Below are 57,301 nucleotides of genomic sequence, written 5' to 3' on the forward strand. Positions count from 1 at the left end.
TTGGGCTTGCGTGATCTCCATACCCGGAGTTTCCGATATGAGCCTGGAGTCACGCCAGTAGTGTTAACACGCCCTAGAGGATTGCACTATTTCATTTATGACACAGTAAGACTAGGCGTCTCAAAGGCGAACGCGATACCAACTATCGCTAGAACAAGACCTGCGACCTCGATCATTGGGCGTCTCCGAAAGTTGCGCATTCTGTCCACTTCATGCGAGATAGCCTATCCCTATTTTTTCGAAGACAGACTTGCCCACATTCAGGATCAATACGCGCTAGATCAGGGAAATCCTTAGTCTCAACCTCGAAACTCGCCTGTCCCATGACAGTCGTTCAAGGCTACTACCCAGCCATGGGGAATGCTCTTACTTGCCCCTCATCCGACCTCGAGCGTCTTGCACGGCATTCTTTCCCGATGGAATTCCGACCATTCTTCCGTCGGAGCCTTGAACGGCCCGAGACCCGCTCCGAATTGCCACCATTCGCCCATCAGACCCTTGGACTCCCTGAGCGCCGCTGGGAATTTCCACCATTCTTCCGTCGCTGCCTTGAAGCCCTTGCGCACCTGAGCGAATGGCGATCATTCGCTCGTCGCTCCCTTGTAGACCTCGACCGCCGGAAGGTATAGCGACCATTCGTCCGTCACTTCCTTGAAGACCACGACCGCCTGGTGGGATGGGAACCATCCGCCCGTCGGAGCCTTGCAGCGCCGTCCAACCGTCTGGTATGACTATCGCCATACCATCGCTACCTGTCAGCGTTCGTTTCACGGCGTGACTCCGATTGTTTATGAAGGTCGAATGATGGTCGCATTCTGCCGTCGAAATGCCATGGTGCGGTGCATGCATGCAGTTCAGTCGGGATCAACTCGGATTCATCTCTCTCTGGTTGGGCAGCCACCATATCGTGCTCAGTGACCCAGACGAGTTGTGTCGGGCAGCGCTGCTCGGGCTGGGCGTCGCATTGGTTGCAATGCCGCATGCGTGAGGACTGCTCCGAGCGATCTGTTCGCGACTGCACGTATGACGGCGCTGCCTATGCGGCTCCGGTGGCCGCCGGTGATCTCGGCGCGAACGTCTGCCATTTCATCGGTGGTGAACTCAGCGCTAGCAGTTTCCGACAAGCCATAGCGCTGACATCATGCGTGAGCGCCACTCTGGGCGCGGGAGAGCATGTTCGATACGATGGCCTGCCCCTCTGCGGTGTCCATCAGCTCTTCAGGTCGTCGCTCACCGAGAGCGGGCAAAGGCTGATCGAGCCACTGGGCCACCCATGTCGCCGCATCGAAGCCGTCGGGATCTCCGGAGGTCTCGACCATGGCTTGTGCTTGCCCAATGAGGCGACTGATTCCCAGCACCCTGGATGACTCTTCGGTCGACAAAGGCTGATTCTTCCTGGCCTTTCTATGAATGGTCGCGCGCGGCAGGCCAAGAATGGCGAGCAGCTTGTCTTTCGACACGCTCATTTCACTGGCCACCAACTCGATCAAGAATGTGGGTACACCGTGTTTGATCAGTTCGACATGCTCGAGGGGATCAATCTTGAAGAGGCTGACGAAGTCAGCTTTTGCGAGTTTCTTCGATCCGACCTTCGTGGTCCAGACGGACGTCGATTTCGCAGGCAGCAGATCTGTTGCCTGCGGGATCAGACGTGTCATCTTGGACGCCCCCTTAGTCATGATTGGATAGCTCCACGAGCTGCTTCAATGACGGAAGGTTTCACGTCGATGATCAGGGCAGGATCGAACGCCTTGTTCTCGATCCTGCCGCTCCAGTTCACATAGCCACGCGGATTACTCACGACTCGGCAAGAACGCACTCGATAGTCGAACTGCTGATGTGTGTGTCCGTGCACCCAGAGCACGGGAACTTCAAAGAAGGAATCCGGAAGCTCGGTGACGAAGGCGCCTGAGGACCAATCGTCAGCGTAGCGCTGCGCCAGTGAACCGCGATGCGGCGCATGGTGCGTCACGACCACTGTCTGTCCGGCGAACGGCTCCGAAAGCCTGTTTCGCAGCCACGCGCGCTGTGCCTGATGAATCCGAAGCGTGTCCGCCGCCTGGAGCTTTCTTCCTTGCTTGTAGCGCCAGGTATCGGGCTCCGCCGACTCGTCGACCGTGCGGATCAGCGCGTAGTCGTTCAGCAGATTGGTCGCCATCTTCATGGCACGCCCGACATCGCTGACCGGACCCTCAGGCGTCTCGATGGCGAGCGCGAAGTCGGTCCACAGCGTAGCGCCAAGGAAGCGCACGCCATCGATCACCAGTTCGTCGCCGTCGAGCAGATGGACATTGCTTCCATCGGCCCCGCGGCGCGCTTCAGCCAATGTCGTGTCAGTTCGTCCATCGTAGTACTCATGGTTTCCGAGCAGATAAATCACCGGCTTGCCGCGAAAGCGATCCGCCGCCCAATGGACGGCGCGCTTGGCCGGTGAATGAATGTCGCCGGCGAGAATGACCGCATCGAAATCGAGATCAGGCACCGGCTCGAAGGGGGCGAACTCGAGGTGAAGGTCGGAAAGAATCAGCACTTTCATCGGGATGCCCCTTCAAAGCGAGCGCGAAGTTCGGCACACGCCTTGTCGTCGAAGCCGACGAACGAACTGCACACCACCAGATGGTCCTTGCAATGGTCGAACTGCCAATACGCATCGTCGAGCGCAACCCAAGGTTCGTCGACGGCATCGTGGAGCTGGAGCCAGGCAAGGATTTCTCCTTCGCGCTTCCTGTACGGCGGTGGAAGCCCGAAACCTGAGTGTGGCGTAGCTCCAAGGATTCGAGCTCGGATGTCGCTGGAGAATGGTTTCAGCAAGGACTGATAGAGAAGCTGCTCGCGCCAGGATGAGCTGATCACGATCTTCACGTGTGGGAACTCGCGCAGCAATGCCTCCAGGCGTGGCAGGAAGCAGAAGTCGGCGCCACCGTTGAGAATGTGATCTTCCCCTTCCGGATGCAGCACACCGTCGAAGTCGAGGAACAGGATCACTCTGAATCTCCTAGCCCATATCCACCGGCCCTCATACGACACCGCCGTGTTGAATCGCGATCAACATCGATCGCACTCTGTCAGCGCCGCCCCCGACAGCGAGCGTCGCCGGCGTTTGACCATCGAGCAGCTCGTGCGGCTTGTCCAGCCAGGCTTGGGCCGCTGCGCCGAACACCTGAGTAGCGAGATCGAGCACGTCTTGTGGAGGCCCTCCCGGCCCAGGCTCATCGCGCGGCCAAGTCAAGTGCGATCCCGTATCGACCCCGAAGGCACGGAAAGGCGCCGCGGCAGGCATCAGACCCTCGCCGACATAATCGACGCTTCGGTGATGATGACCGTGGACCACCAACTGGACGCCGAGCTTCACGGCGAGTTCGTCGATCGCCTTCCAGCCGTGTGGATGGGCCGACGGCGCCTCGTGCGCCACCAGGATGTCAGCGGGTCCGCTGCGCAGCAACCGCTGGTACTCATCCGGGAAGATGGAGGACCGGTGCTTGCGGGAGATGCCGTCGCGCCACCGCTCATGGCTCTTCATGGTTCGGCGCATGGCGTCGCTCGATTGGAACGCCGCCTCGTCGATCGGCCGCCGAGGATCCCAGATCTTGCTGCGGAAGATGCCTCCCAAGCCAGCGACCTGGTAGCCAGCGACGGAGACGATGCGGCAATGCAGACTTCGATCTGCGAGGTCCGATTCGAATAGATTCTGGTAGTCCAAATCCCCGTCCGTATCGTGATTCCCGTGTATCCAGTAGACCTCGGTGAGGGACAGGATCGACTGCAGCTCGATCTGCAGAGGTCGACGCGCCTGAATGTCCCCCAGCAGCACGATCGCCTCAGGCTGAAAGCGCTCGACCGCGGCAATCACGGGGTCGAAGTCGCCGTGGGGGTCGCCGAAGAACATCAGCTTTGGCGCGAACCGCTCGTGCTCGGGTCGCGCATGGAGGTCCGATGGAATGAGTGGTTTCATTTCATATGCCGGATAGCGGTTCATCGGCCAACCGCGAACCGCAGGAAGTGCGAGCGCAGCTCCTGGAAGCTGTCTTGATCGAACGCACGCTTGGGGTCGGTGAGCACGAGCCGTTCGAAGCCTGCTTCAAAGCTTGAAGGCCAATCGTCAAGCGCGACCCACTCTGCGTCACCGCGACCGTTCCCCTCGAGCCAGGCTTGGATCTCCAGCTGGCGCCGGTGATGGACGGCCGCGTTGGGGTCGAGCTGCGGCGTGGCTCCGATGATCCGATCCCGGATGTCATCGCTGAAATACTGCTGCAGTTGCTCAACGCTGTCGGCGAGTCGCCAATCCGAGGAGATGACGACTTCGACAGAACTGAACTCCCGAAGCAGCTCTTCAAGCAGCGGCAAGTGGCTGAAGAACTTGCTGCTGAACGAGTAGTCTGTACCAACAGGATGAAGAACACCATCGACATCCAGGAACAGCAGGGCGCTGGAGTCGTCAGTGCGGGTGGTGCGCGGGTATGTCATCCAACGAACCCGGCCTGGATGGACTTCAGGAGATTGAGCACATCGGCGGCCCGCCCTTCGGCCACCAGCGCTTCAGCCGTCTTGTAGTTGAACGGTGCGAGTGGTTCGTTCCTGTACCGGAAGATAGCGCCCTGGAGGTCGCCTCCCGAGGCTGTCGCCACGGCAGCCAGCACTTGCAGGCTCGTGCGGATATGCGCCTGGATGCTCTGCGTTCCGGGAGCGTGAGTGACCGTGCTTCGGTGGACATGTGCTTCTCTGGCGAACGAAGCGATATCCAGGCCCATCATCTCGACGAACTTCGCCGGCGACAGGATCTGGCGCTCATCCACCACTTCGCAGAGCTGCTGGGCCAGACGTTGGTAGTCTACGGAGCTCATAGATTGACAACCAGCTCTGGGTTGAACTGCTTGTTTTCGTGCTCTCGGCCATGTCGCACGTACCCTCGCGGGTTGCACACCACCCGGCAGTTGCCGACGCCGTATCTGTGGCTCTCGTGGAGGTGGCCGTGCACCCAGAGTGCCGGCACTTCGAAGAAGGAATCTGGAAGCTCGCTCACAAAGGCTGGGGATAGCCAGTCGGACTGGTAGTGCGGCGCGAGCGAGTTTCGGTGTGGGGCATGGTGGGTCACGACCACCGTCGGCCCTGCAAAGGGCTCGGCCAGCTTTTGGGCCAGCCAGGCACGGTCACTGAAGTGGAGCGTCCGTGTGTCCTCGGGCGTCAATCGGCGTTTCCTGGGCTTGGCTGCCGCCGGAGCATCGGAAGGTGCCAGCACCTCGGCCCACCGGATGGACGAGTAGTCATTGAGGTGGACCTTGGCCGCCTTCATGGCCCGCTCGGCGTCGACCACAGACCCGGCCTTGGTCTGGATGGGCAGTTCGAAATCGGTCCACAGGGTACAGCCCAGAAACCGGACGCCGGCGATCACGACTTCGCCTGGCGCCAGCAGATGCACGTTGCATGCGGCCGCGGTCAGTGCCATCTCGTTGAGAGACGTCTGCATGACGCCCTGATAGAACTCGTGATTACCGGGCACAAAGACGATGGGAACCGCTTCCCCAAGGTTTTCCGGCCGGCGAGCCCAGCGCATGGCCTTGGAGCCGGGCACGAAGATGTCGCCCGCGAGGATCACGACGTCGTAGTCGACCTCCGGAACGAGAAAGGTACCGAACTCGAGGTGCAGGTCCGAAAGGATAAGCAGCTTCACGTCACTAGCCCTCTTTCTTCTGCAGGACACTCACGACGCCGCTATCGAGAACTGGAGATTCCACGCTTTGCCACCGACATGGACCACCTGAAGATCGGCCGAACAAAGCCGCCGGTCTCGAAGGCGAAGTGCATGCGTCAGACGCGAAAGGTGAACTTCCGACGCGTTTGATCGCAAAGATCAACGGCTTCAAGTCGGCGTGTGATCCGCCAACAAACGCCAATGTGGGCGCTGTGCCCCAAGGAGAGAGAAGGAAGCGATATCGGCTGAACATTCGGAGCTCCTAAAAGGAGCCAAACGTCAGCTCCTTAAGACTGGTGAACGGGGACGAGCAGAGGTGATGCCACTACCGCTATTCGGTTCGCCGACTGGCCTGAACATTCCGAGCGAATCACCACGTGCACAGCCACGCCCGCGTCGATGCTGGCGCGTTTGACGGTTGTGAAAGAAGGGCCGGACATGGGAATTCGCAGATTTCCAAAGTGAGCTGTGTCAAGCCATCTTAGCTGTAGACACAGCAAGCATGCAACCGGCCGACGATGATTCCGGACGTTCTAGAAGCTCTGAATGCAACTTCCGCAACTCCGTGGCTGAACGAGACTGCTGATCTTCATGTGCAGGAAGAAATTTATCGCGCCCGATTTTTTCAAATTTGCCGCGAATTTAGTTTCTCCGTAAAGTAGTACGGCACGAAGGAAATATTCAACCGCGACAATGACTTACGGAAGAATTTCTTGACTTTAAATGGCTTCGAAATCAGAATTGGCTCGTGAGCACTCAGCCACCCTCTGCAGTTGCTAGTCCGTCCCAGTCCGGGACTTCGACGGCACAACGCGCACAGAACGACGCTACCGTCGAGCAGCGTACGTTCGAGCTTCTCTTTGCAAAGTATGGACCGCTGGTCTCAGCCGACGATGCTTGGAAAGCATTGAGCTTCCCCACGCTGGACTCGTTCAACCGGGCCATCCAGCGCAAACGTCTTCCACTCAAATTGATCAGGCCTCCCGGACGCCGGAAGGCCTTTGTTTCGACGTCAGACTTGGCAGCGTACTTGGCGAGACTCGCAACTGAAGTCACCGCCTGAGGAGGACTACGCCCCCAGAAAAGCAAAACGCCGACCCCCTTTCGAAAAGCCGGCGCCCGCCGACACCTCATAGATAGATGTCTAAGGTTTTTGGACGACCCTAATGACAGTATCTCCCTGGGACTAGGTGGCGTCAAGGCACGTCACACCCTGTCGAACATCGACGGGAACCAGGAGAGATCATGGAAAGTCCCCGGCACCCAGACGCATCAGTTTCACCCCCACTTTCTCAGCGGAAGTGGATCGAATCTCACCGCCTCTCTAGGACCTGGCTGCAGGCTCACCGAAGACGCACTGCCGTGTCCGCGGGCGACCCGCAGTCGAGTGACTGCAGCACGAACCGACGAGGGTGGCCGTTAGATGTTTGTGGCGTCATTGCCAGTCACGCGCAGGCAGTGACGGGCAATCGAACGAGCTCCCACGACGGCCCCGTTCGCGGTCGAACTTCGCTGGAGCCCAACGATCTTTCGCCATCGCATGGAAGGTCCCTTCCATGAACCAGCGCGTACTCGGTTTTCGACCGGAGAGATTCGTCGCTTCTTCGCGGCGCCCTCCCCCTCAGGCTGGGCGAATGACATGGACAAAGCTATATGCCCTGATCAAAGCGGGCTACGGGCAAGGTCATTTGCATGACTACCTCCCCTACCTGAGGGTGACCAAGAAGGATTGGTCTGATAAAGCCAACATGGGCCATCACAGGAGCGCTGCGTTCGGACATACCCACCACTACAGAAGCTCAGGAGAAAGATGGCTGATCCATTTACTCAAGTGGCTAGGTGCATACGATGCACGCGACCAGTACCCGATGTGGCCATGGGCGCATGAACACCCCTTGTGTGGGCTCCCGGGGTTCTCTTCCGACATAGAAGTACCAGGCACGCTTGAAATTGCACGGGCGAGGGCCATCAAGCTGTGGAAATACGTCGGCTCAGATGTTCCCTATGTCTACACCATCGACATCCTCTCCACTTGGAGGCACGAGAGTGGAGAGTTCGAGCTGATCGGACACGATTGCAAGCCCGAAGAACAGGTCAAGAGCGCCCGCCCATCCAGTCGACTGCTCGCCAAGCTCGAGTTGATGCGATCGTATTGCAGGACAGTTCAATGCAAGTATGTTTTGACGCACCCGGAGCTTATCGGGCTCCACCTGCAGAAAAATTTGGGGGCGCTTGATCCTCGGCTGACGCAACAGCAGATCGAGGCTCTCAGGTCGAGCTCACTCTATCGGCACACCGTCGATCATTGCTTGCGCTGGGCGTATCAGATGCCTGCATCAAAAGCTGGCGAAGAGGTAGCAAAGGCCAACAAATATCCCCCCGCAGAAGTGTTTCGTGCACTGCGTGCCGCGATATGGTTTCAAGACCTCGATCACGACATCTCGGTGCCACTCGAGCTGTACCAGCCACTCATTCGTGGTGGCCTCGAGCTACGTTCGAATCTCTTCGAACGCTGGTGCAAGGAGCGGCAATGAGCGATATCTACGACTTGCCGTTTGCACCGCTTGCTTTGGTCGATGACGTTAAGGGATCAAGCTTCTTCGGTGGTCCTTGCCGAATCCTCGGTTTTAACAAGACAACAGACACCGTCTGGTACATCGAATGCCCTCGCAATCGCCGCCAAAAAGAGCATTCGAACAAGATGCGCAGCTACGTCAAGAAGCCTCAAAAGAAATCATTGAAGCTTTTGAGCAGCCTCTTTGAAGGATCTAATCGAACCGCAATAGTTCTCAGGGTCAAGGAGGAGATCGTGTCTGATACCGACCTCCTGGCACAGATGAAAAACCCCAAGGACCGAGCTCGAGTCGAGGCGTACATAGAGCATCGCGACAAGCGATACGACATCATCTCCCCCTTACTCAGGATCGATGGAAACGGAAGGATTCGAACCTTCGCCGAGATGATCAGCGATGAGTCGCTGCCGGAGAGAATTCGAATCAGAGCGGCGGAGACGGGATGCGCCACGTCGCAGGTGTACGCCCTACTCCATCGATTTTGGGCGGGTGGCAGCCGACGAAACGCGCTGATGCCCGGCTACCCCAGATGCGGCAATCCTGGGAAATCGAAACCGCAGAACAATGCACTGGGGCGGCACTCGCGGCTATACAAAGCGGGACTTACTCCCGTGAAAGGGTATCCGCTCGATCGATGCAAAGGAGCTGATGCCGAGGAAGACGAAGAAAGTGACAAACAGAAACTCGCATGGGGGTATCGCCTCGTCTGTCACGAGATTCCTCCCCATGACGCCTACCTGGTGACGATGGCTTCTCACTGGGCGACTCACGAGGTACGGCCGGATGGCAGCGTATACGCAAAGCTCTTCCCGATACATCTACGCCCTACATACGCACAATTCGAGCGCTGGGGAAAGAAGCTCAACAAGAACAAGTCAGTCGCGCAGATTTACATGGGCGACAAGAAATGGGAGGAGCAGAACGTCGCTCGTGGTGGATCCGTTCAGGACATGACATCGTCTGTTGGTCAGCTTGGAGTTTTTGATGGCACCTCCAACGACAACTATCTCTCTTCGATCGAATCACGCCTGAAGAAACTCCCACCCATGACGAGATCGGTCCTCAAAGAGAATCGAAGCACCGTCATATTCGGGTGGTTTTTAGGATGGGAGAGTCCATCCCCTGCGACGGGCCTTGAGACAATTCTTGTCGGAGCAAGCTCTAAGGTTCCGATTGCTGCACGCGTTGGAATCACCATAGAGGAAGACCAAATCCCAGCTCTCCTCTGCAGAAACTATCTGGTCGACAACGGAGAGTTGAAAGCAGAAAAGCCGACGGAAGCCGAGGTTCAGTTCGGCATTGATATCGAATACACCCCCACATACAGCGGCGCTCGCAAGGGGAATATCGAGTCCGATCATCACACCGTGCAACTGCAACTCGACCATCGCCTATCCGGCACGACGTTCGGCAAACAACGGGAACGTGGGAAGGATCATCCAGCAGTACACGCCCTCTTCAATTTTCGAGAGTATTTGCGCGAGCTGATTCTCTGGATCATCGACTACAACAACGAAGAAGTGATCGAGCTGGCACCTGTCGAGATGCTGCTGAAGAACCCGGAGATCACCCCCACTCGGTTGAACATATTCAAGTGGCTGAGAGCACATGGGCAAACGGCCGAGGTCCCGTACACGATCGAATCGCTCCGAGCCTTCATGTTTCCGGAAGTCGAAGCCGTCGTACGCAAGAACGGGGTCTATTTGGTCGCACTCGTCAATGGCCGAAAGAGACTGATCCCCAAGATGCGATTCAGCAGCCCTGAACTCTTGGCGAGCGGCCTCCTATCGGCCGTCAAGTCGAGCGGCAAGTCAATTCCTACAAATCTGCGAATGGCAGAGACAAACATGACGGAGGCATGGCTACCTACGCAAACCGGAATGCTTCACTTGAAGAACGCATCTCCTGACTCTTCACTCAAGCACATTCCTTTGATTGATTGGATTCAGTTTTTGGAAAAGCACGAGCTCTCGAATGACCTCAAACGCGGAGAAAAAGAGCAGGCCGCGGCGGAACGCGTCGTCAATCGGCTTTCGACCATCGATCACGCTCGCGAGGAGCAGAACGCTGAGATCAAAGCGTTGTCCCGCCCACCCACAAAAAAATCCTACTCGGCCAATCTGACGCGAAACATGAAGGAAGAGATGGAGTTTCTGCGTCGTCAAGATCAGCAGTCCAAGCAAAGCTCATCGCCCCCTTCAGATGCGGAGACAAACGACACAACCAAAGGCGAATCCGATCTGCCAGAACACTCAAACGCGGCGTCGGAAGCAATGGATGCCTTCAATCAGGAGGAGTTTTCCGCATGACGAATGCTACTGTCGACCTTCGGGCCCGGCCTGAACTGGCTTTCGGCCCCAACCCCTTCTTCGAGGCGATGAATCCACATGTCGAGTTCGACGCTTGGGGTCGAGTCCTTCGAAACTACCCTCTGGAACATCACGATTGGCGTCAGGTTCCTCTGCCTGCAAGAACCGCACTATTGAAATTCCGAAGCCTTCACTTTGCCCCGGTGCGAACTATGTTCGAACCGGCCGATGGCCTTCAGGAACTCATTCGACGTTCGTGCATGATGCTGAACCCTACCAAGGTGGAGAACCAAGTTCGGGTCAACAAGCTCCTCGTGAGTGAGACCATGCCCCAGATGCGCATCTACTCCTCGTTGGACGGCGCCGGGGGCATTTGGCAAGGGATGACTGGCACGATGAAATCCTTCACGGCCAAGCGCGTTCTCGAAGTCTGCGTGCCGAATCCTGTCGTGGAGTACGGGCCGTCACAGGTGTGCGGCTGGATCAAGCTGACACAGATCATGTATCTGTATGTCGACTTCCCTTCGAACGGCACTCGGGGAGGTCTGCTCAAGCGCATCCTCTATCAAGTTGATCAGCTCATTGGTACTGACTACTCGTCAGATAACGCCCGCTCGGTAAACATCGACTCACTGTTGGTCGCGGTCTGCAAGGTGCTCATCAGTCATCGGGTCTTGCTGCTCGTCATCGACGAGAACCAGGAAGCGAACTTCGAAGATAGCCAATGGAAGATCCAGTTTGTTCTCTTCTATCTCTCGCTGATGAACTTCGGAATCTCGATATTGCTCTTGGGAAACCCGTTGGCATTCGCCAATCTCGACGCCTACTCTCAGGTGCAGCGCCGGTTCGAGGTAGGCGGTCGACATGATTACCTTCCGGCGGCATCGCCCAAGACAGTCTGGTGGGCGAAGGATCTCACCCCCAGAATGCGTCAGTTCTCCCTCGTCGATGACTGCGATATCTTGCCGGAAGAGCACGACAAGATCGAGTTCGGGCACACAAGTGGTCTACCAGGGCTCGTTGGCCTCCTCCAAGATGCCAGTCAGCGGAACTGTCTTCGCCGCAAAGGGGCCAAGGCGATATTGACCCGGGAAGACTACGAGGCTGGGAGCCGCTCCCCCAACTTCACCCGGGCCAAGAAGCTCGCCCTTGCCATCCAAGACGGCGACGTATCTGAGTACATCGATATTCCTGCACTGCCGGAGGATGACAATGCGGGTGGGAAGGCCACAGCCAAAGAAGATCAGAAGCAGGAAACCTTCATCCCAAATGCGCACGGGATCGCTGCGATTAAGAGGCTTTTGCGGAACTACAAAGCTGAAGTCACTCGAGTAGGGAACAAGCTCACTGCAGACCTTGAAATCCTAAGGCAGTGTTCGCCAGATGACCTGCGCATGTTGGGCGTGACGCAGAAGATGTTGAATGAAGCGCGAAAAATCGAAGATCAATTCTCCCGCGACAAAGGAGCCAAGTCACGGGGTCAGAAAGCAGAAGAGAAATAGCAAGTCGCAGCTCATCGATATCCATGATGAATCTTCCGGCTATTGAGAACGACGAGACGCTCTACAGTCTGTGTGCTACAGCGCATTCGATGAGCGCATCTTCCAGTTCACAGAGGAGCTCTCTTTCGCTGATAGGGACTTTGCACGGAACTCTTCAGCACGATCTCCCTGCCTCCATTCAGTGGCTTGTGGAATGTCGATTGGCAGAAAAAGACACGGCATCGAAAGTGGCGCGCAGGCACAGCATTGCAGCCTACTACTTCCCATTTGTTTCCCCTAGCAGATTGCCACTGATCTCCGACCTCTGGCTTGCCGGGAAGACAACTCATGCGCGCAGGCTGATTCAAAGCTCCTCAAGAACATTGCCTGTGGCGCATCCACTCAAGTGGTGCGGAGCCTGTATAGAAGAAGACCTCAGAAAACTGGGCCGCTCGTACTGGCATGTCGCGCATCAGTTCCCGACGACCTGGCGATGCAGCCGGCATGATTTCTCACTTGCATACATTGAGGGTCGGCACAAGAGATGGCTATTGCCGCGATCATGTCTGTTGCAACGATCTGCTACCGTGCCTTCAGGGAATGCCGCAATGGCCTCAATCCTTTCAACCGTTGGCGAAACGGCATCCAAGCTTGAATCGGTGCAGATTACGAGCATTCGTCAAGCGACCCTGAATCGACTCCAGGCGATGGGCGTGATTCACAGCACACGACGCGTACACCATGACCGAGTCCTCGCGTGGTTTCGCTCGAATCCTCTGTCGACATTTCTCCGGCAAGCCCCTGCGGGTCTCGCGAGGTTCTCCGAAGGAGAATGGATAGCGCCAATGCTTTGGCGTCAGAAACGCAGCAATGCTGTTCGTTGGGTGCTTCTTTGGTCCGCGTTAGATTGGAGCACCTCCGCCGAAGCCGGAGCATTTTTTTGCGACGCGGCGTCCGCCTTGCCGATCGTTCGTGCAGGACAGATCGAACTCTTTGAAGAGGCCCTGCCCACCCCCAATACTCCATTCAAGGTTTCAAGTGTTCTCGAATCGGCCTCCTCCTATGAAGAGGCAATGCGCATTCTTCAAGTACCGCGAAATCAGATTGCGCGATGGCTGGAAGCTGATCCAGAGATGCGTGCACGTTGGCGGCAAAGACTTCAGAAAGAGCGCGTAGAAGGTGCTTTGCAACGCCTTATCGGCTCAGTCCTTCGGGATCCCTCTATCTCATCTGCCGCTTCTCTATCCTCCGCGGATCTCCGCCTTCTCAAGAGCCATGCGCCGCAGGAATACGAGGCAATCACCTCGCGCCTAGCTTCCTTTCGACCGCGGCAAGGGACGCTTCCGTTTATCAACTGAGCTCTTGAGTAACGCAGGCTGCCCCTGTTTCGGCTTGCCCCACCAGTCATCGTGCCTTCACTTCCCCCAGTTTTTTGACAAGCCATTTAGGGCTGTCTTGTCTCAAAAACAGAGTCGCCACGCGTCCGGCTGTCGTAACTTCTTTCGCTGTCAGTTGAGGATTAAGTTCGATCAATTGCGAGATGTACGTTTTGCAGCAGTTCCTTCTATCGACAGTGCTAGCGTATCGGCCCTTCAGGGGCGTATCCGGCCACACAAATGGCGATGCACCCGTGTACCACGAAGGCACAGCTTTGTTGACCGCCCGGCGACGGGATGGAATCATTGCGTCGAACCAAACCTTATCGTTTCTTTCCAGAAAATCCGATGAATTGGAATGGCCCAACAGCCTAATCTGCGTACGAGAAACCTGCGGATTCTCTCGCAACAGGTCAAGAATTACCGCCCGGTGTTTCTCACGCTTTTCTTCGAGCGTCTTGCCCCGCGTATGAATTCGGGCAGGCAGGATTGCTTGCAAATGTGGGCGATCATTTACGAACAGCCATTTATGCTCAGTCGGATGCGCCGCTCTGAATGCGTTTAGGTTGCAGCCAGGATTCAATCTCACAAATTCATCAAGAACTGCGCGATATCCCGGCTGCATGGACAATCGCAGTGCATGCTTTCTTGCTTCACGCTGGCTCGCCCTCCAATTGTGCAACCTCTCACTAACTTCAAAGCCAGGCGGGATCGAACCCTGAAATGCTACTAGCTGTTGATATGCCCCACCATAGTCTCTGCAGAGTCGCAAAGGACTTACACCGTTCAGCAGCAGCTTCACGAATCCAGCAGGGATGCCCTGTTCTACAGCCTTCAACTCAAGCGCGTCCGCATCTGTCAGATGCTGCTGAAACGATGCTTCCGATCGATCAATGAGCCCCATCCTCGTGAGTTGGTCGCCTACCAGAATTCGCGAGAGAAACTGACGTGGTAGAGAAAGCAAAGAGAGCTGGTGCACCACGGACCTCTTCGATATTGCATCAACGAGATGAGGCGCAACGTTTGGCTCCCGACCATAGAGATTTTCTAGTTGGCGGTGCACGTCGTTCGCCAACTTCTCGATGGAGTGCTTCGTTTGAAGATCTTTGACAAGCGCGAGCCAATTCTCAGGGCGCAAGTACTCTTGACTTCCTGAAAATATCTCTTCACACAGCTTGGTCAATGCCGCAGGGGACGATGCGCTTGAATGACGATTCGCATGATGAGCTTGTTGCGAACCACATGAGCGGCACACCTGTCCTGGAAGCCTGAAATGTGTGCCTCGATCAAGAACTTCACCACAGTGCGAACAAGAATGCACGAGCGTGACTTGATGAGCGGCGCATACCTCAACGAAAGGCAACTGATGGATGACTCGCCATATCGGAAAGCCGGAAGTCTTCGCATCTAGGCTTGCACACATCGGGCAGTACTTCATCCTCGATGATCTACTGGGACCGAGATACACGAGGCGCGGATAGACGACGGAGGTCTCACCGGTCATCGAATCCCCCGTCATCCTTTGCGTCCATCCAAACTCGACTGAAGCCGGAACCAACCGGGAATAGAAGCCCCATACAGAGTGATTCATCAGCACATCCTGATAGGACAGTGTTCCATCCCCAATGCAGTCTGTGGCATCCTGCAACCGACGTCCAAGGACGTTAGCGTGCTTGGGCGAGGCGGCCGATCTGTAAACCGTGTCACACGCGTTCTCGAACGACGTGCCCATGCTGCGCCCTACGAAAACAACCGTGCTGTAAAGCAATCCTCCTGGTGGTAGCACAGGCAGGTATGGGGGTCTTCTGAACTCTATTTCGTGATCGGCTTGAGCCAGTTTCCGATTTTGGCGATTTTTTTGAACTATTCCGGACACGGGCAAGGAGGAAGATTGCATAGCTCTCCGAGGGGAAACTGGAGCTTGCTTGTTGCGAACTCTATTAGTGCTTCCCAGGGTGAGGTCGAGATCGAGAGAGGTCAAGAACGGACGGCCGGAGTGAAAACAACGGCGTCCATTCTGCCCCGGGGCGGCCGATCCGCCCGTCGGCCGGGGCAGGTGACTTCTTCTTACTTGCTGGCGCGCATCTGGTCGCGCAACTGCTTGATCTGGTCGTGGTTGCGCTGAGCCCCTTCGGCCTGCTGCTGGATGATCGCGCGCACGTCGGCGGGCAGGTCTTCCTTCAGCGCCTTGCGATAGCGCGCCACGGCGGCGTCTTCACCGCGCTCGCATTCCTCCAGCATCGAGAGCGCGCTGTTCGCGCCGACCGAGCCCTTCGCATGCACCCAGCCGCGGTGCATGGCACCGCTCACGGTGCCGCCGTCGTCGGGCGAGCCGCCGAAGCGCCGGATGAGCTGAACCAGTTCGCCGGCTGCCTTGGCGCATTCCGCCGAGCGGTTCTGGAACACCTGCTTCAGTTGCGGAGAATCCACTTCCTCCGCGCAGGCCCGGAAACCGTATTCGCCGTCGCGCGTGTTCTCGAGCAGATCGTTCAGCACCTCGACAACGTCTTCGCTGTTCGCGGTTTCAGCAGTGTTCGTGTAGTTGGCCATGGAATGACTCCTTCGTTTGCCTCGTGAAGAGGCGGGTTGAAAATTGCCGCGCATGCATGCCCGAAGGCGGTCGCATTGCGCTGGTCCCAGGACGAATGGTGGTCGCGCGGATCGGGATCCGTGTCGGCTTCGCCCGACGTCCCCTGTAGGGGTTCTTCGGGGCATCGATGCCGCTTCAATTCACTCTTCGCGAAACGGTTTTTCGGGCCGGCCAGGCTGGCTGTAGGGCGAGCTGCCGTGGTTGTCGGTTTCACCCACGCCGGCATCACCCGGCGTCGGCGGCTTGCGCTGGCCTGTGATTGAGGGGCCGTTGTTGGGGCCGACGGGATCGCCGTTCTCCGCGGGCGTTTTGGCTTCGCGCTTCATGCTTTTCTCCGCGGGTGTGGGCTTGCGGTACGCGGCCGAGTTCGCTGCTTCATTCGGCGTGGCGGGCCGGTCCGTGGTCGTGGATCTGGTCACGCTGTGTCCTTTCGAAAAGCTTCACCGTGCGACGCGCCGGTGCAGCCGTGCGTAGGAAAGCGTCGCGTCTTCGGCGCAAGCGCCCGGTCATCGGGCAAGCAGGCACGCAACCGGCGCAAGGACGGTGTTCCTGCCTACAAGCACACCGTGGTGTTGCGCGCGAAAAAAGAGGCTTCAGTTTTCGAGGATTCAATTCATGGCCAACGACGTATCGCGTTCCGCGCCTCGCCCTTTGCGGAAGTACGGTCTTGCCGCCGCGTTGCTGCTTTCGGTGGCGGCAGCGGGCGCGCAGCCCACCGGCAACCCCAAGGGAACACGTGCGCCCCCCATCAGCGATTCAGCCGAACCGCAGGGCGCGCGCCCGGCAGACCAGCCTCGCGGCTCCATCGACCAGGGCCCGCTGGGCTCGGACAAGGGCCCCGCCAGTGCACGCACGCAAACCTCGCGTCCGCCCTCGACCGCCACGCCCGGGGGCATTGCGCCTTCTCGCGACGGCGACCCTTCCAAGGAGCAGCGCGGCAGCGACAAGCGGCATGCGCGGCCCGCGCCTCAATAGATGAACAGCGAGCCCTACATGACTTCCACTACCCAGATCGATGCACGCGTCGTCGGCCCCATGGAATTTCGCGCGGGCGACGGCCCGCAGCTGAAGATCCCGGAAGGCAACTGCCAGATCCTGATGGCGGACGACAGCGTCGTCATCACGTGGACCGAGAACGGCCAGTCGCTGACCGCCGCCATACCGAAGATCGAGTTCGATCGCTACATCCAGGACGGTGCGATCGTGCTGGGGAGGGGTTGAACACCCCTCCGTTCAATCGCGCACCCTGGCCGCCGTGTCGATCGCCTGGGTGTACGAGGCGGCTTCTTCTTCGGTCATGGAGCCTTCCAGTTCCGCCAGTTCGAGCCGCTCGAAATCATAGGAAATCCATTCGAACAGGTGGGACTTCGGCATGTCGTCGAGGCTCTCGCAATCGCTCCACGATTGCAGCCGCGTGGGAGCGCTTTCCAGCAGCATGCGCAGGTACAGCGCCCGCGCAACCTTGATCTCGGCAATCTGGCGCGGATCGTCGATGACGACGCGCAATTCAGCCAGCGCCTGCTCGCAGTGCAGCACGCGGCGGTGAGCCTCGCCCAGGAGTGCTTCGGCCTCATCGGGGGCATGTGCCCTTGCCTGCCAGGCGCGGGCGAACTCACGCGCAATGCGGGCGTAGGCAAGCTGCTGAAGGCTCTGGAGCGCGCAGTCGAGTTGGCGTTGCATGGTCATGGCCGTATCCACCCAACCCCGCTTCAGGCGGCTCTGTCTTCGCCGTCTTCTTCGTCTTCGGGCTCGCCCGCCTCGTCGGCCAGTTCGTCCGGCATGCCGACATCGTCCTGGTCGACGGATGCGGCCACGTCGGCCGCGCTGCTAGGAACGATGCCCGGCAAGATGTCCGCGTCGGGCTCCACCGGCGGTGCGTCGGCCGATGCGCGCTCGCCGGTTCCTTCGGCGTCGCTGCTGCTTTCATGCGCCACCGGAACCGCGCCTTCGGCGGCATCTTCGGGAATCGCGGAACGCTCGCGCGAGGTGCGCACATCGCTTCCGCTGTCGCTCGTGTCGCTGGGTCCAAGGCTGTCGACGTCCGTTCCCTTCGGTTCCGCCGGCGGATAGTCGCCTCCCAGGATGCTGCTCGTGGCCATGGCTTTCTTCACTTCATGAAAAACGTTGATGAACGACGCAAGGTTGATTCCTCGCGTGCTTCAGACTGGATAGCCGCGGCTTGGCTGCGCGTAGGAAATGCGCGCATCCGGAGCGCAGTCATTCACGGAGATTGCTCATCAGCAGTGGGTACCCTGGTCCATCGAGGCTCCGAGCAAGGGCGACGGGAGATTGGCGCCTGCTCCTACGCAAGGGCCGGGCGAGGCCGGTAGCCTGCGTCTTTCCGCTCTTCACCTGAGCTCTCCACTTGAATTTCCATTCCATGAAGAACCTTCGCTACCTGATGATTGCCGGCGTCGTTGCGCTCGGTGCCTGCGCCAACACCTCGACGCCTCCATCGACCGCCACCGCCGAGAACCGGCCCGACCCGACCATCCTGCTGGTGCCGGTGCGCATCGAAGACCCGGCGCTGGCTTCGGGCTGCTGGGCGCAGTTCTATACCGGCCGAAACTTCCAGGGCGACATGCTCACGCTGGTGGGCCCCGCCGAGGTCCAGAGCATGGACCGGGGCACCGCAAGGCAGCTCAAGCGCGACATCGACAGCGTGAGCGTCGGCCCGCGCGCAACGCTGCAAGTGTATGAGCACGCGATGTTCAGGGACCGCACGGTCAACTTTCCGGCCAACAGCCGCGAAGGCGGCCTCATGCGCAAGCTGGGCTTTGGCGGACGAATCGAGGCGATGAAGCTCAGTTGCTCCTGAGCGAGGGCCATTGCGGCCGCTGCGCCCGGCGCAACAAGCCTCAGGCTTGCGCTTCGGTCAAGGCCTGGGCGGCCACCACCGCTTCGGTGCGGTTGCGCACATTCAGCGCACGGAAGATGGCTGCAAGGTGAATCTTGACCGTGCCCTCGCTGATGCCCAGGCTGCGCCCGATGAGCTTGTTGGGCTTGCCTTGCGACAGCAGCTGCAGCACCTCGACCTGGCGCTCGGTGAGCACGCTGCGCAGGTGCTCCAGCGTTGCCGCTGATCCGCCCGCGGCGCGCGCGTCGCCGTTCTGCGTCGGTGCCACGCCGGCCACGATGCCCGGCGGCAGCGCCGTCAGCATCATCGGCGGCACATACACGCCGCCCGCCAGCACCAGCCGCACCGCCGACAGCATCACCTCGGGCGAATAGGCCTTGGGAATGAAGCCGAGCACGCCGCGCTCGAGGGCGCTTCGCATGATGGCGGGGTCTTCGTAGCCGGACAGCACGATCACCGGCACGGCCGGGTGGCGGCGGCGAATCTCGTCGATGTGGGCCTGGCCGTCCGCGCCCGGCATGTTGAGGTCGATCAGGGCCAGATCGAGCTCGTCGTTCGCGCCGGCAAGCAATTCGTCGACGCTCATGGCCAGGACGAATTCAATGCCGGGTTCGAGCTCCGACAGCTTGGCCTTGACCGCCTCGATGACGAGCCGGTGGTCGTCGGCGATCAGAATTTTCATGGCGTGTCCCAGTGTCCCAGCGTGCGTTGAATTCAGCGGAAGCCGAAGATACCGGCGATTGCCCCGCACAGCAATACCGCATCGACCCACGAACGGCATAGACCCCAAGCGATATGGCGCCCGCCGCGCCTCGTTTGGAAGAATGAACGCCCATTCGAAGGAACCGGGGACATAGGCATGCGCCATTGCTGCAGACGCCGGTGCAAGGCATCCTTCACCACGCAAGCGCAGTGAGCGGGGCACGGTTCATGGCCCGCCTGCTCGACAGTTTTTCGGCCTTCGTCTCGTTCGGCCTCGCCCTTGATGCATCCATTGCGGCATCGGTTGCCGGCGGCCGTGCCACGCTTTCCCATGATGCTGCACAGCAACAAGCCCGCCGCCTTCTCGACGAGGCGCGTGCCGCCGCCGGTGCATCGGGCACGCCTGCTGGGCAGGTCGAATCCGCCGCGTTTGCCATGGTGGCCTGGATCGACGAGATCCTCGCGCGCCATCCCGGTACCGGAGGCGATGCCGCGCCGCTGCAGATGCAGCTCTTCAATTCGAACAACGCCGCCAGCGAGTTCTTCCACCACCTCTCGGCGCTGACCGCGCAGGACGACGAAGTGCGCGAGGTCTACTGGCATGCGCTGGTGCACGGCTTCAAGGGCCAGTATTACTTCGAGAATGGCGACCAGGGCGAGCTCGGCAAGCTGAAGGAGCTGCACAGCCGGCAATTGCGGCTCCAGCCGCTGGCGCTCGGCAGTCTGGTGCAGGACCACATCACGCCCCAGCCCTATCGCGTGGCCGATCCGCCGGGACCCTACGACGCGCGACGCCGCGACCGAGCGCTACTGCGCGCCACGGCTTCGCTCACGCTGCTGCTGCCCCTGCTCTACCTTCTGTGGTGGCAGTGGCTCGCCGGCCCCTCCACCGCCGAGCCGCCCCTGGCCGGGCGAATCGAACAGCATCTGCAAAGCTACGCATGCGCCGATCTCGCCGCCACCGCCCGCAAGGACGGGAGCCTGCGCGTGAGCGGCTTCGTCTCGCTGCCCGCGGACCTGGACCGGGTCGAGCGCGAAGTGGCCGCAATACCCGGCGCAGGGTCGCCCACCTTCGACATCGAACTGCGCGCGTGGCCGCATTGCGAGGTGTTCGCAATCCTCAAGCCCTACCAGCTGCGCAACCGAGAGAAGGCCCTGGGACTGGCAATGGACGTTCCCACCGCCACCAACGGCGAGCTGCGCGAAGGCGACAACGTGCGCGTGCAGGTGTCGGCACCGGGCCACGACAGCTACCTGTGGATCGACTACTACACCGCCGACGGTTCCGTCATGCATCTCAACGCCGGCCAGTCGGCCACACGGCTGCGCGCGGGCGAAAGGCTCGAACTGGGCCGCGACATTCCCTCGAGCTGGCTCGTGGGCCCGCCGTTCGGCCGCGTGCTGGTCACGGCGGTCTCGTCGCCCGTGCCGCTCGCCGCCATTGCCGACCGGCCGCCCTTCGAGCTCGCGTCGGCCTATCTGCTGCGGCTGCGCGAAGCGCTTGCGGCCGGCAAGGGAAGCGTACGGCTGGTGGCCGACTTCGTGTTTCTGGAAACCGTCCCGCGCTGAAGCGCAGCGAAGAACCGCGACGCCATCGCCATGACCGCCGTTCTTTCGCCCTTGCATCTCTTCTGGCTCCTGCTTGCGCTCTGCCTGGTGGGCTTCGCGCTGCTGTACGGGATGGTTCGCGATGCGGGCCGCGGTGCGCGCCGGCGTGCGCTGCAGCGGCGCATCGACGCGCTCGGCCCCTGGGCCGCCGAGGCCGACGAAGCCGCCGTCCCGGCCATCAGGGAAGCCATGTCGCGCGCCCGGCAGGCCCTTCGCCAGCCGCCGCGGCCACGCGACGCACCGGTGCCGTGGTTTCTCTTCCTGGGCGACGCGGCCGCCGACCTGCCGGGGCTGTTCGCGGCCGCAGGCGCCGAGCGCCTTGCGCCGCCGGACAGCGAGCCCTTCGGCGAACCCTACTGGCGCTGGTGGCTGACGGGTTCGATGGCCGCCATCGAACTACACCCGGCCGCTGTGAGCGACAAGGCCAACGAGCCGCACACGCGCGGCCTCTGGCTCCAGGCGCTGCTGGCGCTGGCCGAGCGGCGCGAGCGATTGCCGCTCAACGGCGTGGTGGTGTGCGTTGCAGCCAGCGAGTTGCTGCGCACGGACACCGCAAGCATGAAGCATCTGGCAGCCAGGATGCGGCGCCTGCTCGACGAGGCCGGCGACACCCTGCGCCTGCAGTTGCCCGTCTATCTTGTCGTGACCGGGCTCGAACGATTGACGGGCTATGCCACGCTGCGCGGCGCGTTGCCGCCCGAGGTGCTGGCGCAAGCCGTCGGCCACCGGCTGGTCGAGCCGCTCGCCGCCAACGACACGGCCGCCGCGCGGCTGGATGCCCTGTTCGACCCGATGGCGCAGCAACTGCATTCACTGCGCATGGCGCTGCTGCGAGAGCAGCCGGGTGCATCGGGCCGGCTCGCGATCCATGAGTTCATCGAGGCGATGCGTGCTCTGCAACCCGCACTTCGCCAGGTTGCCGATGCCTTGTTCGAGAGCCATGGCCGCGGTTCGCGCGGGCCGCGGTGGCGCGGCCTCTATTTCACGGCCGCCGCATCGGGCGCGGCCGGCGGCGCATTCACGGCCGACCTGTTCGGGCGCTTCCTGCCCGCCGACCAACCGCTCGTGCGGCCTGGGCGCCCGTCGAACGCGAGCACGCCGCCATGAAACGGCTACTTGCTCTCGACGCGGATCTGGCGCGCGCCGAAGGTCACCGTCATGGCCTGGGCCTTGCCGGTTTGCACGGGGCGCACTTCGCGCCAGCGCGCACGGTCCAGGTCACGGAACGCCGCCATCACGCCGATGGCCTTGGCATCGGGCGGGAGGGTGAGATCGAGCTTGCGGGTCTCGCCGGGGCGCAGCAGCATTTCTTCGCGCTGCACGAGCTCTGCGCCCAACGTGGCCTGGTCTTTCTCGAACAGCGAGAAGAAGTCGGCGCCTTCGAACGGGCCGGGCGACTTCAACGCATACACGCGCACCGTGAGCGGCGAAGCGCGGCCGCGCGCATCGGGGTTGGCATCGGCACCCGCAACCAGCGTGATCGACACCGTCGTGACCACGGGCTTGGGTGCGCAGCCTGCGAGCAGCACACCCGTCAACACCAGGCCAGAGGCCAGTGCAAGGCGCCGCGAGACCGCAGCGAGAGAGCGTCCATAGGACGAATGGCGTGTACCCAGCGTGCGCATGCTATTCCCTTCGTTGCATTGACCGGTTCTGCTGCATCTTTGATTATCACCAGCCAACTCGAACAGGCAACATGCTGACCAACGAACTTGTCGAAGCCCTGCTCACGCCCATCGGCGAGGCATCGCCATGCGGCGACGATCTGGAGTACGACGCGGCCTTTACCGCGCTGGCCGCGGCTTCAGAGCGCAAGCCAGAGCAGCAGTTCGGCGACACCGTCATCCCAGCCGTGGAGCCGGAGTGGCGCGATGTGGCCGAGCAGGCCGACGCCATCCTGCGCCGCAGCAAGGATGTGCGTGCCGCGGTGCTGCTCTTGCGCGCGGCCACGCGGCTGCAAGGCGTGCCCGGCTTCAATGCGGGCCTTCAATTGCTGACAGGCCTGTTCGACCGCTTCTGGGACGGCATACATCCAACGCTCGATGCCGACGACGACAACGACCCCACCATGCGGCTCAATGCGCTGGCACCGCTGTGGGACGAGAACATGGTGCTGCGCGATCTGTACGACGCGCAGGTGGGCATGGCGCCTGGCGTGGGGCAGATCCGCGTGCGCGACATCGCCATTGCGCATGGCGCGCTGAACGCCGCGGGCGGCGAGGCCACCTATTCGATGTCGCAGATCCAGGGCGGCCTCGAGGCGCTCCAGGCGCACCAGCCCGAGCGGCTGCAGGCCGCGATGGAAGTGCCTGCGCTGGTCGAGAAGCTGCAAGCGCTGCTGCTCGATCGCACCGGCCGCTCCGACGCCATCAACCTCGGCGCATTGCGCAACATCGGCCGCGTGCTGGCCAAGGCCTGCGGGGCCGCCTCCGGCGCTGCAGACGCGGGCGGCGCGTCTGCAGCGGACGAAGGCTCCGCGCAACAGGATGCGGGCGCCGGTGCCGCTCGCCCCGCAGCCATGCGCGGCGAGATCCAGAGCCGCCAGGACGCGCTGCAGATGCTCGACCGCGTGATCCGCTACCTGGAGCAAGCAGAGCCCGGCAATCCCGCGCCGCTCCTGATCGATCGCGCCAAGAAGCTCATCGGCGTGAGCTTCCTCGAGATCATGGCCAACCTCGCGCCCAACGCGATGGACACCATCGAAAACGTGACGGGCAAGCGCCCGTCCGAATAGGCCAGCCGCCTCCCTATCAACTCACCGACCCATCCCATTCATTCCCGCAAGGAGCATCGCCATGGCCAAGAGCAGTCAGAAATTCATCGCCCGCAACCGGGCGCCACGCGTGCAGATCGAATACGACGTGGAACTCTACGGCGCCGAGAAGAAGATCCAGCTGCCGTTCGTCATGGGCGTGCTGGCGGATCTGTCCGGCAAGCCGGCCGATCCGCTCGCCCCGGTGGCCGATCGCAAGTTCCTGGAGTTCGACGTCGACAACTTCGACTCGCGCATGAAGGCCATGAAGCCGCGCGCCGCCTTTGCCGTGGAGAACTCGCTGACCGGCGAAGGCGACCTGAAGGTCGAGCTCACCTTCGAGAACATGGAGGACTTCTCCCCCGCCGCCGTCGCCCGCAAGGTCGGCGCGCTCAACAAGCTGCTCGAGGCACGCACGCAGCTGTCGAACCTTGTGACGTACATGGACGGCAAGGGCGGCGCGGAAGAACTGCTCGCCAAGGTGCTCGAGGATCCTGCGCTGCTGCAGACGCTGGCCGCCAGCAAGAAGCCCGAAGACAGCGCGCCCGCCGCCTGACCCCTTTCGACAGACACACCGGATTCCGAGGAGAAACACCATGGCCGACGCACTCGAACAACAGAGCGCACTGAAAGACGTTGCCTATGCGGGGAGCGACTTCTCGTCGCTGCTGCAGAAGGAATTCAAGCCGCGCAGCGACGAAGCCAAGAGCGCCGTCGAAGCCGCGGTGCTCACGCTCGCGCAGCAGGCGCTCTCCAACAGCACCGTGATCGGCAAGGACGTGACCAAGTCGATCCAGGCCATGATCGCCGCGATCGACGCCAAGCTCACGGACCAGGTCAACAAGATCATTCACCACCCCGACTACCAGAAGCTCGAGAGTGCTTGGCGCGGCCTGCACTACATGGTGAACAACACCGAGACCGACGAGAACCTGAAGATCCGCGTGATGGACATCTCCAAGCAGGATCTGGCCAAGAACCTGAAGAAGTTCAAGGGCGCGGCGTGGGACCAGAGCCCGATGTTCAAGAAGATCTACGAACAGGAGTACGGCCAGTTCGGCGGCGAGCCCTTCGGTGCCATCGTCGGCGACTACCACTTCGACCAGAGCCCGCCGGATGTGGAACTGCTCGGCGAGATGGCCAAGATCGCCGCCTCCGCGCATGCGCCCTTCATCACCGGCGCGAGCCCCAACCTGATGCAGATGGAATCGTGGCAGGAGCTCGCCAATCCGCGCGACCTGACCAAGATCTTTCTCACGCCCGAATACGCCGGCTGGCGCAGCCTGCGCGAGTCGGACGACTCCAAGTACCTGGGGCTGTGCATGCCGCGCTTCCTGGCGCGCACGCCCTATGGCGCCAACACCAATCCGGTGGAGGAGTTCGACTTCGAGGAAGACACCGCCGGCGCCGACCACAGCAAGTACGCCTGGGCCAATGCGGCCTATGCCATGGCGACCAACATCAACCGCTCGTACAAGCTCTACGGCTGGGGTTCGCGCATCCGCGGCATCGAGTCGGGCGGCGCGGTGGAAAACCTGCCGCTGCACACCTTCCCGAGCGACGACGGCGGCGTGGACCAGAAGTGCCCCACCGAGATCGCGATCAGCGACCGGCGCGAGGCCGAGCTCTCCAAGGCCGGGCTGCTGTCGATGATCCACCGCAAGAATTCCGACTTTGCGGCCTTCATCGGCGCGCAGTCGCTGAACAAGCCCGCCGAGTACGACGACCCGGACGCCACCGCCAATGCCAACCTGGCGGCCCGCCTGCCCTATCTCTTTGCCTGCAACCGCTTTGCGCATTACCTCAAGTGCATCGTGCGCGACAAGGTCGGCAGCTTCAAGGAGCGCGAGGACATGCAGCGCTGGCTCAACAAATGGATCATGAACTACGTCGACGGCGATCCGGCCAATTCGTCGGAGATCACGAAGTCGCAAAAGCCGCTGGCGGCCGCCGAAGTGGTGGTGGAAGAGGTCGAGGGCAACCCGGGCTACTACACCTCCAAGTTCTTCCTGCGCCCGCACTACCAGCTCGAAGGCCTCACGGTCTCGCTGCGGCTGGTTTCCAAGCTGCCCACGGCCAAGGGAGCCGGCTGAAAAGTCTTTCGAAATTCTTGAAATTCCCGATTGCGTTTTCGTTCTCTCAGTAGCTGCCGCGCATCGCTCCCAAAGGCAACCTGCCGGCAGCCCTTGTCTTCATCTCGATCATCAACCGCCCGAATGCAAACCGGGCCCCAAGGAGTAGGAACATGTCTTCTGACTTTCACATCAAGCTCGACGGCGTCAAGGGCGAGTCGTCCCACAAGGACCACAAGGACGAGATCGAGATCTCGTCGTGGACCTGGAACGTGAGCAACGCGTCGGGCGCAGGCTCCGGCGGCGGCTCGGGCAAGGGCAAGGCCACGCCGGGCGAGTTCCACTTCACGCACACCTACGACAAGGCTTCCCCGGTGCTGGCCAAGAACTGCGTGAGCGGCAAGCATTTCAAGGACATGGTGCTGACCTGCCGCAAGGCGGGCGAAGGCCAGCAGGAGTACCTGAAGGTCACGCTCAAGGAAGTCTTCATCGCCATGGTGGGCCCCGGCGGCGCACAGGGCGGCGACGTGCAGGAACAGGTGTCGTGCTCGTTCAAGGACATCGAGTTCGCCTACAAGGCCCAGGACGACAAGGGCGCGGGCGGCGGCGAAGTCAAGTTCGGCTGGAACGTCGCAACCACCGAGACTCGCTGACGGACGACGGACCCGCAGGGCACGGCATCGGGCGCGCCAGTGCCCGATGCGGTTTCCACGCGTCCTCACCGGAGCAATGCAATGGCATTCAGCACCCCACTCATCGGCCGCAGCGGCGCGCTGCTCACCACCTACAACATCGACTGGTCGGCCGGCCGGATCGGTTCCAACACACGTGAAGACGTGATGCTGGTGCAGGCGCTGTTCAAGATCTTCTACTACGAGCTGCTCGGCTTCAACCACGACATGGACCCGCCTCCGGGCCAGACCGAGGTGATTGCCGTGGACGGCTACTACGGGCCGGTCACGCAGAAGCACATCACGCACTTCCAGACGCAGGTGATCGCGCGCGGACAAAAAGTACTGCCGGACGGCATCTTCGATCCGTTCCGGGAGCCCGGCTCGTCCAGCACGATCAGCAAGACCCGCTACGCGCTCGACCTGCTCAACAACGGCTGCGCCAACTGCTGCAAGGAACAGGGGATCGACAACTACACCAACCTGCCCAACCGCGAGGACATGCCGGCGCTGCTGCGCAACGCCCTGAAGCGGGTGAAGAAGACGGCGAGCAAGTACGCCTACTCCTAGGTCGCACTCCAAAAAATCGACAAAGGCCCGAAGCGATTGTCCGGATGGACGAAAGCTTCGGGCTTTTTTTTCTTTCCCGCTACGGAAGGAAAGGATCAGGAATCGGCCTGCGCGACGTTCTCCGGCAGCAGCCGCGTCACATCGTCGCCCTCGTCCCCGATCACCCACAGCGTGAGCGCCGTGTAGTTGTCGTGGCCCTGCTTGGCATTGGCCCTCACCTTCGCGTCGATCAGCTCGGTCCACTGGCTGGGTGTGCGCGAGGCATGCAGCGTGTCGATCAGGCACTCGTCGCCCAGCGGCTCCCACACGCCGTCGCTGCACAGCAGCAGCACGTCGCCGGGCAACAGCCGCATGCGGTCGGACACCGCGATGTCCGGCGCCTCTTCGATCGACCCCAGCGCGGACAGCAGCATGTTGCGCTGCGGATGCAGGCGCGCGCCTTCTTCGTCGAGCATGCCGCCGGCCACCATCTGCTGCACCAGGCTGTGGTCAGTGGTTCGCGCCACGATGGCGCCGCCGCGAAACAGGTAGGCCCGGCTGTCGCCGCTGTGCACCCAGGCGAGCGCCTCGCTCTCCAGGTCGATGGCCGCAAACACGATGGTCGAGCGCATGCCCGCGAGCTTGCCACCTTCCGCCTGGCGCGCCACCACGTCGCGGTTGGCCTGTTCGACCAGCGCGCGCAGGCTCGCCTGGTCCAGGCTCGGCGCGGCCGAGAAGCCGCCCAGCGCGCTGCTGCGCACCGTGGCCGCCGCCACGTCGCCGCCGCCGTGCCCGCCGGCGCCATCGGCCACCAGGCAGGCGACATAGCGCTCGTCATGCCAGTGGCCGTGCACGTCCTCGTTGTAGCTGCGGCCGCCCTGTCTGGACAGCGTGACGATTTCGATTTCCAAGCGGATGCCTCGCGTTTGCTGGTGCTGTTGCAGTTGTGCTTGAGGGCGACGTTCAGGCGTCGGACTTCAGGCGCGCCATCTGTTCTTCGTAGGCCTCGAGAAAGGCCTTGCCGAAGAGGTTGTGGAAATCGTCCTCGGCCTCGCTCGCGATGCCGCCGTACAGCGCCACGAACTGGTCCCAGAGCTTGGCCTTGCGGTTGGCGCTGAACAGCGCGTCGAGCGCCGACTTTGCGCTGATCTTCTTCTCGAGCTCGTCGGGTTCGAAGCGCGCAATGACATGCGCCAGCGCCGCGCGCATGCCCACCATCACGCCGAACTGGTGCGCACGCAGGTCGTTGAAGGCATCCCGCATGGCCGCCTCGGGCGGCATGAAGCCGCGCACACCCGGGCCCAGCAGGTGAGCCAGCGCAACGTCGGCGGTGGGCGAAAACTTGAGTGGGTTGTTGGCCTGCGACGCGATCATCGTGACCTCGGCGCGTACCTCGCGCTTGAACTCCTGGCGCGTGAGCAGCAGTTGCAGCGTGCCCTCGGTGGCGCTGCGAAGAATGGTGCCGATGCGCTCCATCAGGCCCGGCGTGAGCATCTCGGGCGCCTGGTGCGTGCTGCCGAGGCCCCGCAGGAAGGCGGCGAGCAGCTCGTCGTCGGAAGCGGTGCGCTGCAATGCGGGTGCCGCCTTGGCGACCGGCGCCGGCATGGGCTGCGGCTGTGGTTGCACCGATTGCGGCCGAGGCGCCGGAGGTGGCGGGGGCGGCGCCGGCATCCCGGGCGGTTCGGCCGGTCCGCCCGCAGAAACCTCCGGCCCGCTGATGCGGATCGGCTGGCCCGTGATGTCGTCGAACTGCGGCAGCTGCGGCCGCGGCGCATCGATCGCCTTCGGCGGGGTGAAGCCGAACTGATCGATGGGCAAATGGTCGGCGCGCGGTACCGGCGTGGCCGGCGCGGCACGCTGCAGCGCCGCCAGCGGATCGGCATCGGACGCCGTGTTGGGCTGCAGCAGCGGGTCCGCCAACGGCGACAGCGAGAGCGGATCGCCGCCGATGCCACCTCCACCGCCCATGCCGCCGAACAGCTCGTCGATGCCTGCGGCCTTGCCGCTCGCGGGCGGGGCGCCCAGGTCGGAAAAGTCGTCGAGCGCGCCAAGTCCGGCTGCGGGCGCCGAAGAAGCCTCAGGTCCCAGCAGATTGGCGAACGGGTCGATCTGCGCGGCTTGGGCATTGCGCGATCCGTTCTGCATCGGGTCGGCAAACAACAACGAATCCGCGGACTCCGCAGCCGCGGGCGGCGATGCCCTGGCCGCAGCGGCCGGTGCCGCCGGCGGTGCAAGGCCCGCCAGCAGGTCGGCAAAAGGATCGTCGCTCGATGCCGCTGCCGCCGACGCGGGCACGGGCGCTTTCATCACCGTGTTGGGCACGGCCAGCGAAGGCGCAGCCGCGCCGGCCATTGCACGCACACGCAACTCGAAGCTGCCCACCACGAGCTGCGTGCCGTCGGTCAGCGGCGCTTCCTTGCCCGACCCGAGCGGCACGCCGTTGCACTGCATCGGATTGCTGCCCCGGTCGATCACGAAATACTGGCCGTCGCGGCACAGCACCTGCGCATGCACGCGCGACACCGTGCGGTCCGGATCGTCGAGCACCAGCGTGTTGGTGTCCGCACGTCCGATGGTGCCCCCGTTGGGGCCGAAATCGGCGGCAATGGCCTGCCCCGCCGGGGCGCCTTGCCGGGTGATGACAGCGATATGAATCATGAATCGGCCCCCGGGGCTGCGCCCGAACACGACTCGCGCATGCACGAGCCCAAAAACTCAGAAGGAGTATTCATTCCGGGGGGCCGCTTGGCAATCTCGCCTTAAGAGGTATGCCTTTATTGCAGTGGCGTTTCACGCCACGCTTTCGAGCCAGCGCCGCTGCCGCCAGGCGGGCGCGCTGGTGGCGAACAACGGCGCGCGCGGCTCCTGCAGGCACAGGTGCAGCGCGGCCGCCACGCGCTGCCGCCGGAAGCCTTCGCGCAGCACGTTCGTGCAACCTTCAACGGAAACCGGCTGCCCCATGAAGAGCCGCACCCCGGGTGCAAAGCGCGCGCCGTTCTTCCCCCACCATGCGCGAACCTTGTCGATGTCCGGCCAGGGCAAGGCAATGTCTTCGGGGAGCTCGACGTTCTCGTCGTCGGGGTCGTCGGTCGGGCCGTCTTCGAAGCCATCGGGCGGCATGGTTTCCATCTGCTCCAGGTCGAAATCCACGCCGGTGATGGTGACGAACGCTTCGGCCGCAATGCGCGCCGTGGCCGGCTGCGCCATCTGCTCGATCAGCCAGGGCACGTAGCGCGCGTCGCCGATGAAGCCCGAACCGAGGATGCGCAAGCGCTGCACTTCGGGCAACGCGCCGCTGTCGAGCAGCAGCGCGTGGCCCGGTACCACATCCACGGCCTGCAGCGCCAGCTGGAAGGCGCGCGGCTGGCGCGGCCCGCTCTTCAGCGCAAAAGCCGCGAGCGCATCGAGCGCCTGCGCCCGGTCGCCCAGCAGCACTGCCGCCCATGCGGCCCAGAAGCGCAGCTCTGGCTTGACCTCGCCGAGCAGCGCCTGCGCCTGCGGCAACAGGTCGGCTCGGCCCAACTCGCCGGCCGCCCGCAGCGCGCGGATGCGCACGCTGTCGGGCGCATCCACGAGCAGTTGCCCGAGCAACGCCCCCGGATCGCGCCGATGCAGCGCACAAGCCGCAACGCCGAGCTTTTGCCGCAGCGGCGAAGCGTCTTCGAGCAAAGTCTTCACGCGCCCGCCGAGACGATCCGGCTCCGTCCAGCCGATGGCGGAGATCAAGCCAGGCACGACCTCGGGCAAGTCCTTGGCGCGCTCGACCAGATCGTCAAAGCGACCATCGACTGCTTCGATGGCGAGCACTGCGGCGACGAAGAAATCTTCCGGGCCTTCGTTGTCCGTCAATGCGAGCGCATGCTGCCAGCCATCCTCGCCGGCAACGCGCAGGCCATCGACGTGGGCGGCGAGGCGTTCGTCAAGGTCGGCGAATTGCTGGGGCGAATAGTTGGGCGCGTGGACCGCGCTCGCGCGCTGGAGCCAGAGGAAGGAGGCTTCGTCGGCGTGCTCGGCGACGATGGAAGGCAGCGTTTCGGCGTCCACGGGCAAACTCCTACTCGAAATGCAACCGCACGATGGGCAGCTTCTCGTGCCAGGCGCAGCAGAGATTGACGATGAGATCCCATGCCTCGGCGTCGGCTTTGTCCCAGATCCATTCGTGATAGTGGATCGTGCGCGGATCGTTGAACATGGCCTGCGCGCCGCTGACTTCCACCGCCTCGTCGGGATCGTTGGGATAGGCAAGCGTCAACGCGTCCCACAGCGCAAGGGTTTCGAGCAGGCCTTGCCGGGCTTCGGGCGGCACCGGCTGTGCGAATTCGATCTCCACCAACAATGCGTAGTTGCCGCCCATGTCCTGCGGAAACTCGACTTCGAATGGTGGCTCCTCCGGAGCGGCCGGGCGCACGCCCGTCTCGCGGAGCAGGTCAAGCTCGCGCTGACCCAGCACGGCACGCGCCGCGTGGAAAAGGACTTCGTGTTGACGGCAGTCCGCCAGCATGCCACCCAATACATCCAGGGCCGTGACAGGGAGATCCTCGACCTGCAGCTGCGCCTGCACCGACATGCCGACGGCTCGGAGCTCGACCGGCGCCGAGGAAAGCCGCCTTCCCGGGAAGAAGAACCCCGCGTCCACCGCATCGAGAAAGACGCGAATGCGGCGCTCCAAAAGCCCGATCGATCCTTCGGGGCCGTGCTCCAGCGCGGCCTGAAGCAGAACCCGGCCGCTGTAGCGCTCAGATGAAGAAACGTCGAAGCCAGTCATGCGCGCGCTCCTCGGGCATGCCCTTGATGAATATCTGATCCAGAGCCTCGTCGGGCGCCACCACTGGCGCGACAAGCTTGCCCACGGCGCCATAGATCGGCACGGTGTCCTGCCGGTTCACGTCGCCGATCTGCGGCGCATCGCCGGCGCGCAAGATCACGCCGGTCTTGCCCAGCGCAAGCGCCGACACCCCCGCAGGCGCACTTCGCTCGAGGGCGGTCAGACCGCCCAGCGCCGCCGCCGTTTCGGCCCCCAGAAAGGTAAGCCAATTGACGGCCGCGACACCATGCTGCGCGCCATTCGACATGCGCAAAGCGTCGCCGTAGCCCAGGCCCGGATACCGCAGCATCAGCGGGACCGACCATTGGAGAACTTCCCGATCCACCAACGAATCCGCGTCTTCCCACAGCAAAGAGTAGCCGGCGTATCCACTGCTGAGGGGGAATTCGGCGAGCGCATCCTGGGCCAGCGCGATCACCTCATCGGGTTGGTCGCCCCACTCGACGGGTAGTGCCATTCGCAGCACAAAGCGCGGCGGATCCAAAGGCCCCGCCAACGACATCCGTATTGCGGGTGACTGGATCAGGCCGGCTTTCTTGCCCGAATGCGCTCGGTGGCTCAGTAGTTTGGTTGCGAGCACGTCCGGGTCGGAGAACCAATGACTCGGTCCCTCGATCGCCTTGGCATCGTTGGCGCGGAAGCGCTTCATGTCGCCAGTGCGATAGAAACGCTGCTGATTGCCAAAGGCGTCCATGTAGGCGCGCAGAAATCGCGCCAGGCCCGCTCCAATGTTCTCAGGCACGCCGTAGGCAAAGGCAACGATCTCGACGCAGGGCGTCGCCACGCTTTCGCCATCGTCCGTCAGGGTGAACAGGGCCTCATCCATAAGTTTTTCCTTTCAGGTACACAGGCAGTCGGCGCCTTTGGCATCCTTTGCCCCTTTTTTCCTGACCTTCATCTCCGTCAGCTTCTTGTCCGTGGCCGGGTTGGTTTTTCGCAGCATGTCCTGATTGTCCGTAGGCGAGTCGTTGGGAAACTTCACCTCGACGATACGGTCTACATCGGCGAGCGTCAGCGCTTTTTTTCCAACGGCTTTCGCTGCATCGACCAGCAGGATGTCCCACCTGGCATACCCCAAGCCACTGTTGACATCCATGCCATGTTTGCCGATGAGTTTCCCACTCTTCAAATCCTGCGAAACCTCCGTGAGCAGGCCTGGTTTGCTGCCACGCGGCTTGGGATCAACGATGTTGCGCATACGGCGCTGGTATTGGTCGGTCGACGCCTTCCCTGGCGGTAGTTTGGCGTCAGCCGCCTCCTTGTCCTTCAGGGCCTGGCACGCGGCTTCGCACAACTCTTTTGCCATGGCGTCCCCCAGGGCATCGATCAGCGGCTGCTGCGCCTCCCCGCCCAGGTTCGCCGCGTTCTTCGAGTTATGGAACATCTTGTCCGTGAGCCGGGCCGCGTTCTTCCCGTCCATCTTCACGTCGAAGGAGTAGAGGATCCAGGTCGCCTCCTTCATGAAAGTGCTGGACTTCACGCCTCCCGCCACGCCTGCGTTGTCGCCGTTGGAAATGGCGAACTTCGAGCCCTTGTTCGCGGCCATCGCCTTGTCGCCCTTGACGGTGCTGGTGCCGCTCGACAGCGTGATCGAGTTGGCGATGTTCGGGTAGGGGACCGGCACGGGCCCGCCGGGGCTCGGCGTCTTGCACACGTCGGGAATGGTCGCGGTGCTGATGCCGATGCTGAACTTGTGCACCAGCGTGAGACTGGTGCCGTTGACCCGGATGGTGACTGGCACGGCTCAGCCTCCCGCCGGTTCAGCGCAGCGCACCAGCACCGCCCCGCGTTCGCCCGACTCTGAACTGCCCCACACCATCGACAACGGACCGTTGGCGTAGCGCTTGCGACATGCAATGACAGCCAACGCAACGTTCAGCAGCGAGCCCGCCGCACCCACGTCGCCCCAGCAATCGGCCGGCGCGACAAAGTCCGACGCTGCACGAAAGCGCTCCCCGGTGCGCAGCGTGGCAAAGCCGAACTCGTCGGCGCGGTAGGGCTCGCCGTTGAGATCGCAGTACACGTTGTGCACCTGCTCGCCAGGCGCCAAGCCCTGCAGCGCCGCACGGAAGGCCTGTGTCAGGCCCTCGCCGACGCACACCTCGCCGGTCTTGATGAGCCTGGACTCCATGCCGATGCCGACGGACACCAACTCAGCCAGCGGCGCGATGCCGCACAACTGCGCCAGTCGCGGCGTGCCAAGCAGCACCGCGCCAGCAGCCTCGCCGGGGATGAAGCCCCAAGCGTTGTTGAGCGGGCCGCCGCCGTGGAGTTGATCGCAGGCTTCAACCCATTCGAGGGTCTCGGGTGCAAGGTACGAGTCGATGCCCGCCACCACGCACGCATCGAAGGCATCACGCGCGCAGCCAGCCTCGGCGGCTGCCATGGCCATGTGGCCTGCCGCGTGGCCGACCTCGAAGCGGGCGATGCGGACGAACCGGTTTCCCATGCGTTCCCGGATGGCCACCAGCAGGTCATCGGCCAATGCGTCAGGCTGCCCAGGGCGCGGGGGCGGCAGCCCCAGTGCAAGGCCGATGCGCAGAGACAGGTTTCCAGCAAGCTCCGTCAACGGAGCCAGCGCCTCCTCGATGGCCGGCAGCAGCAGCGCGCCCAGCCGTGCGCTACCGTCGAGCCCCACGTCGAGCCAGGGTGCCCGCGCAATACGCATCGGCTCACCGGCCGTGTCGACCATGTACGGATGCTCGGAGAAGCCGCACACGCCGGCGCGTGCCGCCGCAGCGCTGGCCCATACGTTGCGCCCTATTGGCGTGCTGGCGCCAAGCCCGACGATCTGCAACGCGTTGCCGGCCATCCTCAGGCCTCCACCGCCTGCTCGGACGCCGTCTCGCCCAGGCGCAGCAGCCGTTTCTCGACGATGCGCGTCTTCAGCAGCTTGTGAACCTTGGGGTGGCACGGCAGCGCGCTGTGCCAGACCAGCGAAACACGCATCGCCGCTGGCTCGAGGATGACCGTGTGCAGTTGCGGCCGCTCATGCAGCACCTGCGTGCCGTCGGAGAAAAAGGTTTCGAGGCCGAGCAGCACGCGCGGCAGCGTCAATCGGATCTCGGGCTGCGGCGCCAGATGCACCATCAACACCGGCTCGTCGCCCACCAGAAACTGCGGCGCCTGCTGATCCCCGGGCGCGCACTGGTAGTGCCGATCATCAAAGTCCACCGGCAGCAACGGCAACCGATCCCGCTGCCACGCTTCGTCATACGTCCCCGCAAACCCCGCGCGCGGCTGCCAGTGGTTGCACAGCGGCCCGAAGCCCGCGGGCTCAGGCCTGTCGCTGCACGCCCGAACGCACTGGTCCGGGTACTCGATGTTCGGCAGCCGCACGCCTTCGGCATGCGCAGCCTCCGTCACAAAGCCGGTGCCCACGGGGTTGCGCACGTCGAACTGCGGCAATGGTGCATCGCGCGTCCACGGGTCCACGCCGCCATACGCGCGCTCCCACACCAACGGCATGACGCTGAAAGGCTCGGGCTCCGACGGCGCACCGCCGAGCCAGACGCGGTCGCCGGTCACGCGCAGGCGCTTGGCGATGGGGCCGATGCGCAGGCCCACGTCGAGCTGCGTCACGGGCACGCCGCCTGGCGCATGCGCGTGGCCGATCAGCACGACATCGGTGGTCAACTTGGTGCGCACCAGGTCCATCTCGTAGAGCAGGCTCGGCTGGGGCGCGGCCTCGTCCACGAAGACGGGCGCCTGCGCAACGGGCGGTTGCTCGGCCGCGACGCTGGTCTCGCCATCGGGCGAAATGTCGAAGCTGCACTTCACCGCCACGAGCCAGATCTCCGCGCCATCGCGGTCGCGCACCCAAGTGCGTTCGGCGGCGTAGGGCGTACGGTTGTCCAGCTGCCACATGGCGCATGCCTTTTCAGTTGATGCCCACGTAGGCACCCTTCACGCGGTTGACGCCGCGCGAGCGCGAGAGCACGTAGTTGCCGTTGATCAGCACCTTGCCCGCGCGCGTGAGCACGATGCTGGCGTCGCCGCAGCGCAGCTCGATGCGCTCGCGCGCCTGCAGCACCACGCGCTCGCCGTCGACGCTGGCGTCCACGCACGCAGCATCGGCCGCCGGTGGTACTTCGGTGTGCAGCGGCTGCACGCGCCCGACGATGACCGGGTGCCGCACCTCGCCCTTCTCGAAGGCGACGACAACGGCCGCGCCGACTTCGCCGGGTGCAAGGCCGACAGTCGAGAGCGCCTGCACCGGCGCCATGCCCTCGCCCAGCGTGACGAGAAAGCGCCCCTCGGCATCGAAGCCGGCAAAGGCGGCCACCGCCACGCCCTGGCCCGACAGCTTCGACCAGGCGGCCACGCTGTGCAGCAGGCTGCGCGCGCTCTGGAGATCGGTGTGGTCTTCCACGGCTCAGTCCTCCCCCAGGTTGGAGCCCTTGATCTTGATCGAGCCCCCGGCCTTGAACGATGCTGTGCCGTCGGCCTTGATGGTGATCTTGGCGCCCTTGATGGTGATGCCGCTGGCGTTCATGACGATCTTGCTGCCGCCCGCCTTGAGCATGATGGTGGGCGCCTCGACCATGCAGATGGCACCGGCCTTGATCTTGATCGGCCCCTTCGATGTCTCGGAGATCACCGCGGCCGAGAGCTTGTGCGGACCACCCACGGTGATGGACTGCAGCGCACCCACGCTCACCTTTTGCAGGCCGCCCACGCTCACGATCTGCGCTCCGCCCACTGTCACGGCCTGCACACCACCCACGTTGATGGCCTCGCCCGCGCCCACGCTGTGCATGCGCCCCGCCCCTACCGTGTGCATCTCGGCCACCGAAATGGTGGTGGTCTGCACGCCGTTCACGGTATGGCTGCGCCCGCCGTTGATGGTCACGGTCTCGCCGCCGTTCACGGTTTCGGTCCGGTGGCCGCCGATGGTGATGGTTTCGGTGCCACCCACCGACTCTTCGCGGTTCGCGCCGACTGAAATCGTCTGGTTGGCCCCGATGCTCTGGGTCTGGTTGCTGCCCACGGTTTCCGAGTCGTCGACATCCACCGCGTCGGTGCGGTTGTTATGCACGGTGGTGGTCTGGTCGTGCTCCACCGTGGTGTTCATGTCGTACTGGCCGTGGATGGTCACCTTCTCCTTGCCCGCGGTGTCGTCCATCGACAGCTCGTTGTAGCCCTTGCCCTTGTGCGTGTTCGACTTGATGCCGCTCACCACGGCGCCGGCCGGAAGGCCGAAGGGCGCCATCGATTCGCCGTTGTAGAAGCGCCCGACGATGATGGGCTGGTCGGGGTCGCCGTCCAGAAAGTCGACCACCACTTCCTGCCCGATGCGCGGAATGCTGACCGCGCCCCAGCCCTTGCCAGCCCAGGGATGCGACACGCGCACCCAGCATGAGCTGTTCTCGTCGTTCTTGCCGTAGCGATCCCAGTGAAACTGCACCTTCACGCGGCCGTGCTCTTCGGTCCATATCTGCTCGCCGCTGCGGCCCGTGACAATGGCGCTCTGGGGCCCGGGCATGGTGACGCGCGGTGTGAGGCGCGGCGGCCGCCACGGGGTGTTCAGCGGAACCACAGTCAGCAAAAAGCTGCTGCTCGCCCGCTGGCCGCCGCGCAGTGCCGGCGTCTCTGCAATCAGGTCGCCCACCAGTTCGCGCAGCCCGGTGTTGACGGGGTCGTCGGCCAGCGCGTCGTGCAGCACGGCGTCTATGGGGCGCGGGTTCTCGGCAACATCGGCGCCTTCGTAGCCCGGGTGGCTGGCAACGAAGGTGCAGGCCGCAATCAGGTAGTCGCCGTCGTGCTTGCCCTCGGGGTCGCCCTTGAACGCAAAGCTGCGCCCGGCAGTCACGTCTGGCCAGCCGGTCAGTGCCCAGTGGCGCTGCCGGCGGGCGATGAGCTCGTCCAGCCGCAGTTGCGCCAGGTTGTCGGTGTCGTCGCCCGAGGCATAGCCGCCCGGAAACTCGAACACCTCCAGGTCCGACAGCTCGTGCGTGTCGGGGTCGCCCTTGTCCGCAAACAGCTGCTTGCTGATGACCTTGAAGTCCCGGTCGCGCGATGCGAACTTGCCCGATTCGAACTGCCGCGAGCTGATCCACCGCGTGATCTCGTTGGCACGCGCTTCCGATGCGTCGCGCTCCACGTGGTGCAGCGTGTCGGCGGCGGGAAGCTTCTCGTGGGCCAGCGTGCTGGTGTCCGACAGGTGCAGCGTGCCGGGGGCGTCATGCGCGTCGAACCAGTAATAGATGCCCTCTTCTTCCAGCAGGCGCGACAGGAACTGGTAGTCGCTCTCGCGGTATTGCACGCAGTAGCCATGGGGCGCATGGGGGCCGACCACGCCGGCCGACTTGATCTTCTTCAGGCTCCCGACCGGGCTGTCGTCCAGCACGGCGTCGATCACATCCAGCACCGGCTTGTTCTGCAGGATGCGCGCATTGACGCGCTTGCTCAGCAGCCAGAACCACGAGCGCAGGCTGATGCGGTATTCGATGAAACGCCCGCTGCGCCCGGCGCGCGTGAAGCGCACGGCGTGCCCCTGGCAATGCCGCTTGTGCGTGCCGCCGTCGGCATCTTCGAACTCGATTGCCACATCGAAAGCGCGGCCCAGCACGTCCGCGGGATCGATGCTTTCGTTGTCGGTCAGCACGGTGAGTTCATAGGCCGACGGGCGCGCAAGCACCTCATGGCCCACGATGCGCCAGAACATGAGCTTGTCGACGATGGGCGAGTCGCCCTGGATGCTGAACGTGTGATCGGCCATGCTTCCATCCCTTTTTACGTTCCCCCTCCCGAACCTCGCCGCCGTTCTTCCGGCGGGCCGTGCGCCTAGGGCGCCAGCAGAAGCACCAGCGCCTGGCTCGGCACGAGCCGCACTCCGGGGCAGTTGGTGCTGTTTTGCAGCGACACGCTGGTCATGCGCGTGGCCGGCATGCCGTTGAGCAGCACGGTGAACGCGCCGGTCACGTGCCGCGACGGCCCCATGACCGTGCCCGAGGCCACGCCCATGTTCACGCCCGAGTTGTCGCCGTTGGTCATGGGAATGGTGGTTCCCAGGTTGTGCGCGGGCATGCACATGAAAAGAATCGTCGGGCAGTTCGGAATGGCCATCGGCCCCATGGCAATGTTGGGGTACGGAATGGGCACCGGCCCCGCGGGCGTGGGCGTGAGGCACACGTCGGGAAAGCCCATGTCGGTGCCCATCATCTGGCAGTTGGCGAACATGTCGGACTCCTACCCGAAGTGGATCTGCGCGCCCCGCGCCTTGACCAGCTGCTCGCCCTCGACGAGCGTGTGCTCGCCGTGGATCTGCAACAGCTGGCGCGCCTGCAGCTCCATGTGCCCGGCCTGGGTGCGGTCCAGGCCGTCGGTGCTGCGCATGTATTGCTTGCTGTGGTGGTGCACGCGGTCGAACAGCGTCGACAGCGCGGCCCCAATTGCCTTGACCGTGCCGCCCACCAGGTTCAGGCGCTCGCCCACTGCGTCGGCTTGCTCGCAACTCAGGCGCACCTGCGGCGCGGCCATGTGCAGCACTTCCCGTGCGTTGGCGCTGATGGTGGGCGCGCTCAGTTCGAGCTTGCCCTGGCTTTGCAGCACCACGTCCTGCGCGCCGTTGCGCTCGAGCACCGCCATCACCCAGCATTGCCGCTGTTCATCCAGCAGCCCCGCGACGATATCGCCCGCCTGCACAGCCACCAGGCAGCTGAAAGCCTGGCGGGCGCTGATCTCCTGCACGCCCTCTCCATTCAGGCGCAGGCGCAGCCCCTGCACGGACCCGGGCTCTGAAAGCACGGTGGCTCGATGCCATCCGGCTTGCGCAGGCACAGGCGCGCCGGCTTGCTTGCTCGGCTTGTGAGGTGCCTTGGTGCGGCGTTCGGTAACAGTGGCGGTCATGATGGCCTCATGGATGGATGACGTTGTCGCTCGGTGCTTCAGGCGGCTGCCCACTGCTCGGCGCGTGCCAGGTCGGAGTCGGTGCCGAGCGCGCGACTTCTGTCGGTGGCTTGCACGTCTTGCAGCTGCGCGCGATGAAAGACGGCGCGGAACAACTCGGCATCGCGCAGGTCGGCGCCTTGCAGGTCGGCATGCCGGAAATCGGCATAGGTGCAATCGGCGCCTGCGAACACCGCACGCGCCAGCTTGGCCTGCGCAAAGTGGCACTGGTGCAGCTGCGCGGCGCCGAAGTGGGCACCCGGCAGCGCAGCCTCGGTAAAAAGTGCCTGGCCCAACTGCGCCTTGGTGAAGCGCGCCCCCTCGCCCTTGGTGGCGCAGAAGATGGCTTGCGGCGCCTGCGCGTTGCTGAAGTCGCAGCCGTTCAAGGTGCTGCCCTGGAAGTTGCATTGCCGCAGCTTCGCACCTGCAAAACTGCTACCGCTCAGGTCTGCGTCGGCAAACTGGCATGACTCGTAGTTGCCGCCGTCGAAGCGCATGTTCTGCAGGCTCAATTTCGAGAACACCACGCGAGTCATCGGCGCGCCCACCCAGGTCATCAGGCTGAGGTCGCAGCCGGTCACCACCGTGTGCATCCAATGGGAGTGGTCGGCGTTGACGTCGATCAGCTTCGATTGCGAGAAAACCGCGGACTCGAGGTTCGCGCCTTGCATGCTGGCATGGTCGAGCGCGCAAGCATGAAACCTCGCCATGGTCATCGATGCCTCGCCGAACTGCGCATGCGTGAGGTCGCATTCGTTGAAGGTGGTGGTGTGCAGATTGGCACTGCGAAAGTCCGCGTGGTCGAGCTTGCAGCGGTTGAACACCGCATGGCGCAGGTTGGCGCCTGCGAACAGCGCACCGCCCATGTCGCACTGGTCGAAAACTGCCTCCCGCACATCGGCCTCGCGCAGGTCGGCGCCGCCCCAGCGGCACTGCGTGAAGATGCCGCCGCCCAGGAAGGTCTTGGCGTAGTGGCCGCCGCTGAAGTCCTGCCCCTCGAAGGCCTCGCCAAGGCCGGCGCCCAGCGAAAGGAGTTCGGCGCTTACCTTCATGCCGTATCTCCTGTGGAACTGCCCGCTGAACGGCTCGCTGCATCGCGCGCCGCGGCCAAGGCCTGCTGCTCGGCGTTCAGGCGCGGCCAGGTGCGGCTGCGCGTGAGCAACGCGCCGTCGAACTGCGTGTCGCCGCTCAGCGCCACCCGCGTGAGGTCGGTGCCGAAGAGGTTGGCGCGCCGCAGGTCCGCGCCGATCAGGTTGGCGTAGCTGAAGACCGCGTCGTGAAAATTGGCGCCGGCCAGCCGTGCGCGGCTGAAGCGCGTCTTGCGAAAAAGCGCACCCTTGGCCGAGGCCAGCCGCAGGTCGGCACCTTGCAGGTCGGCCATGCCCAGGTTGGCGCCGTCGAGCAGCGCCTTGGGCGCGCGAAGGCCGATGGCACTGCATTCGCCGAGGTTCGCGTTCGACAGGTCGGCGCCGCTCGCGTCCAGCCCGTCGAGCACGGTGTTCTTCACGAACACCGCTCCCTTGGCACGGGCGGCAACCATGCGTGCGCCCTGCAGCTGACAGGTAACGAAGGTGGTCGACTGCAGCAGCGCGCCGGAAAGGTCCACGCCGCGCAGATCGCACTCGATGAAATTGGCACCGCTGAGGTCGGCCTCGCGCAGGTCGAGCCCCTGCAACGCGAGCTTGTAGAAGACGTTTCCTGCAAGCTGGGCGCCGCTCCAGTCGGCAACGCCCCACTCTGTTTCGAGCAGGTTGGCGCCGGCCAGGTTGGTGCGCCGCATCTGCGTGCCGGCAAGCGGCGTGCGCATCAGCATGGCGCCGCCCAGGTTGGAGCGGTCGAACACAGCGCCTGCGAGCTGCGCGCGGCCCAGGTTGGCGCCGGTGAAGTCGGCCTCGATGGCCATGCAGCCCTGCATGTCGGCATGCGCGAGTACCGCGCCGGCAAACTTGCAGCCCGATATGTTGGCCTTGCGAAGGTTCGCGCTCTCCAGCCACGCGCCCGAAAAATCGAAGCCGTGCAGGTCGAGGCCCGACAGGTCGACGCCGGTGAGATCGATCCACGGCAGCGTGCGGTGGCCTTGCCCGGCCAGCCATTGCACCTCTTGCCGGCGCCGGGCCCCCTCCTCTCCCTGGAGCGCGAAGGCCGGCGGCTGCATGTGGGCCGATTGCAAATAGCCCAGCCGCTCGGCGCCTTGGCGATCGCGCAGCTTTTCCAGCAACTGGGGTTCGGGCATCGGCAGCTTGCCGAACTGGGCCTTGAGCTCGGCCAGGTGCTTCTCGGCGGTGTAGAGCGGCGGGCCGCGGTGCGCCAGTTCGGCCATGCGTTTTCTTTCTTCACCGCCCAACGCGAGCAGCTTCTCCAGCTGCGCCAGCATGTCTTCGGCGGCGGCGATCTGCTGCACCTCGGCTTCCTTCTGGCTGGCCTTGATGTAGGCGGGCAGCTCGGCCAGGGTCGGCGGCTTCTCGCGCACCGGCGGCTTCAGGCCCAGCGCATCCGGGTCTTTGCCGAAGGCGACGGCCTTCTCGCGCGCAAGGGCCACGTCGATCTCCGCGCGCCGGAACTGCGCATCGGCCTGGAGGCCGTCCATCTTGTAGATCTCGGCGGTCTTCTCGAACCCGGGGTCGATGGTGTCGATGTCCTCCGGCACCAGGTCGGCATCGTTCAGGCTTTCGATGCCGCCTTGCACCGGGTCTGTGCGCCGGGCCAGCACGTCGGCATAGTGGGCGTCGCCGCGCGGCTGGCCCAGACGCTCGACGGCAGTCATCAAATGATCGATGTCGCTGCCGTCATACTCCGCCACTTCGGCCAGGCCGTGCCAGATCAGCAGCATGCGCTCCACTTCAGGAAAGAACCACACGGTGGTGAGCCGCATCGGCACTTCCTTGAACTTGTGCGACTCCCCGCCTGGCGCCACCTGCTCGGGCGGCAGCCGGTAGTTGGCGAACACGCGCGCCCGCAGGCCCGGCAGGTGGCCCTGCAGCAGCGGCTTGGTCGGGTGCAGGTTCTCGAGCGTAAAGGCCTCGTCGCCTCGCAGCGGGGCGTCCAGCCACTGGTCCCGTGGCGCCATGTTGAAGTGCCGCCAGTCCACGTCAGGAGGAAAACCCGGCGCATGCTGCTTGTGGTAGTTCTCGTCGTAGGTGCCGCGCAATGCGGCGCGCTGCGGATGCATCATGTCGAGCGCACCGAATCCCGCGGGCTGCACCACGTCGCCCGGTGCGGTGATGCGCGAACCGGCCAGCTCCAGCGGCGGCAGCCAATGCACGCCGCCGACCGTTGCGGCGCCCATGCCCAGCGGGTTGTCGGCCACCGCAGGGCCGCCGTATGCATTGGCCCAGTCGAGCGGCACCGGCTGATAGACCTCCGACTGCACCACGCGCGCGCCGTCCCAGTAGCGCGGCGAAAAGGCCATGACGGCCTTGCCGGCATTGCCGAGCCGCACGCGCGCAACAGCCCCGTGCGAACCGGCTTCGCCCGCATGCACGCGGCCGACCACCAGGTATTCGGGCGTGAGCTTGGCAATGCCCTCGTCGACCAGCGGCATCGCCATGAGTTCGGAGATGCAGTTCCACATCGATTGCTCGCGCAGCAGGCCGCCGCCTTCCGGCGACATCGGTGCGAAGAGCATGGTGCTCACGCACAGCCCGGCCTTGGACCGGTACTCGATCGGCCGAAAGCTCAACGCGGCGACATGGGGCTTGAGTATCTGCATGAAGAACGGGTGATGTCGTGCGCGCGGCTGTGCGGAGCGGCGCTCAATCGGCAGACGCTGGCGGCGTGGGCAGCCCCTTGGAGGCGGCCGGCTGGGGCGCTTCGGTGGGCATCTTCGACGAGCCTGCGGCAATCTTCGATCCATCGCCCACAACGGCATCGGGCGGCGCGCCCAGCCGCTTGTCGTCCGTGTATTGCGCGGCCTTGTCGGCCGGTGCCGAATGCAGGCGAATGTTGTCGGGGTTGGCCCAGCCGTTGTCCCTGCGGGCTTCGGCAATGCCCTTGGCAGTGGCCAGGCGCGACGCCATGCCGTGCAGCCCGAGGGCTTTGGCCTGCGTCGCGGCTTCCTGCAACGCAGCGGCCGCATCCGTGTACTGCTGGTTGGTGGCCTTGATGTCGGTGTACGCAGCCGCAATCGAATACGCAACCGCGCCGACTGCAGCGCCGATGGACGCGCCCATGGCAAATGCCCCCCCGGCTCCCGCGCCCGCGCCGCCGCCGGGCATGATGACCTTGGCCGCGCGCTGCTCCACATCGACAGGCGAGATGCTCAGGTCCACGCCTGCAAAGCCGAGCTTGAGCGCCGCCGCCGTCTCCATTTGCAGCGCCAGGCACGAAGCCATGCTCAGGCCCATCATCGTGTCGATCGAAAGTCCCATGAAGGTCGAGCGCGCCATGCCCATGTTGGCTTCGCTGTTGACGCCGATATAGCCGCTGGAGTTGGGCCCCAGCACGGTGGTGTTGGAGCCGTTCGACGTGGCGTTGATGTTGCCCACGGCGAACATCTCGAGGTTCGAATTCGACACCGCCTTGATCGAGTTGGCGAAGATGCTGTGCGCGCCGACGCTCGCGTCCACGCGGTCCGCGTTGGTCGCCAGCTTCAGCTCGCCCACTGAACTTATTGCGATGTTCGCGCCCGAGGTCAGCGCAACCGCGCCCACCGAATTGACCGTCATCGATGCCGAGGTCTGCGAGAACGCGCCTACGGTGGTCAGCGTGTAGGTGCTGTTGGTGTGCGAAGTGACGGCGCCGTTCACCACCGTGTCCTGCTTTCCCTTGGTGCCGACGGTCTGGTTGCCCAGCGTGGTGGTGAAGGTGTCGGCGTCGAACTTGTTGGTCTGCGCCTGAACCACGTGGTTCATCTGCGTCTTCATGACCGTGTGCTCTTCCTTGCCCTTCACCATGATCGTGCGGTGGCGATCGACGGTCAGACTCTGGTCGCGCATAACGTGGCCGGAATCGTCGTTCTCCACCGTGGTCGCCATGTTCTTTTCGGCGTGGATGTTGAGGAGCTCGTGCCCCTTCTTGTCCTCGAACATGATCTCGTTGTAGTTCGCGGGGCCACCGCCCGGCGTGGAGCGCGTCTTGAAGCCGCTCTGCGTGGGCGACTTGTACGGAATGGGCTGGTCGTCGTTGTAGACGCGGCCGGTAATGACGGGCCGGTCCGGGTCGCCGTTCATGAACTCGACGATCACCTCCTGCCCGATGCGCGGCGTGAAGTAGCCGCCCCAGCCTTTGCCGGCCCAGGGTTGCGAGCAGCGTATCCAGCAGGTGGCCTTGCCGTCTCCGTCGTTGTAGCGGTCCCAATGGAAGTGGACCATCACGCGGCCCTCGTCGACGTGGAGCTCTTCGCCTTCGGGACCGCACACGATGGCGCTCTGCGGACCCGGCATCGTCACGCGCGGCGTCAGCCGGGGCGGGCGGAACGTGCGCTCGACCGGCAACGCGGTAATCAGGAAGGCGCTGGCACCCCGCGCCCCGGTTCGCAGCGACGGTTGCCGCTCCAGGAGCTCCGTGAAGGCCGCCATCACGTCGGCATTGACGGCGTCGTCGAGGATCGCCTCCGACAGCAGCGCCGCGGCCGATTGCGACTCTGCGTCGTCACTGGCGCCTTCGTAGCCCCGATGGCTGGCCACGAACACGCAGCCGCCGATGACGTACTCGCCGTCGCGCAGGCCGCCCCGGTCGCCCTCGAAGTCGAAGCTTCGCCCTGCCGCAACGTCGGGCCAGGAGGTAAGGCCCCAGTGCCGCTCGCGGCGCCCGTCGAACTCCTCCAGGTGCACCTTGACCGCGGCGTCCACCTCTTCTCCGGTGAAATAGTTGCCCGGGTATTCGAACACCTCGAGGTCCGAGAGTTCGTGCTTTTCCTGCACGTCGACGTCCACGCTCAGCGGCTTCTTGATCGCCTTGTAGTCGACGTCGCGCGAGGCGTACTTGCCGCTGTCGAAGCGGCGCACATCGATCCATTCGCTGATTTCGTTGAAGCGCGCCTCGCTCACGTCCGGGGATGCAAAGCGCAGCTTGGCCTCTGCTGCAAGCTTCTCGTGGGCAATGCCGCTCGCGTCGGACAGGTGCATCGTGCCGGGCGCATCGTGGGCATCGAACCAGTAGTAGATGCCTTCGGCCTCCAGGAGGCGCGAGAGATAGTTGTAGTCGCTCTCCTGGAACTGCACGCAATAGCGGCGGGCCGGATGCGTGCCCACCACGTTGTCGGTGCGCGTCTTCTTGAAGCGCTTGATCGGGCTGTCCTCGAACACTGCATCCAGGATTCCGAGCACCGGCTTGTCCTGAAGGATGCGCGAGTTGGTGCGCTTGGTCAGCAGCCAGAACCACGAACGCAGCCGTATCTGGTAGCGAAAGTAGCGCCCCAACTGCTGCCCACGGGTAAAGCGCACCGCATGTCCCTGGCAATGGCGCTCGTGCGTGGCCCCGTCGGCATCGGAGAAATCGATCACCACGTCGAAGGCATGGCCGAGGATGTCCTTGGCGTCGATGAAGGCATTCTCCGAAAGCACCGTGAGCTCGTAGGTCGAGGCCCTTGCCAGCGCCTCGTGGCCGGCGATGGACCAGAACATGAGGTCGTCCTTGGCGGGCGACTCGCTCTCGATGCGGAAATCATGCGACATGTGTTGTGTTCTCTTCAGGCGTGGCGTCGGGCGCTGTTGCGCGCTAGTCGAAGGCGTAGGTAAAGTCGGCGTCCTTCACATCCAGCGCCACGCGGCGAATTTCACCGCCCGACGCCAGGCGCTGCAGGTACTCGACCGAAATTGTCGGCAGCACGGTGTTGGTCAGGATCGCGTCGATCACGCGCCCGCCGGACTCCGGGTCCTGGCAACGCGCAACCACCTGGTCGACCACCGCGTCGCTGTATTCGAAGGGCACGCCGTGGTTGGTTTCCACCCGCTTCTTGATGCGGCCCAGTTGCAGCCGCACGATCTTCTTCATCATCTCGGGCGACAGCGGGTAGTAGGGAATGGTGACGATGCGGCCCAAGAGCGCGGGCGGAAACACCTTCATGAGCGGCGCCTTGAGCGCATCGGCCAGCGCGTTCGAGTCGGGCAGCAGCTCGGGGTCGCGGCACATGCTCATCACCAGCTCGCTGCCGGCATTGGTGGTGAGCAGGATGATCGTGTTCTTGAAATCGATCATGCGGCCCTCGCCGTCTTCCATCCAGCCCTTGTCGAACACCTGGAAGAAGATCTCGTGCACGTCGGGGTGGGCCTTCTCGACCTCGTCGAGCAGCACCACGCTGTAGGGCCGGCGGCGCACGGCTTCGGTCAGGATGCCGCCCTCGCCGTAGCCCACGTAGCCGGGCGGCGCGCCCTTGAGCGTGGAAACGGTGTGCGCCTCCTGGAACTCGCTCATGTTGATCGTGATGATGTTCTGCTCGCCGCCGTACAGCGCCTCGGCCAGTGCCAGCGCGGTCTCGGTCTTGCCCACGCCCGAGGTGCCGCACAGCATGAACACGCCGATGGGTTTTTGCGGGTTGTCGAGCCGCGCGCGAGACGTTTGAATGCGGCGCGCGATCATTTCAAGGCCGTGCTTCTGGCCGATGACGCGCTGGTTGAGCGTGTCCGCGAGCTTCAGCACGGCTTCGACTTCGTTCTTCACCATGCGGCCGACGGGAATGCCCGTCCAGTCCGCCACCACCGAGGCCACGGCCTGCTCGTCGACCGAAGGCAGGATGAGTGGCGACTCGCCCTGCACCGCATGGATCTTCGCCTGTAGCGCATGCAGCTCTTCAAGCAGCGCTGCCCGGTCTTGGCTCCCTCCCCCGCTGGGGGAGGGTTGGGGTGGGGGCACGTCGGCCTTCGCATCGCCCTCGGCCGTCGCCGCATCCACCGGCTTGTTCCCCGCCCGCAGCTTGGCACGCAACTCAAGCAGCCGGTCGACCAGTCCTTTTTCTTCCTGCCAGCGCGCATTCAAGCCTTCGAGTTGCAGCTTCGATTCGACCAGCAGCGCTTCCACCTGCGCCGAGCGCTTGGTCACGTCGATGCCGATGGTCGCCTCGCGGCCGATGATTTCCTGCTCGACCGTGAGCCCCTCGATGCGGCGCATGCAGTCTTCCACCTCCGGCGGCGTGGCGTGCTGCGACACGGCCACGCGGGCGCAGGCCGTGTCCAGCAGGCTCACGGCCTTGTCGGGCAGCTGGCGGGCGGGAATGTAGCGGTGGCTCAGCTTCACGGCCGCTTCGATGGCTTCGTCGAGCAGCTGCACGCGGTGGTGCTTCTCGAGCACGCTGGCCACGCCGCGCAGCATCAGGATGGCCTTCACCTCGTCGGGCTCGGGCACCTGCACCACCTGAAAGCGCCGCGTGAGCGCCGGGTCTTTCTCGATGTACTTTTTGTACTCGGCCCAGGTGGTGGCGCCGATGGTGCGCAGATTGCCGCGCGCCAGCGCCGGCTTCAGCAGATTGGCCGCGTCGCCGGTGCCGGCCGCGCCGCCCGCGCCCACCAGCGTGTGGATCTCGTCGATGAAAAGAATGATGGGCGTGGGCGAGCTCTGCACCTCGTCGATCACCTGGCGCAGGCGCTGCTCGAACTCGCCCTTCATGCTCGCGCCGGCCTGCAGCAGGCCGATGTCGAGCGTGAGCAGCTTCACGTCCTTCAGCTGCGGCGGCACGTCGCCGCGCGCAAGGCGCTGCGCAAAGCCTTCGACCACCGCGGTCTTGCCGACACCGGCCTCGCCCGTGAGCAGCGGGTTGTTCTGGCGGCGCCGCATCAGGATGTCGACGATCTGGCGGATTTCTTCGTCGCGCCCGGTCACCGGGTCCATCTCGCCCTTCTTGGCCTTCTCGGTCAGGTCGACCGCGAACTTCTTCAGTGCATCGCCCTTGCCCATGGCGGCCGGCGCCATCGCGCCCGAGTCTTCGCCCGGTGCGCCGCTGCCCATGCCGGTGCCGTCCTGCGCGCGCATCTGCGACTCGGGCGAAGGGTCGCAGATCTTCACGAAGTTGTCGGCCAGGTCTTCGACCTTGATCTTCTCGAACTGTTTCGACAGGCCGAAGAGCGGATTGCGCAGGCTCTGCGTCTTGAGCATGCCCACCAGGATGTAGCCGGTGCGCACCTGCGCCTCGCCGAACTGCAGCGTGGCATAGGTCCAGGCGCGCTCGATGGCGTTCTCGATGTGCGGAGAAAAGTCGCTGATGGCAGTGGCGCCGCGCGGCAGGCGGTCGAGCGCGGCGGTCAGGTCCTTGGCAATCACCGACACGTCGAGTCCGTAGTGCTGGATCACGCGGTGCAGGTCGGAGTCCTGCGCCTGCAGCAGCTGGGCGAACCAGTGCTCCAGTTCCACATACGGATTGCCCCGCATCTTGCAGAACACCGTGGCGCCTTCGATGGCTTTGTAGGCCAGCGAGTTGAGCTTGCCGAAAAGGGCGGTGCGGCTGATTTCACTCATGGAGGACTCCGTATCTCTTCAAGACGAATGAAGATGGGTTTATTGAAGTGGAAGCGCGTGCGGCCGCAGGTTCGCGCCGGCCGGATGGCTTGCAATGCGCACGTCGGCCGCATCGCGCGAGCGCGGCCGTTGCCCGAGCCATGCAATCCAGCCGAGGCGCGGCGCATTGCCCTTCGCCTGGCCCAGCCGCGTGGGCGGCACCTGCGCGCCTTGCAGTGCAAGCTGCGCGTCCCACTCGAGCTCGTCGCCGAGCAGCTGCTGCATCCAGCGCTGCAGCACGGGCTGCGCATCGCCGATGGGAAGAAACATGCGGTACTGGTCGAGCGTGAGCGGGCCCACGTGCAGCCGCACGCGGTGCTGCCGGTCCCACGCGCGCGTGCCGAGCATGGCGCCCATGCCCATGGAGCGCGAGGTCTCGCCCTGGCCAAGCCGCGTGAGCTCGCCGGTCGGCAGGCTCATCCAGTGGCCGACCCAGCGCTCCAGCTTGACCGGCACGCCGAAGTAGCGGCACAGCACCGACTCCACGCCTTCCACGTTGTGCACGCGCCGCGCCAGCCAGCCTGAAAAATGCAGGCGCGCGTCGTCGTGCACCTCGTCGCGCCCGATGCGCCCCGGCGCGCCGATGCCGACCAGCGCACCGACCTGCAGCCTGAACCTGTCTTCGTTCGGCCGGTCGAGCGCCACGGCCGGCCGCGACTGCGCCCACGCCCGGTAGAAGTGCAGCGAGAAACGATGCGAGAAGCTGTCCAGGAAAGCCAGCCACGTCGGGTCGCCCTGGTTGATGCTGCGCTCGCGAATGAAGTCGCTCAGGTGCACCGGCAGCGGGCCGTTGGGGCCGATGTAGCTGAAGAAATGCTGGCGCAGGCGCGGCGGTGAATAGGCGGTGGCGGGCTCGAAGCGGCTGAAGCTGGCGGGCGCAAACGAAAGCGAAGGCTCCTGCCCCACGCGCACCGGCTCCGCATTCGGCAACAGCGCGCGGCCCCAGCGCGGCGTGGTTGCGGCAATCGATTCCAGCCGCCGCAGCACCGCAAAGTAGTCGAAGGCCCAGGGCTCGGCCGACCACTCGCGCAGCGCGTTGTCCACGCGCGCGCCGACGGACCAGCCCTGGGCGGCGCTCACAGAATCTGGCGTGTCCCGCACAGCGGCCTCCAGCGCATGATTTCGCCCTTGCCCGCAATACGCAGCACGGCCTCGACAAAGTGGTTGACCTCCACGTGGCGCGCCAGGTAGCGCGCCATCACGGCGCCAAAAAGAAAGACGCTGTGGCCGTGGAACGCATCCTTGTCGACCTCGAGCGTCACTTCGAGACCGCGGCCGAACGCGATCGGGCCGGGCAGCGGCAGCCTGCGCGCCACGGGCTTGCTCTTCACCGACAACAGGCCGCGCACCTGGCCCTGGCGCATTTCATCCGCGTGCGCGGCGTAGAGCATCAAGGTTTCGCGCAATGCGGCGGCGCCCTGCTCGGGCGTGCTGTCCGAGAGCGACAGGTAGTTGAGCGCCAGGTGGTCGACCACGCGCCAACCGAGGCCCTGGCTGACCACGGGCGACACCGGCCGCGAAGGCCCGCGCACCATTCGCACGCGCTGCGCTGGAAAAGAGTCGATGCAATCGAAATCGTTGTCGCGGCCCAGCGGCATCAGGAGCGGCAAGTCGCGGTTGGTGCACAGCGCCGTCACCGCCAGCTGGCGCAGCGCGGTCGAATACGGCGCCTGCTGCGGATCGACGATCTGCATGTACACCTCGGAGCCGATATGGCTGCTGCGGTGCCCCTCGGTGCGCTGGCGCACAGAGAGCATGCGCGGCTCGCGCGTGGTCGTGTAGTAGGCCGGGTGCGCATGGCGGCTGCCATGAAAGGCCGAATAGAACGGGCGAAACGACTGTTCGGCGGCCACTTCCGCCGTGCCGGGTGCGCCGTGCCCGGTGACCTCGGTCACCGTGTGCACTTCAAAATCCTGCGGGCGCGTGCGGTCGGGCACCAGGTGGAACTGGCTCACGCCTTCCGACACGGGTACGCGGTCGAGCCGCTTGCTGAAGAGGTTGGCCACCGGCACGCAATGCAGCTGCACGTTGTCCGCACTCACCAGTTTTTCGAGCGCCGCATCGCCGCGCGAGAAGAGCAGCACGACCTCGACTTCCGTCACGGCCATGTCCGCCAGCAGCGGCTGCAGGCCGCCGATGCGGGCGAACTGGAATCGCTGCGGAAACGCGAAGTACTCCTGCAGCAGCCTGAAGCCCGAGAAGCCGGTGGCCGTGACCGGCAGCAGCGCCTCGTCTTCCTCGAAGCCGACCGGCTGGATGGCGCTGCCGGGCAGCGTCTTCATCGCGCCCTGCATTGCGCCGCCGGGCGCCATCGGCCGCACCAGCACGCCCACGGGCTGGCCCAGCGCGCATTCGTGCAGTTGCCACGCCACGTCTTCGGCGCCGCCGAAGTGCAGCAGCAGCTCGTCCATGGCGATCTGGCTGAAGTTCAGCCCTGCCGTCGCGCGCAGCGCAATGCGCAACCCGCCGCGAATCGCGCGCGACTGCGGGTGCGCATTCAGCGGCAGGTCCGGCGCATAGGTGAAGTACTGGGCCCGCAGAATTTCGATGGGCCAGACGCGCAGTGCACTGGCCGTGCGGAATTCGCAATGCGTGTTCTGTCCCACCGCCTGCCGTGCGCGCAGCCCGCTGCCGCGCGGCAGCGTCGGGCCGGTGGCAAGCTTGGCGTCCTCGGCATCGGGCACCACCGACACAATGGCCATGGCCGGCGTGGGCGCCAGGAAGTGCGGATAGACGATGTCGAGCAGATGCCCCGTGAAGCGCGGGTATTCGGCATCGAGCTTCAGCCCCACGCGTGCCGAGAGGAATGCGGTGGCCTCGATCAGTCGCTCGACGTACGGGTCGGCGACCTCCTGGCCTTCGATGCCCAAGCGGTGCGCAATCTTCGGAAAAGCGCGCGCAAACTCCGAAGAGCTTTCGCGGAAGTAGCGCAGTTCCTGTTCATACAGGTTCAGCAACCTGGGGTCCATGGCGGACTTACCTCTGGGATTGCGCCATGTCCACGATCTCTATGCGGCCTTCTTCCAGGTCGACGCGGCTGCGCATCAGGAACTCGAGCGGCACGGGCTGCGCCCACAGCATGCCGCGGATCTGCAGGCCGATGCTGTTGTGGGAGTCCAATGCCGAGCCTTCCATGACGAGTTCAACTTCGAGAGTGCGGGACAGGATGCGTGGCTCGAACTGCAGGATTGCGTTCTTCAAAGCCTGCTCCATGCTGACACGCTGCACCGACGAGGTGTACTGGCCAGACAGCATAGGCAATCCGTAATTGATGACGGAGCGCGCCGCATTGGGAAAGCGCTTGTCGTCCATGGCAAGGCCGTAGCTGGTGGCATTGAAAAGCCAGCCGAGGTCGCGCAGCACGGCCTGGCGCAGCGCCTGCTTGGTGAGCGTGCGCTTGTCGTCGCTCTCGCGCTTCTCGTCGGGCGCATGGTCGACAAGGCGATCGAGCAGCGACGGCTGCAGCCGTTCCTGCGCGGTGAGTTCAGCCATCGGCGCCGTCCTCGGCAGGCGTGCCGGCCTCCGCGGCGGCGGTGGCAGCCGGCGTGAACAGGATCTCGCGCACGTCCATCAGCGCGTACTCGCCGGCGTCGCTGCCCAGCACGCGCTGGCCGCTGCCGATCCACACCTGGGGCCGCAGTTCGCGCCACTCGGTCTTGCGCGCAAGCTGCAGTTCGCCGTCGGCGCTGTTCTCGCTGCCCTCGTAGCGCGTGGGAATCAGCGCAAGCGTCTCGCCGCCGTTTTCGAACTGCAGGTGCGCGGGCATCCAGACGCAATCGCGCAGGTCTTCGGGCGGCTCGATCTTGATGTGCGCAAGCCGCACATAGGGAATCCAGTAGTACTTGCCATTGACGAAAGCTTCGAGCACCGGTCCCAGGCGCATGTCGGCATCGGCCAGCCATTCGAAGGGGGCGCCGTCGATGGTGCCGCCGATGGCCGGTGCGGCGTCGAAGGCGCGCTGCCGCAGGTCTTCGGCCATGCCGTCTTCACCGCGGCCCTGGCGCAGCAGCGATTCGATCAGCAGCGCCAGCCATTCGTCCGGCTGGCCGAACACCATGGGCGTGCGCTTGCCCGCGAACACTTCGGCGCGCAGGCCCTCGCAGCGCACGGCCTCGCCATACACCTGCTTCATCGGCACGGCCAGCGCGTCGAGCTCGGCCGCCACGGTGAGCTGGTTGAGCGCGCGCTCCCATTGGCCCAGCACGCAGAGCAACTGCGCCATGAAGACGCGGTGCTTGCTGTCGGACGGCTTGGCGCGCACTTCGTCGCTCAGTGCCTTGAGCGCGGCCACCGGATCGGCGGCCTTCAGCAGTTCGGATGCGGTCATGGTGTGGGGCCCCGGTTGGTTTCGATCACTCGGCGGACTCGAACACGCACTCGCGCACCGCGCCGCGCGCGCCCGCCTCTTTTTGCGGTGCCGAGCGGATGCTGAAGCGCCTGAATGCGAAGCTGATGATTTCGGTCGGCACGCCCAGCACGCTGTTGGTGAGCAGCATGTGGCTGGTCACCCGCACCTTCTCCATGGTGAACTCCAGCATCGCCTGGGCCTCGGTCGACTTGACGTCGCCGCCCGACTTGTAGACGCTCACAACCACCTTGCCGGCTTCCGCATTGACTCGCAGCAGGCTCGCGATGGAGGCCGTGGCCGCATCGGTGCGGCGCACGACGATGAAGTTCGACAACGCGCGCGCCGCCGCGGCGCGGCCCGACTGCGAGTGCTGATGCCCGCCCCAGAAATAGCCGGCAATTTCCAGTCGCGGCTTGCCGTCCTCGAACTGGCGCGGCAGTTCGCCCTCGATAGGGGTGCCCGAGTGCTCGATCAGCATGACGAGGTCGCAGCCGCTCGCCCCCCCCAACGCAAGATCGAGCATGCGCAGTGCGTCGTCGGGATCGGGGACTCCGTTGGAAGTCATGGACATGGGCTTCTCCTTCTCGGTGATGTGTGATTCGGTGGATGTGTGCGGATGGAGGTGTGCGGAGGGGGCCTGGTCACGGCGCGGCGAGGTTCGTCCAGCGCAGCATGGCGCCGTACACCTGTCGCTCGCGCTCGGGCGTGAGCTGGCCGCGCACCCGCAGTTCCGCGGTGTGGGTCGTGGCTTCGGTGGTGCCGGCGCCAAACAGGCGCGGTGCGCTGCGGGCCTGGGCCGGCGCTGCCAGCACCAGCAGCCTGGCCGGCCGCCCGGGCTTGAGCCACGGGAGCGCAAAGCGCTTGGAAGCAGGCGACTCGCGCGTGCCGCGTTCGAAGCGATTGGCTTCGCCCAGGTCTTCGGGATAGACGGACCGCAGGACGCCCTGCGCATCGACACCGACCACCACCAGATCGATCGATTGGCCGCTGCCGTTGCGAACCATGAGCTCGGCACGCTCGCCCGGCCGCAGCTGCAAGGCGCCGCCGGCGGTGTCGCGCACGTTCGCGCTGCGCAGCACGCGGCTGTCGTCGCGCACTTCGAGCACGGCATCGAAACCGTCGAGCCGCCCATCCTTTGCCAGCTCGGCAAGGCGCGACATCCACTTGAGCTGTGCCAGTGCCTGGAGCCGCACGCGGGCTTCGGCCATGTCTCGCACCACGATGCCGGACGGCGCAGAGCCTGCCTCGGCAGCCGCAGCAAATGCGGGAGACAGCAACTCCAGCCGGCCGCCCGCCGCGCCAAGGTCCACCCAGCGCACATCGGCCTGCGCCTCGCCCGCCGTGCGGATGGAGGCGGGGTAGTCGAGGCTGAGCCCGCCGGGCAGTGCGGAATCGCTGCGCACCCGCAATGCCGCCGAGGCCGGCTCGCCCATCGGCGTCACGCTCCATGACGTGGCCTGCGCGAGTTCAGCCAAGGCCGGGGGAACAGCCAGCCGCGCGCTGCCGAGATCGGCTTGCGCCAGCCTGCCCTGCGCCGTGCGCTGGAGGCCGTCGGCCAGGGTGGCGACGATGCGAAGCTCCTGGCCCGGCTCCAGTCCGTCGAGCAGGCCGGCCTTGAGCGTGAGACTGCCGCCCGCGCGTTCGGCACGCCACACGGGGCGCGTGGAAAGAGGGGCCGAGGCATTGGCAAAGACCGGCAGGTCGAGGTTTCCCTCCGCCACCGGCGACGGCAACTCGCGCGCGGGAAAGCGCGATTCGAGCTCTTCGATCACCGGCGGATACAGGTCCAGCACGCCGTTGAACAGGTCGCGCCAGGTCGCGGGCTTCTGCTGCAACGCCTCGGCCACGGCCCAGGTCAGCAGGCCCTGGGGCCGCGCGTTGCGGGCCTTGCGCGGCAAGCGCAGTTCGGGCGTGACCTGGTGGCTCTCCGAGGCGAAGAAGGCCACATAGCGCGCGCGGGGCACACCGGCCGCAGCCTCGGGCAGCGCCTGCATCGGCGGCGGTGCCGCAGCGGGCCCGCTCGCGGCAAGCTGACCGGCACGCACGCCGCGAAAGCGCACTTCATCGTCCGCGGGGCCGGCGTCTTCCGGCGGCTGTGCGGCGCTGCTGCGCGTCATCGAGGCCGCGGAGCAGGTGTCGAACACCGACCACACGAACACGTTCTTGCCCAGAAAGGCGCGGATCCAGCGGTCGAAGTCGACATCGCGCAGGCCGCCCGGCAAGCTGCCGCCGGACGCATCCGTGCCGCGGGCGTCGCGCGCCAGAAAGTTTTCCGCCAGGCCATCGGGTTCCTGGTAGCGCTTGGTGCTGTCGCGCCCCCGCGTGCCGTGGCCTGAAAAATAGAGCATCACGAAGTCGCCCGGACGGGACTGCTCGAGCAGCCGGGCCAAGGCCTCGTTGATGCGCTCGGCCTCGGGCAGCGAGGCGCCTGCAACACCGTCGGCCAGCACCGTGACATCGGCGGGCGCAAAGCCCTGCTTCATCAGCGTCTGCCGCATGAGCATCACGTCGTTGCGCGGTGCCTGGAGCCATAGCGCCTGCGGCTGGTTGACGAGTTCGGAGACACCGACGAGCAGCGCGCGTTGGGTGGCGAAGGCGGCGGTGCCGGAGACCAGCAGCGCCAGCAACAACAGCAGCCGCAAACAACGCGATCGCATGGCTCCTTCCCCTTCCGGGGGAAGGCTGGGATGGGGGCAGGCAGAGCGCCCGATCGATATGCCGCGTGCCCCCACCCCAGCCCTCCCCCGGCGGGGGAGCGAGAAGAACGGACGCAGCCTGAACATCATGGCCGCTCCGGAGTGGGACCGGCCGACTCGACCAGCGGCGATGCCGCGAGCACCGCGAGACCCCCGACCGGATCGGCCGCGCGCAGCCGCCAGACGCCGTTCCCACCCGGCCCGCCGACCACCTCGGCCTGCGCCGCGTGCAAGAGCCTGTCGGCCTCGTCGATGCGCACGCCGTCCTTCCAGCGCACGACCAGGTTCGCTGCTGGCGCGGCCTCCGGCACGGTGGGCACGCTGCGGAAGCGCACTTCGTCGTCCTCGGCGTTGCGCCCGACGGGCAGGCCCACGTTCTGCACCACCACAACCAGCGCGAGCACCGCGAAGGCTGGGCGCACCCAGCCTTCGGCACCGAACCAGCGGCGGATGCTGCCCCACCAGCCGCCTTCGGGCCTTGGCTGCGGCCTGGCGCGCGATGTGCCCGGTGCCGCGTCCGATGCGCTGCCGCTGTGCGAAGCCGGCTGCAAGGCGGTGCTCAGTTGCGATGCGGCATCGCGATAGAGCGCCTGGTAGTCGGCGCGTGGATCTTGCGCACCCAGCGGCGTGCCCGAGAGCACCGAGAACACACCGCCCACGGTGCGCAATGCGATGTGCCCCGGTTCGGGCGCAATGGCCAGCGGCGCTTGCGCAGCCCACTCGTCGTGCACCGCGCGAATCGCGGCCAGCCGCGTGGCCGAGACTTCGCCGAGCACGCGCGCACAAAGCTGTGGGCTGGGTTCGAGCGTGAGAACGTTCCACGCCTGGATCAATCCGAAGGCGGGCTCGAAGGGCTCGTCATCGGGCTCGAGCAGCACGTCGTATGC

51 protein-coding genes (1 of these 51 cut by a window edge) are annotated in these 57,301 nt (G+C 64.3%); 14 read left to right on the plus strand and 37 right to left on the minus strand.

The annotated features are described in order from the left end of the window. Window positions 1-1,139: 1,139 nt before the first annotated feature. From parS to V9L20_RS24405, 7 genes are read right to left on the minus strand one after another with little or no spacing between them, the layout of a single operon-like run. Window positions 1,140-1,658 (minus strand): type II RES/Xre toxin-antitoxin system antitoxin, encoded by a 519-nt coding sequence (gene parS / locus V9L20_RS24375; protein ID WP_125966996.1) that lies wholly within the window; start codon window positions 1,656-1,658, stop codon window positions 1,140-1,142. A gap of 17 nt (window positions 1,659-1,675) precedes the next feature. After that, complete coding sequence (locus V9L20_RS24380; RefSeq protein WP_125966997.1) at window positions 1,676-2,536, minus strand: metallophosphoesterase; 861 nt, start codon at window positions 2,534-2,536, stop codon at window positions 1,676-1,678. Then, on the minus strand, window positions 2,533-2,985 hold the full coding sequence (locus V9L20_RS24385) for an HAD domain-containing protein (protein ID WP_125966998.1): 453 nt from the start codon (window positions 2,983-2,985) through the stop codon (window positions 2,533-2,535). Before V9L20_RS24385 ends, V9L20_RS24380 begins: the two co-directional genes overlap by 4 nt. 31 nt (window positions 2,986-3,016) lie before the next feature. After that, window positions 3,017-3,952, minus strand: coding sequence for a metallophosphoesterase (locus V9L20_RS24390; protein WP_125966999.1), 936 nt, complete (start codon window positions 3,950-3,952; stop codon window positions 3,017-3,019). 20 nt (window positions 3,953-3,972) lie between these two features. Then, complete coding sequence (locus V9L20_RS24395) at window positions 3,973-4,464, minus strand: HAD domain-containing protein (RefSeq protein ID WP_125967000.1); 492 nt, start codon at window positions 4,462-4,464, stop codon at window positions 3,973-3,975. After that, entirely contained in the window at window positions 4,461-4,841 is a 381-nt protein-coding gene (locus tag V9L20_RS24400; RefSeq protein ID WP_125967001.1) for a DUF2384 domain-containing protein, read from the minus strand. The genes V9L20_RS24395 and V9L20_RS24400 overlap by 4 nt, the downstream gene beginning before the upstream one ends. Beyond that, a complete protein-coding gene (locus V9L20_RS24405; protein ID WP_125967002.1) occupies window positions 4,838-5,668 on the minus strand; it encodes a metallophosphoesterase in 831 nt (276 codons plus the stop codon). The genes V9L20_RS24400 and V9L20_RS24405 overlap by 4 nt, the downstream gene beginning before the upstream one ends. Window positions 5,669-7,323: 1,655 nt before the next feature. Between V9L20_RS24405 and V9L20_RS24410 the strand changes: the two genes are divergently transcribed. The 4 genes from V9L20_RS24410 to V9L20_RS24425 are packed head-to-tail and all read left to right on the plus strand — an operon-like array spanning window position 7,324 to window position 13,410. Beyond that, window positions 7,324-8,223, plus strand: a complete 900-nt coding sequence (locus V9L20_RS24410) for a hypothetical protein (protein ID WP_337298561.1) — start codon at window positions 7,324-7,326, stop codon at window positions 8,221-8,223. Next, a complete protein-coding gene (locus tag V9L20_RS24415; RefSeq protein ID WP_125965527.1) occupies window positions 8,220-10,571 on the plus strand; it encodes a hypothetical protein in 2,352 nt (783 codons plus the stop codon). The genes V9L20_RS24410 and V9L20_RS24415 overlap by 4 nt, the downstream gene beginning before the upstream one ends. Further along, a complete protein-coding gene (locus tag V9L20_RS24420; RefSeq protein ID WP_125965526.1) occupies window positions 10,568-12,073 on the plus strand; it encodes a TniB family NTP-binding protein in 1,506 nt (501 codons plus the stop codon). The genes V9L20_RS24415 and V9L20_RS24420 overlap by 4 nt, the downstream gene beginning before the upstream one ends. Before the next feature lie 23 nt (window positions 12,074-12,096). Further along, window positions 12,097-13,410: a TniQ family protein gene (locus V9L20_RS24425; protein ID WP_125965525.1), complete on the plus strand. Its 1,314-nt coding sequence runs from the start codon at window positions 12,097-12,099 to the stop codon at window positions 13,408-13,410. A 46-nt stretch (window positions 13,411-13,456) separates the two neighbouring features. Here the strand turns inward: V9L20_RS24425 and V9L20_RS24430 are convergent, their stop codons facing one another. The 3 genes from V9L20_RS24430 to V9L20_RS24440 form a co-directional block, all read right to left on the minus strand. Then, window positions 13,457-15,325, minus strand: coding sequence for a TniQ family protein (locus V9L20_RS24430; protein ID WP_125965524.1), 1,869 nt, complete (start codon window positions 15,323-15,325; stop codon window positions 13,457-13,459). Between the two features lie 170 nt (window positions 15,326-15,495). Further along, window positions 15,496-15,978, minus strand: coding sequence for a ferritin-like domain-containing protein (locus V9L20_RS24435; protein WP_337298562.1), 483 nt, complete (start codon window positions 15,976-15,978; stop codon window positions 15,496-15,498). Window positions 15,979-16,158: 180 nt separating this feature from the next. After that, window positions 16,159-16,437, minus strand: coding sequence for a hypothetical protein (locus tag V9L20_RS24440; RefSeq protein WP_258503815.1), 279 nt, complete (start codon window positions 16,435-16,437; stop codon window positions 16,159-16,161). A 196-nt stretch (window positions 16,438-16,633) separates the two neighbouring features. On the opposite strand from V9L20_RS24440, the gene V9L20_RS24445 reads away from it, so the two are divergent. Next, window positions 16,634-16,993, plus strand: coding sequence for a translation initiation factor IF-2 (locus tag V9L20_RS24445; RefSeq protein WP_337298563.1), 360 nt, complete (start codon window positions 16,634-16,636; stop codon window positions 16,991-16,993). A gap of 18 nt (window positions 16,994-17,011) precedes the next feature. Then, window positions 17,012-17,239 (plus strand): hypothetical protein, encoded by a 228-nt coding sequence (locus V9L20_RS24450; protein WP_157611813.1) that lies wholly within the window; start codon window positions 17,012-17,014, stop codon window positions 17,237-17,239. Between the two features lie 12 nt (window positions 17,240-17,251). Here V9L20_RS24450 and V9L20_RS24455 read toward each other — a convergent pair whose 3' ends face one another. Together V9L20_RS24455 and V9L20_RS24460 are read right to left on the minus strand one after the other, a co-directional pair. After that, window positions 17,252-17,704 carry a hypothetical protein gene (locus tag V9L20_RS24455; protein WP_337298564.1) on the minus strand — a complete coding sequence of 151 codons (453 nt, stop codon included), beginning with the start codon at window positions 17,702-17,704 and terminating at the stop codon, window positions 17,252-17,254. A gap of 23 nt (window positions 17,705-17,727) precedes the next feature. Further along, a complete protein-coding gene (locus V9L20_RS24460; RefSeq protein ID WP_337298565.1) occupies window positions 17,728-18,117 on the minus strand; it encodes a hypothetical protein in 390 nt (129 codons plus the stop codon). Window positions 18,118-18,398: 281 nt separating this feature from the next. Between V9L20_RS24460 and V9L20_RS24465 the strand changes: the two genes are divergently transcribed. After that, window positions 18,399-18,836, plus strand: a complete 438-nt coding sequence (locus tag V9L20_RS24465; protein ID WP_258503811.1) for a beta/gamma crystallin domain-containing protein — start codon at window positions 18,399-18,401, stop codon at window positions 18,834-18,836. 40 nt (window positions 18,837-18,876) lie between these two features. On the opposite strand, the gene V9L20_RS24470 is transcribed toward V9L20_RS24465, so the two are convergent. Beyond that, the gene (locus V9L20_RS24470; protein WP_258503810.1) at window positions 18,877-19,557 is read right to left on the minus strand and encodes a response regulator; all 681 of its coding nucleotides are present in this window, start codon (window positions 19,555-19,557) and stop codon (window positions 18,877-18,879) included. A 248-nt stretch (window positions 19,558-19,805) separates the two neighbouring features. On the opposite strand from V9L20_RS24470, the gene V9L20_RS24475 reads away from it, so the two are divergent. Both V9L20_RS24475 and V9L20_RS24480 read left to right on the plus strand, forming a co-directional pair. Next, complete coding sequence (locus V9L20_RS24475; protein WP_337298566.1) at window positions 19,806-21,146, plus strand: DotU family type IV/VI secretion system protein; 1,341 nt, start codon at window positions 19,806-19,808, stop codon at window positions 21,144-21,146. Between the two features lie 30 nt (window positions 21,147-21,176). Beyond that, window positions 21,177-22,292: a type VI secretion system protein gene (locus tag V9L20_RS24480; protein WP_337298567.1), complete on the plus strand. Its 1,116-nt coding sequence runs from the start codon at window positions 21,177-21,179 to the stop codon at window positions 22,290-22,292. Between the two features lie 5 nt (window positions 22,293-22,297). On the opposite strand, the gene tssJ is transcribed toward V9L20_RS24480, so the two are convergent. Next, window positions 22,298-22,810, minus strand: coding sequence for a type VI secretion system lipoprotein TssJ (gene tssJ / locus V9L20_RS24485; protein WP_258503807.1), 513 nt, complete (start codon window positions 22,808-22,810; stop codon window positions 22,298-22,300). 71 nt (window positions 22,811-22,881) lie between these two features. Between tssJ and tssA the strand changes: the two genes are divergently transcribed. The 5 genes from tssA (at window position 22,882) to V9L20_RS24510 (ending at window position 27,250) form a co-directional block, all read left to right on the plus strand. Further along, complete coding sequence (gene tssA, locus V9L20_RS24490) at window positions 22,882-23,919, plus strand: type VI secretion system protein TssA (RefSeq protein WP_337298568.1); 1,038 nt, start codon at window positions 22,882-22,884, stop codon at window positions 23,917-23,919. Between the two features lie 61 nt (window positions 23,920-23,980). After that, window positions 23,981-24,493 carry a type VI secretion system contractile sheath small subunit gene (gene tssB, locus V9L20_RS24495; protein WP_157611805.1) on the plus strand — a complete coding sequence of 171 codons (513 nt, stop codon included), beginning with the start codon at window positions 23,981-23,983 and terminating at the stop codon, window positions 24,491-24,493. A 40-nt stretch (window positions 24,494-24,533) separates the two neighbouring features. Further along, window positions 24,534-26,030 (plus strand): type VI secretion system contractile sheath large subunit, encoded by a 1,497-nt coding sequence (tssC, locus tag V9L20_RS24500; protein ID WP_258503805.1) that lies wholly within the window; start codon window positions 24,534-24,536, stop codon window positions 26,028-26,030. 152 nt (window positions 26,031-26,182) lie between these two features. Beyond that, complete coding sequence (locus V9L20_RS24505) at window positions 26,183-26,662, plus strand: Hcp family type VI secretion system effector (RefSeq protein WP_028258624.1); 480 nt, start codon at window positions 26,183-26,185, stop codon at window positions 26,660-26,662. A gap of 81 nt (window positions 26,663-26,743) precedes the next feature. Continuing rightward, window positions 26,744-27,250, plus strand: a complete 507-nt coding sequence (locus tag V9L20_RS24510) for a peptidoglycan-binding domain-containing protein (RefSeq protein ID WP_337298569.1) — start codon at window positions 26,744-26,746, stop codon at window positions 27,248-27,250. Window positions 27,251-27,345: 95 nt separating this feature from the next. Here V9L20_RS24510 and V9L20_RS24515 read toward each other — a convergent pair whose 3' ends face one another. The 23 genes from V9L20_RS24515 to V9L20_RS24625 all read right to left on the minus strand — a co-directional run. Beyond that, window positions 27,346-28,140, minus strand: coding sequence for a PP2C family protein-serine/threonine phosphatase (locus V9L20_RS24515; protein ID WP_258503803.1), 795 nt, complete (start codon window positions 28,138-28,140; stop codon window positions 27,346-27,348). A 52-nt stretch (window positions 28,141-28,192) separates the two neighbouring features. Then, window positions 28,193-29,887 carry a type VI secretion system-associated FHA domain protein TagH gene (gene tagH / locus V9L20_RS24520; RefSeq protein ID WP_337298570.1) on the minus strand — a complete coding sequence of 565 codons (1,695 nt, stop codon included), beginning with the start codon at window positions 29,885-29,887 and terminating at the stop codon, window positions 28,193-28,195. A gap of 132 nt (window positions 29,888-30,019) precedes the next feature. Beyond that, window positions 30,020-31,273: a TIGR02270 family protein gene (locus tag V9L20_RS24525; RefSeq protein WP_337298571.1), complete on the minus strand. Its 1,254-nt coding sequence runs from the start codon at window positions 31,271-31,273 to the stop codon at window positions 30,020-30,022. Window positions 31,274-31,283: 10 nt separating this feature from the next. Further along, window positions 31,284-31,994 carry a hypothetical protein gene (locus V9L20_RS24530; RefSeq protein WP_337298572.1) on the minus strand — a complete coding sequence of 237 codons (711 nt, stop codon included), beginning with the start codon at window positions 31,992-31,994 and terminating at the stop codon, window positions 31,284-31,286. Then, the gene (locus V9L20_RS24535) at window positions 31,966-32,880 is read right to left on the minus strand and encodes a type VI immunity family protein (protein WP_337298573.1); all 915 of its coding nucleotides are present in this window, start codon (window positions 32,878-32,880) and stop codon (window positions 31,966-31,968) included. Before V9L20_RS24535 ends, V9L20_RS24530 begins: the two co-directional genes overlap by 29 nt. A gap of 12 nt (window positions 32,881-32,892) precedes the next feature. Further along, window positions 32,893-33,795 carry a DUF4150 domain-containing protein gene (locus V9L20_RS24540; RefSeq protein WP_337298574.1) on the minus strand — a complete coding sequence of 301 codons (903 nt, stop codon included), beginning with the start codon at window positions 33,793-33,795 and terminating at the stop codon, window positions 32,893-32,895. 3 nt (window positions 33,796-33,798) lie between these two features. Beyond that, entirely contained in the window at window positions 33,799-34,866 is a 1,068-nt protein-coding gene (locus V9L20_RS24545; protein ID WP_337298575.1) for a hypothetical protein, read from the minus strand. 2 nt (window positions 34,867-34,868) lie between these two features. After that, window positions 34,869-35,921 (minus strand): DUF2169 family type VI secretion system accessory protein, encoded by a 1,053-nt coding sequence (locus V9L20_RS24550; protein ID WP_337298576.1) that lies wholly within the window; start codon window positions 35,919-35,921, stop codon window positions 34,869-34,871. A gap of 13 nt (window positions 35,922-35,934) precedes the next feature. Continuing rightward, window positions 35,935-36,426, minus strand: coding sequence for a DUF6484 domain-containing protein (locus tag V9L20_RS24555; RefSeq protein ID WP_337298577.1), 492 nt, complete (start codon window positions 36,424-36,426; stop codon window positions 35,935-35,937). Between the two features lie 3 nt (window positions 36,427-36,429). Further along, complete coding sequence (locus tag V9L20_RS24560) at window positions 36,430-38,775, minus strand: type VI secretion system Vgr family protein (RefSeq protein WP_337298578.1); 2,346 nt, start codon at window positions 38,773-38,775, stop codon at window positions 36,430-36,432. Between the two features lie 65 nt (window positions 38,776-38,840). Continuing rightward, window positions 38,841-39,236, minus strand: coding sequence for a DUF4150 domain-containing protein (locus V9L20_RS24565; protein ID WP_157611791.1), 396 nt, complete (start codon window positions 39,234-39,236; stop codon window positions 38,841-38,843). A 9-nt stretch (window positions 39,237-39,245) separates the two neighbouring features. Continuing rightward, entirely contained in the window at window positions 39,246-39,905 is a 660-nt protein-coding gene (locus tag V9L20_RS24570; RefSeq protein WP_337298579.1) for a DUF3540 domain-containing protein, read from the minus strand. Between the two features lie 38 nt (window positions 39,906-39,943). Then, complete coding sequence (locus V9L20_RS24575) at window positions 39,944-40,996, minus strand: pentapeptide repeat-containing protein (RefSeq protein WP_337298580.1); 1,053 nt, start codon at window positions 40,994-40,996, stop codon at window positions 39,944-39,946. Then, the gene (locus tag V9L20_RS24580; protein ID WP_337298581.1) at window positions 40,993-43,653 is read right to left on the minus strand and encodes a DUF2169 family type VI secretion system accessory protein; all 2,661 of its coding nucleotides are present in this window, start codon (window positions 43,651-43,653) and stop codon (window positions 40,993-40,995) included. The genes V9L20_RS24575 and V9L20_RS24580 overlap by 4 nt, the downstream gene beginning before the upstream one ends. Before the next feature lie 43 nt (window positions 43,654-43,696). Next, window positions 43,697-46,558, minus strand: a complete 2,862-nt coding sequence (locus V9L20_RS24585) for a type VI secretion system Vgr family protein (protein WP_337298582.1) — start codon at window positions 46,556-46,558, stop codon at window positions 43,697-43,699. 43 nt (window positions 46,559-46,601) lie between these two features. After that, on the minus strand, window positions 46,602-49,331 hold the full coding sequence (gene tssH / locus V9L20_RS24590) for a type VI secretion system ATPase TssH (RefSeq protein ID WP_337298583.1): 2,730 nt from the start codon (window positions 49,329-49,331) through the stop codon (window positions 46,602-46,604). 39 nt (window positions 49,332-49,370) lie between these two features. Further along, window positions 49,371-50,450, minus strand: a complete 1,080-nt coding sequence (gene tssG, locus V9L20_RS24595; protein ID WP_337298584.1) for a type VI secretion system baseplate subunit TssG — start codon at window positions 50,448-50,450, stop codon at window positions 49,371-49,373. Next, a complete protein-coding gene (tssF, locus tag V9L20_RS24600) occupies window positions 50,447-52,339 on the minus strand; it encodes a type VI secretion system baseplate subunit TssF (RefSeq protein ID WP_337298585.1) in 1,893 nt (630 codons plus the stop codon). The genes tssG and tssF overlap by 4 nt, the downstream gene beginning before the upstream one ends. Before the next feature lie 7 nt (window positions 52,340-52,346). Then, a complete protein-coding gene (tssE, locus tag V9L20_RS24605) occupies window positions 52,347-52,862 on the minus strand; it encodes a type VI secretion system baseplate subunit TssE (protein ID WP_157611784.1) in 516 nt (171 codons plus the stop codon). After that, a complete protein-coding gene (locus V9L20_RS24610; RefSeq protein WP_337298586.1) occupies window positions 52,855-53,697 on the minus strand; it encodes a type VI secretion system accessory protein TagJ in 843 nt (280 codons plus the stop codon). Before V9L20_RS24610 ends, tssE begins: the two co-directional genes overlap by 8 nt. Window positions 53,698-53,722: 25 nt before the next feature. After that, complete coding sequence (locus tag V9L20_RS24615; protein WP_258503786.1) at window positions 53,723-54,289, minus strand: type VI secretion system tube protein Hcp; 567 nt, start codon at window positions 54,287-54,289, stop codon at window positions 53,723-53,725. Between the two features lie 70 nt (window positions 54,290-54,359). Continuing rightward, window positions 54,360-56,375, minus strand: a complete 2,016-nt coding sequence (locus V9L20_RS24620; protein ID WP_337298587.1) for a caspase family protein — start codon at window positions 56,373-56,375, stop codon at window positions 54,360-54,362. 125 nt (window positions 56,376-56,500) lie between these two features. Continuing rightward, window positions 56,501-57,301, minus strand: partial view of a hypothetical protein gene (locus V9L20_RS24625; RefSeq protein ID WP_337298588.1) — the 3' portion only. 378 nt of this gene lie beyond the right edge of the window; 801 of the gene's 1,179 nt are visible here — the last part of the coding sequence; its start codon lies beyond the right edge, outside the window; it ends in the stop codon at window positions 56,501-56,503.

This window comes from Variovorax sp. CCNWLW225 (genome assembly GCF_037204045.1).
Classification (GTDB): domain Bacteria; phylum Pseudomonadota; class Gammaproteobacteria; order Burkholderiales; family Burkholderiaceae_C; genus Variovorax.

What these genes read in the sequence shown, in the direction of transcription:
- V9L20_RS24570 (WP_337298579.1), bottom strand. Translation starts at nt 39,905, where the DNA reads ATGACCGCCACTGTTACCGAACGCCGCACCAAGGCACCTCACAAGCCG.
- V9L20_RS24560 (WP_337298578.1), bottom strand. Translation starts at nt 38,775, where the DNA reads ATGGCCGATCACACGTTCAGCATCCAGGGCGACTCGCCCATCGTCGAC.
- V9L20_RS24475 (WP_337298566.1), top strand. Translation starts at nt 19,806, where the DNA reads ATGGCCCGCCTGCTCGACAGTTTTTCGGCCTTCGTCTCGTTCGGCCTC.
- V9L20_RS24505 (WP_028258624.1), top strand. Translation starts at nt 26,183, where the DNA reads ATGTCTTCTGACTTTCACATCAAGCTCGACGGCGTCAAGGGCGAGTCG.
- V9L20_RS24415 (WP_125965527.1), top strand. Translation starts at nt 8,220, where the DNA reads ATGAGCGATATCTACGACTTGCCGTTTGCACCGCTTGCTTTGGTCGAT.
- tssJ (WP_258503807.1), bottom strand. Translation starts at nt 22,810, where the DNA reads ATGCGCACGCTGGGTACACGCCATTCGTCCTATGGACGCTCTCTCGCT.
- V9L20_RS24430 (WP_125965524.1), bottom strand. Translation starts at nt 15,325, where the DNA reads ATGCAATCTTCCTCCTTGCCCGTGTCCGGAATAGTTCAAAAAAATCGC.
- V9L20_RS24425 (WP_125965525.1), top strand. Translation starts at nt 12,097, where the DNA reads ATGATGAATCTTCCGGCTATTGAGAACGACGAGACGCTCTACAGTCTG.
- V9L20_RS24395 (WP_125967000.1), bottom strand. Translation starts at nt 4,464, where the DNA reads ATGACATACCCGCGCACCACCCGCACTGACGACTCCAGCGCCCTGCTG.
- V9L20_RS24480 (WP_337298567.1), top strand. Translation starts at nt 21,177, where the DNA reads ATGACCGCCGTTCTTTCGCCCTTGCATCTCTTCTGGCTCCTGCTTGCG.
- V9L20_RS24460 (WP_337298565.1), bottom strand. Translation starts at nt 18,117, where the DNA reads ATGGCCACGAGCAGCATCCTGGGAGGCGACTATCCGCCGGCGGAACCG.
- V9L20_RS24410 (WP_337298561.1), top strand. Translation starts at nt 7,324, where the DNA reads ATGACATGGACAAAGCTATATGCCCTGATCAAAGCGGGCTACGGGCAA.
- V9L20_RS24465 (WP_258503811.1), top strand. Translation starts at nt 18,399, where the DNA reads ATGAAGAACCTTCGCTACCTGATGATTGCCGGCGTCGTTGCGCTCGGT.
- V9L20_RS24545 (WP_337298575.1), bottom strand. Translation starts at nt 34,866, where the DNA reads ATGGCCGGCAACGCGTTGCAGATCGTCGGGCTTGGCGCCAGCACGCCA.
- V9L20_RS24610 (WP_337298586.1), bottom strand. Translation starts at nt 53,697, where the DNA reads ATGACCGCATCCGAACTGCTGAAGGCCGCCGATCCGGTGGCCGCGCTC.
- V9L20_RS24400 (WP_125967001.1), bottom strand. Translation starts at nt 4,841, where the DNA reads ATGAGCTCCGTAGACTACCAACGTCTGGCCCAGCAGCTCTGCGAAGTG.
- V9L20_RS24575 (WP_337298580.1), bottom strand. Translation starts at nt 40,996, where the DNA reads ATGAAGGTAAGCGCCGAACTCCTTTCGCTGGGCGCCGGCCTTGGCGAG.
- tssA (WP_337298568.1), top strand. Translation starts at nt 22,882, where the DNA reads ATGCTGACCAACGAACTTGTCGAAGCCCTGCTCACGCCCATCGGCGAG.
- tssC (WP_258503805.1), top strand. Translation starts at nt 24,534, where the DNA reads ATGGCCGACGCACTCGAACAACAGAGCGCACTGAAAGACGTTGCCTAT.
- V9L20_RS24550 (WP_337298576.1), bottom strand. Translation starts at nt 35,921, where the DNA reads ATGTGGCAGCTGGACAACCGTACGCCCTACGCCGCCGAACGCACTTGG.
- V9L20_RS24620 (WP_337298587.1), bottom strand. Translation starts at nt 56,375, where the DNA reads ATGCGATCGCGTTGTTTGCGGCTGCTGTTGTTGCTGGCGCTGCTGGTC.
- V9L20_RS24445 (WP_337298563.1), top strand. Translation starts at nt 16,634, where the DNA reads ATGGCCAACGACGTATCGCGTTCCGCGCCTCGCCCTTTGCGGAAGTAC.
- V9L20_RS24580 (WP_337298581.1), bottom strand. Translation starts at nt 43,653, where the DNA reads ATGCAGATACTCAAGCCCCATGTCGCCGCGTTGAGCTTTCGGCCGATC.
- V9L20_RS24390 (WP_125966999.1), bottom strand. Translation starts at nt 3,952, where the DNA reads ATGAAACCACTCATTCCATCGGACCTCCATGCGCGACCCGAGCACGAG.
- tssB (WP_157611805.1), top strand. Translation starts at nt 23,981, where the DNA reads ATGGCCAAGAGCAGTCAGAAATTCATCGCCCGCAACCGGGCGCCACGC.
- V9L20_RS24535 (WP_337298573.1), bottom strand. Translation starts at nt 32,880, where the DNA reads ATGGATGAGGCCCTGTTCACCCTGACGGACGATGGCGAAAGCGTGGCG.
- V9L20_RS24565 (WP_157611791.1), bottom strand. Translation starts at nt 39,236, where the DNA reads ATGTTCGCCAACTGCCAGATGATGGGCACCGACATGGGCTTTCCCGAC.
- V9L20_RS24470 (WP_258503810.1), bottom strand. Translation starts at nt 19,557, where the DNA reads ATGAAAATTCTGATCGCCGACGACCACCGGCTCGTCATCGAGGCGGTC.
- V9L20_RS24510 (WP_337298569.1), top strand. Translation starts at nt 26,744, where the DNA reads ATGGCATTCAGCACCCCACTCATCGGCCGCAGCGGCGCGCTGCTCACC.
- V9L20_RS24420 (WP_125965526.1), top strand. Translation starts at nt 10,568, where the DNA reads ATGACGAATGCTACTGTCGACCTTCGGGCCCGGCCTGAACTGGCTTTC.
- V9L20_RS24435 (WP_337298562.1), bottom strand. Translation starts at nt 15,978, where the DNA reads ATGGCCAACTACACGAACACTGCTGAAACCGCGAACAGCGAAGACGTT.
- V9L20_RS24615 (WP_258503786.1), bottom strand. Translation starts at nt 54,289, where the DNA reads ATGTCCATGACTTCCAACGGAGTCCCCGATCCCGACGACGCACTGCGC.
- tagH (WP_337298570.1), bottom strand. Translation starts at nt 29,887, where the DNA reads ATGATTCATATCGCTGTCATCACCCGGCAAGGCGCCCCGGCGGGGCAG.
- parS (WP_125966996.1), bottom strand. Translation starts at nt 1,658, where the DNA reads ATGACACGTCTGATCCCGCAGGCAACAGATCTGCTGCCTGCGAAATCG.
- V9L20_RS24455 (WP_337298564.1), bottom strand. Translation starts at nt 17,704, where the DNA reads ATGACCATGCAACGCCAACTCGACTGCGCGCTCCAGAGCCTTCAGCAG.
- tssH (WP_337298583.1), bottom strand. Translation starts at nt 49,331, where the DNA reads ATGAGTGAAATCAGCCGCACCGCCCTTTTCGGCAAGCTCAACTCGCTG.
- tssF (WP_337298585.1), bottom strand. Translation starts at nt 52,339, where the DNA reads ATGGACCCCAGGTTGCTGAACCTGTATGAACAGGAACTGCGCTACTTC.
- tssE (WP_157611784.1), bottom strand. Translation starts at nt 52,862, where the DNA reads ATGGCTGAACTCACCGCGCAGGAACGGCTGCAGCCGTCGCTGCTCGAT.
- V9L20_RS24585 (WP_337298582.1), bottom strand. Translation starts at nt 46,558, where the DNA reads ATGTCGCATGATTTCCGCATCGAGAGCGAGTCGCCCGCCAAGGACGAC.
- V9L20_RS24380 (WP_125966997.1), bottom strand. Translation starts at nt 2,536, where the DNA reads ATGAAAGTGCTGATTCTTTCCGACCTTCACCTCGAGTTCGCCCCCTTC.
- V9L20_RS24450 (WP_157611813.1), top strand. Translation starts at nt 17,012, where the DNA reads ATGACTTCCACTACCCAGATCGATGCACGCGTCGTCGGCCCCATGGAA.
- V9L20_RS24530 (WP_337298572.1), bottom strand. Translation starts at nt 31,994, where the DNA reads ATGACTGGCTTCGACGTTTCTTCATCTGAGCGCTACAGCGGCCGGGTT.